This is a genomic window from Nocardia sp. NPDC006982, assembly GCF_042869435.1.
In the GTDB taxonomy this organism is placed as follows: domain Bacteria; phylum Actinomycetota; class Actinomycetes; order Mycobacteriales; family Mycobacteriaceae; genus Nocardia.
This window is the reverse complement of record NZ_JBIAFV010000006.1, coordinates 288,358-346,028: the sequence shown is the minus strand read 5'-3', so window position 1 is coordinate 346,028 and position 57,671 is coordinate 288,358. Positions and strand designations below refer to the sequence as shown.

Sequence of the window (57,671 nt, the reverse complement as noted above, 5' to 3'; positions counted from 1 at the left end):
AGCGCTTCGGCCGGTATCACCCCCGCCTGCGGCTCTGTCGCCGCGGCGACCACCTCGATGGCCTCGATTTCCGGTGCGGCCGCCCGCACCGCATCCTCCACCGCGAGTTCCAGTGTCACCGACGACGAAGGGCAGGTGCGGCAGCTGCCGGACAGCTCGAGCCGCACGACGCCGCCGGCGACATCGATGAGCGTCACATCGCCGCCGTGCGAGCCGAGGTACGGGCGGACGCTGTCCAGCGCCGTCGCCACCCTGGTTCGCACGTCGTGCGGGTGCAGGCCGTGCACCAACAGCAGGCTCGCGACCAGATCGTCGCGGGTCAATTCCTCGACGGTCCGTTCGTCGAGCCCGGCCGTGATCCGGTCGAGTGCCGCGCCGTAGAGGTCGACGACCTCACGCACGAGACGTTCGGCGCGCTCGCGCGCCACCGGACCGCCTGCCGAACAGGCATCCAGCAAGGTGTCGATCCGATCACCCGCGCCCCGCCACTGGTTGTCGTCGATCGGTCTGGCTCGCTGCTGCGGGCCACCATCCACGCTGTGCCTCCCGTCGTCGGCCTGACCTGTCATTCCGCGGTGAGCGCCTGAGTAGGTGAATGCACCTTGTCCAGCGTGACGCCGTTGCCCAGATACATGTGCACCCCGCAGGGCAGGCACGGATCGAAGCTGCGCACCGTGCGCATGATGTCGATGCCCTTGAAGTGCTCCCGGTCGTTCTCCTCGAAGATCGGCTGGCCCTGGACCGCGTCCTCGTACGGCCCCGGCGTACCGAAGGAGTCACGCGGACTGGCGTTCCACGGCGTCGGCGGATACGGGTGGTAGTTGGCGATCTTGCCGTCCCGGATGACCATGTGGTGCGACAGCACCCCGCGCACCGCCTCGGTGAAACCACAGCCGATGCCCTCGTCGGGCACCTCGAAGTGTTCCCAGGTCTTGGTATGGCCCGCCCGGATCTCAGCGAGCGCCTGCTCGGCGAAGTGCACCGCACATGCCGCCGCGTAGGCCTGGAAGTAGGTCCGCGCCCGGTCGCGTTCGATCGTGTTGCTGCCGTGCGCCGGAATCTTCCACTCCAAGGTGACCGGGCCCTTCAACGCGGTCTTGGGCAGGTTGATCTGCACGCTGGATCCGGTGGATTTGACGTAACCGATGTCCACCAGCCCGGCCAGCGCCGTCGTCCACAGGCGAGCCAGGGGCCCACCTCCGGTGTCGAGTGCGAGATGGTCCTTGCCATCGAACCAGCGGGGGGACATCACCCAGCTGTACTTGTCGTCCAGGTCGCGCTTCTGCGGTCTCGGGTTGGTGTGCTGATTCCACGGGTGGCGCCGGTCGACCGGATTGCCGAGCGGATCGGTCGTGACGAACATTTCCTGATCGGTCCAGTCCTCGTAATACGAACTGCCCAACAGGATCCGGAGGCCGAGATTGATATCGACCAGCGAGGTGGTGATCAGCTTCCCGTCCACGACGACGCCGGGGGTGACGAACATCCCACGGCCCCACTGCTCTATGTCCTTGTAGTCGAAGTTGCACACCGCTGGATCCTGGAACGATCCCCAGCAGCCGAGCAGTGTGCGGCGCAGCCCCACCTGCTCGTAGCCCGGCAGCGCCTCGTAGAAGAAGTCGAACAGGTCGTCGTGCATCGGCACGACCTTCTTCATGAACTCCACGTACCGCATCAGCCGCGACATGTAGTCGGTCATCAGCTGAATCGTCGCGACTGTGCCGACCCCACCGGGATACAGCGTCGACGGGTGCACGTGCCTGCCCTCCATCAGGGAGAACATTTCGCGCGTGTACCGACTGACCTGCAGTGCCTCCCGATAGAACTCGCCGGTGAACGGATTGAGCGCCCGCATGATGTCGGCGACGGTGCGATAGCCGTGGTCACCGGCGTGCGGCGCCTCGGTGCGCTCGGCTTGTTCGAGTACGCCCGGGTTGGTCTCGGCGACCATCTTCTCGCAGAAGTCCACCCCGACCAGGTTCTCCTGGAAAATGTTGTGGTCGAACATGTACTCGGCGGCCTCGCCGAGGTTGACGATCCACTCGGCGATGGGCGGTGGTTTGACCCCGTAGGCCATGTTCTGGCAGTAACACGAACAGGTCGCGTGGTTGTCACCGCAGATGCCGCAGATGCGGCTGGTGATGAAGTGCGCGTCGCGCGGGTCCTTGCCCTTCATGAAAATCGAATAGCCGCGGAAGATCGACGAGGTGCTGTGGCACTCGACCACCTCGCGACTGTTGAAGTCGATCTTGGTGTAGATGCCCAGGCTGCCGACGATGCGGGTGATCGGATCCCAGGCCATCTCGACCAGGGCGTCGGGTTCGATCTTGCGAAGCGACGGATCGGGAATGATCTCTGTCATCGAAATATCTCCCTACCAGGTGCGTGTCGCGCCGGATTCGAGCTTTCCGCCCTTGTGCCGCCAGCGCGGTTCCTTGTCGACGGTGCGGCCGGTGATGTGGCGAAGACTGCGGATCACCGACCCGTACAGCCCGGAAGCGGTCGAGGAGATCTTGCCGCCCGGCGGTTCGTCCATGAACGGCATGAACTTGTCCGGGAATCCCGGCATCGTGCAGCCGATGCAGATGCCACCCACATTCGGGCACCCGCCCACGCCGTTGACCCAGCCGCGCTTGGGCACGTTGCACTTGACGACCGGACCCCAACAGCCCAGCTTCACAATGCATTTCGGTGATCCGTACTCTTCGGCGAAATCACCCTGCTCGTAGTAGCCAGCTCGATCGCAACCTTCGTGCACGGTGGCGCCGAACAACCACTTCGGGCGCAGCGCATCATCGAGCGGGATCATCGGCGCTTGGCCCGTGGCCATATAGAGAAGGTAGGTAAGGGTTTCGGACAGATTGTCGGGCTGGATCGGGCAGCCGGGCACGCAGACGATCGGGATGCCCGCTTTGCTCTTCCAATCCCAGCCGAGATAGTCCGGGACACCCATCGCGCCGGTCGGGTTTCCCGCCATCGCGTGGATACCGCCGTATGTCGCGCACGTGCCCGCGGCGACCACTGCGGTCGCCTTGGGCGCCAGCCGATCGAGCCATTCGCTCGTCGTCATCGGCTGACCGGTCGCAGGATTGTTGCCGAAGCCGCACCAGTAGCCCTCTTCGTGCAACTGCTCATTGGGGATCGACCCCTCGACGACCAGAACGAACGGGTCGAGTTCGCCCCGATCTCCCTTGAAGAACCACTCCAGGAAATCGTCCGCGCCGCCGGTCGGACCGCATTCGAAATCGATGAGCGGCCAATGCACGGCAATCTTCGGCAATCCCGGGAGTGATCCGAGTGCGATCTCTTCGATGCTCGGCTGGGAGGCGGCGGTGAGGGCCACCGAATCGCCGTCACAGCTGAGTCCCGCATTGATCCAGAGGACGTGGATCAAGGTGTCTTCGGCTTTTACTGCTTCCTGAGTTGGCATCGGACTGCCACCTTCCGCAGCGGGGGCACGCGGATACTTCTCTGGTCAGCTACGCCGACTGATCCGCGTGTGACTCTGATCACATGAGTCTAGGGCTGAGAGCCAAGGGCTTTCAAGGTATCGGTATGCCGACGGTTAACCGGGCGGTGAGCCAGTCGTACCAGAGAGAGAGTCCATCGCCGGTGGCCGCCGATACCGGAAGGATTTTTACGCCGGGATTCACCGACTGCGCGTACTCCACGCATCGCGCTGAATCGAAGTCCACATATGGCAGCAGATCGGTTTTGTTGATCAGCACCAGTTCCGCCGCGGCAAACATGTGCGGATATTTCAACGGCTTGTCGGTGCCCTCGGTGACCGAGATGATCACGACCTTGCCCGCCTCGCCGAGATCGAACAATGCCGGACAGACCAGATTGCCCACATTCTCCACGAACAGCAGGCTGCCCGGCGCCGGATCCAGCGCGTCGAGAGCGCGTCGCATCATGTCCGCATCGAGATGGCAGCCGGCGCCGGTATTCACCTGCACGACCTTGCAGCCGGTTGCCTCGATGCGCTGCGCGTCCAGCACGGTTGCCTGATCGCCCTCGATGACGGCCACCGGAACCGAGTCGAGCTCGCGGATCGTCCGCTCGATCAGGGTCGTTTTGCCCGCGCCGGGCGAACTGGTCATATTGAGCGCCAAGATCTCGCGTTCACGCAATCGCGCACGGTTCGCCGCGGCGAGCTCATCGTTCTTGGCGAGCACCTTCTGTTCGAGGGTCAGCGTGGTCAGAGCATGTTCGTGGGGGTGTTCGTGTTCATGCCCGGGACCATGCTCGTGGTGGCCATGATCGTGCGGGTGATCGTGGTCCTGATGTCCGACGGTGATCACAGCGACCCCGTCGCCCTCGCATCCGCAGGTTGCGCACATCGCTCACTCACCTCCATCGATACGATTCGAAGTTCCCGCCCCGCGGTTATCTCGACATCGGCGCTGCCGCAACGGCACAGCACGATGAGGTCGGGCAGGAGGAATTGCGCCCCGCAGTTCCGGCAATGCGCCGTCCCTTCGACAATGCGCAGGTCCAGCCTTGCTCCCTCGGCGATTGTTCCCTCGGTGGCAAGCTCGAAACAGAACTGCATGGACTCGGGCACCACAGCGCACAGCGCGCCGACCTCGACCGTCACGTCGTGCACAAGGCGCCCTTGCGCATGCTCGCAGACGGCGTCGACAAGGTACTGGGTTATAGCCATTTCATGCATCCCGACCTCGCCTTTCGACAAGCCCTGGGGTGAATCCTACGCTGGGGAGTTCTGCGATCGGTCCGGTATTCCGTATGTGGTTTTCCAGGCAAAAGCGAGTGCGCAATCCGGCCCCCCGAATGCCGTCAGCGAGAATCAGGCTTTTGCAATACCACCCGCTCGAGTGCGCGCAGGTCTGCATCCAGCTTGCGGAATAACCAATAAGCGGCGACGAACGCGAGCCCGGAGGCCGCGCACAACCCAAGAACCGAATCGCGCACGAGCGGAAGCTCCTCGGGTTCGAGTGCGGTGAATCCGGCCAGCACCCCGACCAGCGGCACCGACGCCGTCACCGCGAGATAGGCCGTGAGTCGGCGACGCAGCGCACGCAGATAGGCGGCGTCATGCGCCGATGTGCGGCCGTGGCGCAGGTAGATGGGATAGACGCAGCGGACGACGTAGAACGTGGAAAGGAAGAATGTATAGGCAACGGAGATGGTGCCCGCCACCAGAACGGTCGCGGCCGCGTGGACCATCAGCCGCGCCGGTAGGTCGGTGAACCAGCGAAGCAACATCACCCCCGTCACGGTTGCGCACACCGCGAACAGCAGGGTGTTCATCGCACACAGGTCACCCCAGAACAGTGTTCGCGACCGCACTCGTGCGAGCTTTGCCTCGTCGTAGCATCTGCCGGCGCGCAAGCCGCGAGGCACCGCGAGTAAATCACGCGACATATACGCGTAGATGAGGATGGCCGGTGGCGAGGCGCAGAGGATGAAAATGATGACACCCTTGTTGAGCTGCGAGTTGGTGGCATCGGGCAGCCGCTCTCTTATTAGTTCCTGGACGTGCACAGCCATGTAGACCGTAGCCAGGGTGACGCCGACCAGCGAAGACAACCACAGGACGGGGGTGGGCCAGCGCGAAAGTCGGGTCCGCCAACTGTTCGGCGGCGGATAAACAAGGTCGCGGGCGCGTTCTTCGAGGCACAAGTCGAGCTGCTGGGCCAATTCCGAACCGCAGGAGTAGCGGTCTTCGCGGTCGGGCGACAGACACTTCAGCAGCACTCGGCGCAACGCCGCGGGGCAATCCGGCGGAAGCTCCGACAGGAACGTCGACTCGACGGGTTTGCGCCGCAGTTCGAGCATGCGGGCCAGCGATGTCTCCGACTCACCCGCGCAGGTTTCGTCCGCAAATGGTCGATGTCCCGTGAGCAACTCCCACAGCATGACCGCCAGCGCATAGATGTCGCTTCGAGTATCGAGATCGGCGGCAGTCGCGGGAAGGTCCGGATGGCAGGCTTCGAGCTGTTCGGGCGACATGTACGCCAGTGATCCGCCGAAGTACGCGAGGGGACTCGTCCCCTTGAGGTGTTTGCTGGAGCTGACATTGAAGTCAGCCAGCTTCGGGATTCCCTCGGCGCTCAGCAGCACGTTCGCGGGTTTGATGTCCCGATGCAATACCCCCCGGTCGGACGCGTGCTGCAGTGCGTCCGCGAGTCGGCGGCCCAGCCAGGCGACGGTCTCCGGCCACGTCAGTGCGGCGGTCCGGGTCCGAACAGCTGATTCCGTTGGCCGAACCTCGCCCTTATCGGCAAGTACCTTGTCGATGGCATCGAGCAGCAGTTGGCCGCTGCGGTATTCCGGAGGCGTCGAGTGCTGCAGGCGCAGCACGTCGAGCAGCGTTCCCCCGGGTAGGTACTGCATGTACAGCAGCTTCAGCTCGCCGTCGGCGACGAGGCGCTGGTCGAAGATGCGCACGATGTATTCGTGGTCCAACTGCGCGAGGGTCTGCGGCTCATTGCCGTGGTTATGGGAAATCTTGACCGCGACCAGTCGCTGCATTGATTGTTGTCGAGCGAGATACACCTGGGCGAAGGCGCCGGCCCCGATCCTCATCAGGAGATCGAAATCGTCGATATGGTGGCCGACATCGATGGTGTCGAGAACCATTTGGGCACTCGGACGAGCAATCATCGTGCTGCGGTAGTCGCTGGTGAGCTGCGCGAGATCGGGGCCGGCCGCCGTGGCGGTGGCCTCGGCGAGGGTGGCGGCATCGGCTGCGTGCGAACCGCGGCGCAGGGCGTGGAACTCCTCGTAGACCAGCTCGGCCGGAAGCGGACCATCTTGCAGCTCTACGAATTCCGCACGGTATTCGATCAGTCGTTTGGGAAAGTGATAGCGAAGCCAGCGGTATTCGAGATCGATCTTGATCAGTTCGATCAGTATCGTGCGCCGCTCAGCCGGTTCACGGGGCAGGTACGCCGACAGGTCTGGTGGGGAACCGGACGCCCAAGCCTTGGAAAACCGTGCCACCACAGCGGCAAGCGCTGTGCGGGTTCGCTCAGCTGGATCGACCAGATCGGTCGGCTCGTACATCGGTCGCTCGGAGATCAGCGCCAAGCGCTCAGCCGGCGGCTAAGCGCGATGCGGCCTATGTCGTAGTTGCCTCACATTATTTCCTTTCCGCCAAACCTCCCTGCCCAAGGGTATCGCCCCGATACGAGCGCATGGTCGGCAAAGTCGCCGAACCGAGCATGGTGTGCGCGAGCCATGATGGTGCGATATTGGAGGTGAAGCGACACAGTCTCCGCTGAATCTGGAGGGCAGTGCGAATGCCGTCGAAAACTTGGAACATCTCCATCGCCATCGAAGAACTCGACCGCCTGACCAAAGTAAAAGCCCAGCTGATCGGCCGCGGAGACGAGCCATTGATCTCGGCCGGTTCCGCGCACACCAATCCCGCCGACGAGAACGTCCCCGCCATCGGCGATGAACTCGCTTGCGCCCGCGCGCTGCAAGATCTGGCCCACCAACTGCTGCACGCGGCCATAACGGATATCGAAGCCCACACGCACAAGCCGGTTCAGGGCTTGCAAGCCTGATAACTGACCAGGCGAGAGTTACCTCCCGGTTATGCGCGGCGGGCTTTGTCCTCCGGTGACAACGCCCGCGGCGAATTTCGTTCATGCAGGACGGTGTCCAGCGGCAGCGTGATTTCTACCGTTGTCGTCATTCCCTGTACCCCTAATGAGGACACCAATGAATGTTTCGACTCTTCCGGACCGTCGTGCGGCCGCCGCACCCGACGCGGCCGCCGTCGCCGACGACAGCACTGACCTGAACAACACAGGATTCCTCGACGCTGTGCGGCGTGCCGCCGCTACCCTGCGCGCCGCGGGAGTGTCGAGCGGCGACGTGGTTGCGATCATGTTGCCCAACACTGCCGCCTTTGTCGTATCGCTGTTCGCTACCTGGCGTGTGGGTGCCACGGTCACCCCTATCGACTCGTCGCTGACCGCTGCGGAAGCCGACTGCCAGCTGACCGACACGGGCGCCAAGGTCCTGATCACCGCGCAGTTGCCCACTTCCGACGCTCCGGTGGACACCGTCATCCCCGCCGACGATCTCACCGCCGCGGACCCCGATGTCACTGAACCCGCACGCCCCCGCGCCGACACACTGGCGCTGCTCATCTGTACTAACGGCACCACAGGCAAACCCAACAGCGTCACGGTCGACCACGCCAACCTCAACGCCATGTGCGCGATGGTGATCGAGGCGCTCGAACTCGACGGGGCCGACCACAGCCTGCTGAATCTGCCGCTGTGCCACGTCAACAGCATCGTGGTCGGCACGTTGTCGCCGCTACTCGCCGGTGGCCGCGCCACGGTGGCCTTCAGCCCGAAGACGTTCTTCGACCGGATCGAGCGCAGCCACGCCACATACATCTCCGCGGTCCCGGCCACGTATGCGCTGCTGTCGGATCTGCCGGCCCAAATCCGGCCGAACACCGCATCGGTACGTTTCGCCATCTGTGGCGCGGCCCCGGCCGACGTCGAACTGCTGACCGAATTCGAACGCAGCTACGGAATACCGATCATCGACGGCTACGTCTCCGAAGTGCCCGTGCGAGAACGCTCGTACAGCTCACCGTCACCCGCAAGGTGGACACCGTCGGAATACACCGCCCGAGCCAGCTGATTCGGATTGATTTCCACGATCCGCAGTTCGCTGCCGGTGTTGTGCCCGGAGTACAACCTCGCAATTTTCCGCGCGGTAACTGCCGAGTGACTACCGTTGGGGCGTGACGACTTTTCGTCGCGGCGGTGATGTCGATGTGAGCCGCTATGTCGCGGAGATCGCCGCCCACATGAACGAGCGGGTGACGGATATCAGCGTTATCCTGCGTCGCGGTCTCGAGGACGATATTCCCGAGTTACGCGGCGACGCCCGCACCGTCGAACTGCTCGGTGCCAGCGTGGAGGGCAATGTCGATACCATCCTGCACGCATTGCAGCACGACATTCCGGTCGCTCGGATCAACGCTCCCACGGCGGCCATCGAGTACGCCAGACGCCTTGCCCAGCATGGGGTTGCGGTCAATGCCCTGGTGCGCGCCTATCGGGTCGGCCACCGGCGGATGATCGAGTTGGTCTTCGCCGAATTGCGGGCCAGCGATATCGCGCCCGCTGATGGCGTCATGGTCGCGGAAGCGATCACCACAACGATGTTCGACTACATCGACTGGATCACCCAGCAGGTCGTCGCGGTGTACGAGGCCGAGCGTGAGCAGTGGCTGGAGAGCCGCAACAGCGCCCGCGCGCTGCGCGTACTCGAGGTGCTGTCGGAGAAGAAGCCGGTCGATGTCGATGCCGCGACCGAAGCCATCCGCTACCCGCTGCGTTGGCATCACCTGGGGCTGATCCTGTGGTATCCCGACACCGGCGCGAGCAGTGACGAGCTGAACCGGCTGCAACGCTTCGTCCGTGAGCTGGCCGAGGCGGTCGGCGCGGACGCCGCGCCGCTGATCGGGGCCGCCGACCGGACGAGCGCATGGGCCTGGCTGCCATATCGGTCCGAGCCCTCCGATGCGGTGGCCGCGGTCCGTGATTTCGCGAGCAAGCGGCCGGAGGCACCGCGGCTGGCGATCGGCATCATGGGCCGAGGGGTATCCGGCTTCCGCCGATCGCATCGGTATGCGCTGCGCGCACGCTCGGTCGCGCTGATCCGCGGGGACGTAGAACCGAGGATCATCGCGGCCAGCGATCCGGGGCTGTCGGCCGCGGCGTTGCTCGGCGGCAGCAGCGCGGAGGTCGGCGAATGGGTGGGCGAGGTGCTCGGCGAATTGGCCGCCGACAACGACAACGATGCCCGGCTGCGCGAGACGCTGCGGGTGTTCCTGCGCACCGGTTCCAGCTACAAGGCGGCTGCCGCGGAGCTCGATCTACATTTCAACTCGGTGAAATACCGTGTCGGTCGGGCGGTTTCGCGGCGCGGGCGGCCGATCACCGACGACCGGTTGGACGTCGAGCTGGCGCTGCTGATCTGCCACTGGTACGGCGCGGCGGTATTGCGGCCGAATTCTGACTGACCGCGGCCGACCTGGTTCATCGGCCCGGCGGTGTCGAAGACGATTGTCACCTGACGGCAAGACCAGCGGACGTATGATTGCCACCGGCATCGCTTTGGGCCGGTGTCTTCTCCAATGGGGCGTGCGACGCCGCGCGGTATGTGGATGACGACTCGTCGGCCGGCCATTGCACAGTGGCACGTCCAGATAGTGCTACGACCGTGACCGGGCGCTTCCGGCACCGTCGTTGCAGGCGATAGCAGCGTAGATGGCATCAAGGGTTGGCCGATTACCGTTCGAGAATTTGCCGGCGCCGCTGCCTCGGTCCGCTCTGGTGAGGTCCCCGACGCCGCCACTCTCCAGGGAAAGCGAGGATACCGATGTCTACTCATCAGGCTGTTCACGTGCAATCCGCCGGCGCGGCGTTGAAACTTGTCGATGTCGAAACGCAAGCACCGCCGCGCGACCATGTGCGCCTCGCGGTTTCGGCGTGCGGGATCTGCGGCACCGACCGTGCGTTCGTCAGCGGAGCATTTCCGGACATGTCGTGGCCGCTGACACCGGGGCACGAGATCGCGGGCACCATTGCCGAACTCGGCGCCGGCGTCGATAACTATGCCGTCGGTGACCGTGTTGCCGTGGGCTGGTTCGGTGGGCATTGCAACAAATGCGTCCCATGCCGCAAAGGTGACTTCATCCACTGCCAGAACATGCAGGTCCCCAGCTGGCACTACCCGGGCGGATACGCCGAGTCGGTGACCGTACCGACCAATGCGCTGGCCCGCATCCCTGACGCGCTCTCCTTGGCCGAGGCCGCTCCGATGGGTTGCGCCGGCGTCACCACCTACCACGCGCTTCGCGAAACCCGGGCGGTACCCGGCGACCGTGTCGCCATTCTGGGTGTCGGCGGACTGGGTCACCTCGGCGTGCAATTCGCCCGCGCGATGGGCTTCGAGACCATCGCGATCGCCCGCGGCGCGGACAAAGCCGAAGATGCCCGCGCGCTCGGCGCCCACCACTACATCGACTCGACCGCAGGCGAGGTCAGCCGAGCGTTGCGGGGACTCGGCGGCGTGTCCGTTGTCCTGGGGACCGTGGGCAACGCAAAAGCCATGGGCGAAACCGTCGATGGGCTACTACCGCGCGGTGAGCTCATCACCATCGGGGTCTCCGCCGAGCCACTGCCGATCAGCCCGATGCAGCTGATCACCCGCGGGCTCAGCGTCACCGGCCACGCCTCCGGCACCGCCCGCGATATCGAGGAAACGATGCAATTCGCGGTCCAATCCGGCGTGCGCACACGTATCCAACAGCGGCCGCTGGATCAAGCCGCCGAGGCGTACACCGCAATGGAACAGGGGCGGGCCCGGTACCGCATGGTCCTCACCGTCTGACTGATCAGGGCTCGCCGCAATGCTGATAGTCGCAGGTCATCAGGTCTGTTCGAGGCGCTGGCGGGCGATTTGATGTGCACGAATCCGGGCCAGCGCCTTCCCTTGCGACGTACCATCGGTTAATGTGTCGTTATATAGCGGTACGTTAATTGAGGGGAAGATGGCTCATGGAGATCGCAACGAAGTTCTGGACGGTGCGTCGCGTGGTGGTCGCGACGCTTTTCAGCATCGCGCTGGTGCTGGTGACGATCGCCTCGCCGCACCTTTTCGCGGCCTCGGCCGGGCCGCGGGATTCGCACAGTCCCGGGGGTGGCCACGGCTACGGAGCGGGAACGCATCCCAACAGTAATGACCACAGTCAGCACAACAGTGGTTACGGCTACGGAGCGCGCTCCAACAGCGACGGCCATGATCAGTACCGAGGCCGCACCGAGAACCCCTGTCAATACACCCCGACGGGGACGTGCGGAGCGCGCTGACGTTGTCGACGTCGCAGACGACCGGGACGATGCGGCCGGAGAACCCGCGTTGCCGAGCCTTCTCGGCCGGCTCCTCCATCCTGTCCAGCCGGCGTGCCGCTGCGATCACGCCACCCACGGGTATGACACCTCGTCGGTAGGTGCTGCGGGCTGCATCCAGTTGTCGGTCGTCGAAGTCGGACACCGAAACCGTTTGATCGCTGGGCGGGCGACGGCTATCAGATCGATGGAACGTCGATCTGATCGGCGAGTGGCTTCAGGGTGACAAGAGGAATTGTTCGGGTTGTCATTTTCTGATAGTCGGCGTAGCCGGGGTGGGCGGCGATGACGTCGGGCCACAGTTTGTCTCGCTCGGCCGGTGACAGGACGCGAGCGGTCATCGGCCGGTTCGGGCCGTGCGCGAGTGAAACCTGGACTGCAGGGTTCGCGCGCAGGTTGTGCAGCCATGCCGGGTCGATCGGATCCCCTCCGCGGGAGGCCACGATGACGATCGTGTCGCCGTCGATGATCGGTGCGGTCAGGACGACGGTGTGCGGTCGGCCGGATTTGCGGCCGATGGTGGTCAGCGTGAGCGTCGGCATGCCTTTGAAGGTTGTGCCGAGGATGCCGCCGCTGATCTTTATCACCGTGCGGTGGATGGTGTTCATCGCCTTGAGCTGACGGTCGGTCGGCATGGCGGCGCTCCTTCTGCTGGTTGATGCGTGATCTGCTACCCAGCTTCCGTGCGCGACTAGTAGTCGACTTGTAAACCGATGCGGTTGTGCACGGCGGTGATCCACTCTCGGCATCCGCAGCGGCGGGCGATGCGTTCCGCGGCGGCGTAGTGCTCGGCCGCCCGGTCGGGTTTGCCGAGCAGCGCAGCGAGGTCGCCGAGCACGGTGTCGACCGGTCCCACGGCGTGCGCGCCGGTGTCCGCGCCGGCGATCTGGCCGGTGTAGGTGCGCAGCTGCTGGTACACCTGCGCTGCTTCGGCGCGTTGTTCGAGACCCGCGACGGCTATGCCGCGCACGGTGAGGAAAAGCGAGCGGAAGAAGTCGGTACGCAGCGGGCGGCGAGCCTGCGTTGCCGCTCGTGCGCCGCCCCGGTCACCGGTCGCCAGCAGCGCCAATGCGAGCGGGTCGACAACGAGGTCGTTGCCCGAAGGTCCGAGTTGGGTGAACATTTCGGTGAGCAGCGGTGCGAATTCGCCGACCCGGCCTTGCGTGAGACGGATGGTGTAGAGGGCGATCAGCAGGTTGCCGTCCGAATCGAAGACTTTGTGGCGCACGAACAATTCGTGGGCCTGCTGATAATGCTGTTCCGCCGCTTCGAGATTCCCCGTCAGGTGGGCGATCATCGCGCGGCCCATGGTGTTCGCGGCTTGGGCCTGGCGCCACTGGTAGCGGTCGGCCAGCAGCGTCGCGGCGGCGAGTTCGGTATTCGCGCGGTCTACATCGCCGCGGGCTGCGGCAACTTGGAATGCGGCGTTACGGCCGATCAGCGCGAAGGCGGGAAGATCGTTGTCCTCGCCGAGGCGGATCAACTCGGTGGCGAGCCGTTCACGATCGGCGAGCGGAATTGATGTGTCGTACACAGAGGTCCGCGCCTGCAAGGCCAGCCCGAGCAGTCCGGGATCGTTCAGTCCACGTGCCAGCGCTTCGGCTTCCTCGGCCGCCTCGCGTGCTCGTTCGTGCAGCTCTCCGCCGATCTCGCGGACGAGCGCGACGAGGAGCCTGCAGCGCGCCTGCGGCGTGAGCCCGGGTGTCCGCAGCGCCTCGTCGATGGAGGCAACCACCCGCTGGTCGACGGACCCGTATGCGCGGTTCAGCCAGGGAGTCGGCGTGTCCCATGCGGTGAGCGCACCGATGAGCAATTCAGGCGTATCGGCCGCCGAAACCGCGCGGTCGCGTGCATCGCGAGCCGGCAGGCCGGCGCCCGCGGCGAGGTGGCTCCTGCTCATACGCGAAAGCGCGGCGACCCGCTCGGCCGTCGTGTCCGCGCCGGTGATCCGTTCCAGCGCGATGACGGCGCGACCGTAACTTTCGGCCGCGACATCGTGGGCGAATCGGTGTTCGGCCTGTTCACCCGCCGCGCGAGCGTAGTCGGCGGCCCGCCTTGCCGTCGCCGCGGTGAGCGCCTCCCCGAAATGGTGCGCGAGCGCCGACAGGTCTTCCGGCCGGGCCCGCTCGATCGACTCGGCGATGCGCAGATGCCAGCGGCGTCGTCGTATGCGGGACAGGTCACCGAGCAAGGTGTCGCGGACGAGCGCGTGTGTGAAGCGCGCGTGGTCGGGACCCGGTTCCTCGAGCAGTCCGGCGAGCACGCCCGCCTCCACGGCATCGAGGACGTTATCCTCGTCGATTTCGGCCGCGCCGATCAGCACGTCGATGTCGAATTCGCGCCCGATCACCGCGGCGAGGCGCAGGATCGACACGCTGACCTCGGGTAGCCGTGCGAAGCGCCGGCGCAGCACGTCGCGGACGCCTTCCGGTACCTCCGATGTCGCCACGAGGGCGCCCTCACTGGCGAGCAGCCGCGCACTTTCAGTGAGGTAGAACGGATTTCCATCGGTGCGTTCGGTCAGTGCCTCGATCGTTGCCCGGTCGGGATCGTGTCCCGATACCGACCGGATGAGAACCGCCGCATCGTCGAAACCCAAGCCGCGCAGGCGTATCCGCGCCGCCGTCGCGGTGGCGAGCGAGGCGAGCGCGTCTTCCAGAGGCATCCCGATCTCGTCGGGACGGTAGGCGATCACGATCAGGATGGAGGCAGATTTCGCCACGCTGCCGAGCAGGGTTACCGTCTCGGAGTCGCCGCGGTGCAGGTCGTCGAGAAAGACCGCGAGTGGTTGCTGCCGTGCCGCTTCGTCCAGGTACGCACCCACGGCGCGATGCAGCAGGAACCGCCCGACCGAGGCATCGACGCCGAACTTGCGGCGCCGGTCGGCGAGCAACGGTTCCAGCGGCTCGGCGTATCGGCCTGGATCGACCGTGCCGGAGAGCTCGCGCAGCGCCTCTACCCAGGCCCACGCCGGTGGTGCGCCGTCCTCCTCGGGACACCGGCCCGTGACCACGCGCCAGCCGCCGGCCGCCAGCTCGGCCCGAAACCGCTGCAGCAAGCAGGATTTGCCGCTACCTGCTTCCCCGATCACGGCCGCGACACGAGGTGCGCCGCCCGCCCGTGCCGCCCGCCGCAGCTCATCCAGTTCGCTTGTCCGGCCGATGAATTCGGAATGCACCGCGGGGGAGATCGGTGTCGGCGACGGAAACGAAACCGGTGCGGGTAGGTCGACGGGGATGCGTTGCGTCAGCAAATCGGCCTCGAGTTGGACCAGGGCAGGGCCGGGGTCGATGCCGAGTTGGTCCGCGAGTACGTCGCGTGCGGCCCGTAGCGCGGCGAGCGCGTCCGCTTGTCGCCCGGCATGAAACCGCGCCAGCGCCGAAATACGCCACCCCTCCTCGCGCAGCGGATGCGTACTCGTCAAGGCATCCGCTTCCGCGGCAGCGGCGGTCGGGTCACCGAGCTCGACCAATGTCGCGGCCAGCCGCTCGCGCGCGGCCAAGCGTAGTTCCTCGAGTCGGTTCGCTTCGGGCTGTGCCCACGATTCGTCGCTGAACTCGGCGAATGCCGGGCCGTGCCATCGGCTGAGCGCCTGTTCGAGGCTGCGTCGTCGTTCGGCGGGATCTGTTGGCGCGCTGCGTAGTTCGGCCTCGAACTGCCAGGCGTCCACCGCCTCGGGGTCGAGCCGTAACGCGTATCCCGGCGCCTGGCTCACCAGCACGGTGGCCGGCGAGCGGGGCAGGCGATCCGGCTCGAGGAGCTTGCGCAAGTGCGAAATGTAGGCCTGCAACGCGCCGAGTGCGCGCGGCGGCGGCTCACCACGCCAGAGATCGTCGATCAGCCGGTCGATCGGCACGACCGCGCCGCGGGCCACGACCAGAAGGGCGAGCACACCGCGCTGGCGTGGGCCGCCGAGATCGACGCTGCCGCGCTCCGTCTGCGCGGCCAGCGAGCCGAGCACCTGAATCCGCACCATGACCGGCCAAGTCTATTGCAAGTGCGCTACAAGCGGATCGACACACAGTGAGAACCATGCACACCACGACCCAGACCACCGAACGCCCCGATACTGCTGACATGGTGCTTGTCCACAACGCCTTTCGCCGCCATTTCGACGCGCTGCCCGGCCTCGTCGGCGATGTCGCCGACGGCGATACCGCCCGCGCGGGCCGCATCGTCGAGTTCCTCACCGAACTCGATACCGGCCTGCATCACCATCACACCGCCGAGGACGAGCTGATGTGGCCACTGCTGCTCGGGCGGGCGAAGACCGATGGCGCACTGATTCTGCGGATGGAGGAACAGCATGAGCGGATCGCCGAACTGATCGCCCGCGCGAACCGGCAGGCCGAGGAATTCGCCGCATCGGCGCATCCTGAGGCGCGCGGGCATCTCGTGGCCACGCTGTCGTCGCTCGCCGCTGCTCTCGACGAGCATATGGCCGAGGAGGAGGCACTCGTCCTGCCGCTCGTCGGACGAGTCATGACCGCCCGCGAATGGGCGGCGCTCGGCGAACGGGGACGCGCCGCCGTGCCCAAGGACCGGCAGTTGGTCTTTCTCGGCTTCATCCTGCAAGGGGTACCGCACGCCGAACGCCGAAAGTTCCTCGCCGACATGCCGTTCGCCGCCAGACTCGCCTGGCGCCTGCTCGGCAGTCGCGCCTTCGCCAAGGAGTACCGCTCGATCTATGGGACAGATCCCGAATAGACGCCTTGCGACACAACGGATTGGCACTTGACCACATCACCGATATCGAACGCTGCCGCGGACAGATTCGGCAGTCGGTGTATCGGCGTCAGGGTCGGCCTGGAGTGAAACCTGGGTCGTTCGGGCTGCGACGCAAGATCATCGCCGTTCCCGCTCGGTTCGCCGTCGACGCCTGCTGCTATCCGTGCGACCACGGGTTCCGGTATCCGGACGGGATCATGCTGTCGAACATCGCGCGTGCGTCCGCGGGCAGCCGCAGCAACTCGACGTACGAGCCGAGCGGGCCTCCGTCGAGATAAACGAATTCCATGCCGAGCCCGGCAACGGTGCAATGCTGGGCGATCTCGGTGCCGCATGCTCGCGCCGCTGCCAGTGCGGCATCGAAATCATCTGGTACCCAGGCGATATGGTGCAGTCCGGGGCCGGACCGCGCAAGCGTTTCGGTATACAGATTCGTGCCCGAGACCGGCGCGATCAATTCCAGTTGCTGTCCGCCGGTATAGCCGAGCGAGGTGTCGATCGTGTAGTCGGCGGGCGCACCGCGATAACTGCACGACTCCGGGCCGAAATGCATGCGGGGCATACGGACCCACCTGTCGACGCCATAGCTGTCGGTGAATTCCCGTTCGGCCGCGTCGAGGTCGTGGACAACCCACGCCACCTGGAAAATTGGGCCGGAAGCGATACTCATTTCGGTACTCCTTACGAATCAGTCGGAGATGCGGGGCGCCAGTCGGGAACAGCGCAGGTGACGAGGGGTTCAGTAGCCGGCGAGCCGGATGGCATTGGCCGCACGCTCCAGCGGCTTGATGATCGGGCGCAGGGCCAGGCCCTTCCACGGCATGTGCCGCAGCATGCGCAACATGGTGGTCTGGGTCCGGATCGCACGCCGGTCCGCCGCCACCATCTGCGTGGCATTGTTCCAGCCCAGCGTCAGGTTCTCGGTGACGTAATCCTGCATGACACGCTGGTAGCGATCGAATGCGACGAGGTGGTCACCGGCCGCCGCTTTCAGTTCGCCCGCAAGGACATACGCGCCGACCAGCGCCATGCTCGTGCCCTGCCCGGACAGCGGCGACGGGCAGTAGGCGGCGTCTCCGACGACCGCGACGCGGCCATCGGACCACCGGTCGAGATGGATCTGGCTGACCGAATCGAAGTAGAAGTCCGGGGATTCCGGTATGGCGCGCACCAGATTCGGTGTCTCCCACCCGGCATCGGCGAACGCGTCGATCACCAGTTGTTGCTGGGCGGCGCGGTCGCGCCTGTCCGGCAGTTGTTCCGGCGCCTGGAAGATGAACTGGGCCTTGGCCGTGGTCCGCTGGGTGCTGTACACCTGCACCACCTGTCCTGGTGTGGGATGCACCAGTTCCCAGTGGTCGAGATTCAGGTAGTTGGGCACCGAGATCACACAGGCGGCCATGCCGGTGTGCCGGGCGAACTGCTCGGTCGGCCCGAATGTCAGCCTGCGCACCGCCGAGTGCATGCCGTCGGCCCCGATCACCAGATCGAATACGCGTGGCGCGGAGTTGCGGAACCGCACCGTCACACCATCGGCCTGCTGTACCAGGCCGGTGATCGAGTCGCCGAACAGGTACTCGACCGCACTCTTGGTGGCGTCGAACAGGATGTGGGCGAGATCGCCGCGCAAGACCTCGTCATCGCCGGGCGAGCGCAATCCGATGAGTTCGGGGCCGAGCGTTGCCAGTGCCTTACCCGCATCGTCGACCCAGGCCCCGCCCCGCATCGCCGTAGACGCTTCGCGGACTTGCGGCATCAGACCCATCCTGTCGACGACTTCCATTGCCACACCACGGATGTCGACCTTGTAGCCGCCCTCGCGCAGAGTGGGCGCTTGTTCGACGACGGTGACCGTGAACCCGTAGCGGGCGAGCCAGAAGGCGAGCGCCGGCCCGGCGACGCTGGCGCCGGAGATGAGGACGGTCTTGCTGGTGAACTGCTGTCTCGTTGTCATGCACACAGCGTCGGGCACGGCAATCACCGTGCCCTCACCATCGGCTCACCACCACTCACCGAGCAACTCGGTGACCTCCTCGGCCGTGTATCGGGCGCCCCGCTCGACGGCGGCGCGGAACTCCGGTTCACCGAGTTCGGCTCGGCATCTTGCGGCGGTGTCGCCCGCCGCACCGTCACACACCCAGGGCATGCCGCGCAGCGAGTCGGCAGCACCGAGCAAGAGCGCGCCCCGCGCCGTCGCACCGAGTGCCACTGCGATCCCCGCCATGCCCTCCACCGCTGCCGCGGCCACCGGCCGAGATCGGTCGCGCGCCAGTTCGAACGCCTCGCGGTGCGCCGCCAGTGCACGCTCGATATTCGCCTCGGCGAGCCAGAGCCAGCCCGATCCGATGAGGCTGCGGCTCCGTGCCTCGGCCGCGCCGAACGTGTCGTTGCCGGGCACCGCGATCGCGGTGTCGTAGTACTCCCGGGCGACGGACAGGTCGCCCGCTACTCGGGCCAGGTCGCCGAGCCCGCGTAGTGCGTTCGCGTACATGTCCGTTGCGCCTGTTGCACGGGCCAGTTCTGCGGCGCGGTGGTAGGCGGCACCCGCATCATCACGACCGGCAGACCCGCGGGCGAGAATGTCACCGCGCCGGTTGAGCAGGTCAGCGGCGTCATCGCCGGCGCCCAGCTCAGTCTGCAGGACGATAGCCTCGTCGATGAGGTCCAGGGCGGCCTGCCCTTCACCACGCCAGTCGGCGACCGCGGCGAGTTTGTCGAGCGTGGTCGCGATTGCCCACCGGTCGCCGGTAGCGCGGAAATCCTCGAGGGCACAGCGCAGTTCGGGCTCGGCCAGCAGCGGCTCACCGGACATGAGATGCCGCAGTCCGGTACCGAGCCTCAGAAATGACTGCGACCAGCGATCAGGCCCGAGGAGCACATGCTGCCGCTGCGGCGGCAGGTCGAGCAGCCCACCGACAGTTGCCAGCAGGAAAACCAGATGTGGCCGCCGCAAAGGTCTTTCGATGCCGGATAGGGTCGAGGCAGCCCGAGTGACCGGCACCGGCGGCCCGGTTCTGGCACGCGCGGCGACCGCAACACAGAATGCGTATCCCTCGACGTCCGCCGCCGGGTCGAGTGCGGGCAGTAGTCTGCCGGCCAGTTCGACGGCCTCGCCCGAGTAACCGCGCAGCCACCAGTGCCATGCGTGGGCGGCGATAAGCCGCTGTGCCAGTGGGGGATCCACGTTCACCGCCCAGCGCAGCGCCGCCTGCACGTTGTCGTGCTCGGCCGTCAGCCGCGCCAGCCAGTCGAGCTGCTCGGGACCGCGCAGCAGCGGATCAGCCCGCTCGGCCAGTTCGGTCGAGAAAACGGCGAGGGCACGTTGCAACCGTTCGCGCTCGCCGGCCTCGGTCAACCGTGCGAAGCCGTAGGCCCGGATGGTCTCCAGCATCCGGTAGCGGCCTTGGTGCACTTCCACCAGCGATTTATCGGCCAGACTGTCCAACAGTTCGTCGGCGTCGTCGAGCTCGCAAACGGATGCGACCATGGCGGCGGTCGCCCCGCCCGCGAAGACGGCGAAGCGTCGCGCCAGCAGGCGTTCGGACGGTTCCAGCAGTTCCCAGCTCCATTCCACTACCGCCTGCAGTGTCCGGTGTCGTGGTTCGGCGGTGCGATCCCCGCGTGCCAACAGCCGGAACCGATCGGCGAGTCGCGCGTCGATCTCGCCGACGTCGAGAGTGCGCAGCCGGGCGGCGGCGAGTTCCAGTGCCAACGGCAGCCCGTCCAGCCGCTCGCAAATGCGCCGCACGGCCGCGATCGTGCCCGCGTCGACGGCGAATCCCGGCCGCGCGGCAGCGGCACGATCGGCGAACAGGCGGACCGCGGTGCAGCCGAGTTGGTCGGCCAGGGCCGCCTCCGCGGCCGCGACCGGCAGCTGCCCGACCGCGAGCACGGTCTCGCCGGTGATACGCAAGGCTTCCCGGCTCGTCGCCAGCACCCGCAAGCCCGGACAGTCACGCAACAGCCGGTGCACCAGCCGGGCTGCATCGAGCACCAGATGCTCGCAGTTGTCGAGAATGATCAACTGCGACCGGTCGGCGAGCATGGCGCGCACCCGGACTTCGGCATCCTCGTGGTCGCCGGTCGCGCGGCCACCGAGCGTCACCGCAATCTCCGGCGCCACCTGTGCGCCGTCCACCAACGGTGACAAATCCACGAAACAAACTTCGCCCCGAACCCGAGCGCCGGCTTCCATCGCCAACCGGGTCTTACCGGTACCGCCCGGACCGGTGAGCGTCACCAGGCGGGCCCGGGCAAGCAACGACGCGACCTGCGCCAGCTCGTCGTCTCGGCCGACGAAACTGGTGAGCTGGGCGGGTAGGCGACGTACCGCGGCAGCGACGACGGTGTCCGCACGCAGGATCGTCAAGTGCGCCTGCGTCAGCTCCGCCGAGGGGTCGGCGCCCAGTTCGTCGGCGAGCAGTTGCCGCCCCTGCTCGAACAGCTCCAGCGCCTCCGCCTGCCGCCCGCAGGCGTAGAGCCCGCGCATCAGCAGCGCCCGGACTCGCTCCCGAAGCGGATGTGCGGCAACGAGTTCCGGCAGCGTTGCGACCACCGCCCGGTGATCACCCAGCGCCAGCGCGGCTTCGGCACGATCCTCTTGGGCTGCCAGCCACGCCTCGGTGAGGCGGGAGACCATAGCGGCGGCAAACGGCGCGTCGCGTACGTCAGCCAGCGCCGCGCCGCGCCACACCCCCGCGGCCTGGTCCAGCAGCGCGACAGCGGCAGCGGAATCTCGGTCACGCAACGCGGTTCGCCCCTGCTCGGTGAGGCGAAGGAACCGATGCATATCCACCAGCTCCGGATCGACCGCGAGCCGGTAGCCCGCCGCCGAGGACTCCACGAGACCATCGGCTCCCGCGGCGCGTAGCGCGCGCCGCAACCGCGACACTTGGGACTGCAGCGCATGCCCGGCATCACCAGGCGGCTCCTGCCCATATAGGTCGTCGATCAACCGATCCCGAGACACCACCCGCCCGGCTTCCGACACCAGAACCGCCAACAGCGACCGTACTTGCGGCCCGCCCACCGCGACTGGAGTTCCATCGGTTCCCCGCACCTCCACCTGCCCCAGGATCCCGAACTGCACGGCCGCCAGTATGCATCGACCGACCGGCCGCTGCATCCGGCGAATCGGCGCTTGCGCAAGCGATCACACCCTCGCCCTCGCACACAATGACCATGGGCAATGGTCCCCGCTCAGCCTTGACCGATGTCGCCGGCCGCAGCGACCAGATTGCCCGTCGGGGAAGTGCGCCTGCCCTACCCGAGGATGGGGTCGTCGGCCCAGCGGAAGACGTGGGCGATGGCGGGCTCGACGATAGCGTCGGGAATCTCTGGATCGAACCAGCGATCGATGCAGGTCCAGTGATAGGGGTGCAGCAGGTATTCGCCGTTGAGACCGTCGGTGTCGGTGAACTCCTGCTCCCACGCGTGCGTCCAGCCCGCAGCGGCGTCGGTTCTGCTCAGTGCCCACGAGTGAATGGTGCGGATGTGTCGGGGCATCGCTGTGAGGTCCGCTTCGAACCGCGTGACGATGTGCTCGGGTGTGCCGGGTCGGACCCGCAGTAGCAGAGTCCGTTTGACTCGCGGCCCCGATAGCGCAACCTTCTGCGACGCAACCGGTGTCAGCGCCACGATATCGGCTGATGTAGGCAGGCCGGGCAGTGCTTGCCATGGCTCGACATCTGCGGTCAGGTCCCACGTCATGCCCAATCCGCCGAAGCTGCCGGGCAGATCCGGCCCGGCCGAACAGGCACGCACCGCGGACGTCCCCGCTTCGGGTAACACGACACCGGTATCGACCGGCGTACGAATGAACCAGCGGGTCATCAGTTCACCTCCAGTGGTTGCAGCATGCGGCGGTCGCGGGTGACGGCGATGGCGTCGGACTCGACCCAGAATCGGTTCACCTCCGGATCGGCGCCGGCCGCGCTGCGCATACCGTAGAAGGCGTAGCCGCCGTCGAGCTCCCACAGAATGTGGATCGAGACGGTGTCGGGTGATGGGTAGAAGCGCCATACGCGCACGACGCGCATGCCACGCTGGTCGTGCGCGTCAGGTAGGTAGTCGGTATGCCAGCGTTGCAGCCATGAATCGGCGTGGTCTGCTGGGAGGGTTATTTCATCGAGTACATTGACGACGTCGATCAGGGGTTTCACAGTTTCTCCAGCGTGTCTTGATAGCGGGCGAGGTAGTCGCGCAGGCCGTCCAGGCCGCGGGGGCCGAGTAACGATTCCGGGCCGAACAAGGGTGGGTTGATCACCAGCCGGGAAGCGCCCGCTGTCACATATGGCCGGATGAAGTCCGGGTCGAACTCGCGTGTCATGTCACACGAGCCCGGCCAAGCGGTGAATTCGACCGCATCCGACGCCCTTCCGACAGCGTCGGCGGTCGCGCGGATCAGGTCGGCTCGCAGCGCGAAGTCCTCGGGACCGATGGTGTAGGGGAACCAACCGTCCGCGAGTCGAGCCGCGCGCTGCACGGCAGGTTCGCTATTGCCGCCCAACACGATTGGGATGGCGTCGCTGGCCGGTTGCGGAACACAATGCAGTCCGTCGAAGGACACGTGGGTACCGTGGAAACTCGCCGGAGCGTTGGCCCACAGGGTCCGCATCGCGCCGATGCAGTCGTCCAGGCGAGCGCCCCGCGCGCGATAGGGCACACCGACGGCGGCGTATTCCTCTTTCTGCCAACCGATTCCCAATCCGAGCAACAGCCGGCCGTCGGTGTGCAGGTCGATGGTCGCGGCCCGTTTCGCCAGCACCACCGGGCTGTGCAGGGGCGCGACGACCATTGCGGTGCCGAACCGCAGCGTGGTCGTGCAACCCGCGGCGAAGGCGATGGTCTCGAGCGGATCGGTCATCGGGACAACTCCGGTTTCAGGACCGGGCATTCGTCCGTCGTCCGAATACGGATACAGCGGTTCGTAACTTTCGGCTACCGCCACATGCTCGACGGTCCACAACGATTCGACGCCGCAGTCCTCCAGCGTGCCGGCGAAATCGCGGAGAAATCCACCTGAGGTGATGAGACCGTCGACATAAGGTGCCAATACGCCGATTCGAACCGTGGCCGCGGCTCCTTCCTTTACGAACTATCCGCAACCCGCGGCTGCGGGCTGTCGAATCGAGCCTGCAGTGTGACGGCCGTCGCATACCCGGCCGATCTCGCTGAGCAAGACCCGTCGGCTGGGGAGGCGCCGAAGGGAGTGGTCGCGGGAACGACTTGTCTGGGTAGCGTGCGAAGTAGTGGCGGCGCGGCGAGTTCAACGGCGTGGCGCTCCGTGCGATCGTGGATCTGATCACATAAATCCACTGGCTACGTACGGAGATAGTAGATTGTGGCCGCAGGATGTCGATCACGTATCTTGGAGATGTCGAGGTTCGATGTCCCAAAGTCGTTCGTGGTCAAGTTGTTTCGTTGGTGGGAGGCTGCGCAGATGAGTCGGACGGATTGCCGCCGTCGAGTCGCAGCGCCAGCTCTGCCGTCTCGTGGCGTACCGTCACGGGGCGTATTCGGACCGCTGTATCGCGGTTGCTCGCATGGGTCGTCGAGCCATATGCTCGCCCCCGCGTCGCTGTCGTGCGGCGGCGACGTCCGTTCGGAATCCGTCGCTACACTGGTGCCATTGTGAGTATCATCGGTCGGTTGCGGCATGGTAGCTCTGCGCTCGTACTGTTCGCGGCGGTGCTGCTCGTAGCGCCGATGTTCGACTGTGCGCTGGCGGGAGAGTATTCCCACACGCATGCCGGTCCGGCTGGTCACGCCGCGGTGGGATCGGTCATTCCGCTTTCGATCGACCTGCACGCGGACCATTCCGTCCCGGCCATCCATCCGCCCATGTGTGCCTGTTCGCCACACGCCGGGCATTGTGTGCTGAAGTCGGTTCTGCCCAGCGGGGGTGGGCAGGCTCCGGTCCTGCTGTTGCTCGCGTTGGCCCTGGTGGCGGCGCTCGTGGCTGTTGCCGCGGCGACCCCGGCCGGTCTGACCGTGCGGGGCCCGCCGGTCATCCGCGTGCCCGCCGCTCGCGGTCGCCTCATTCTGACGCATCTCTGTATCGCTCGACGCTGATCGGTCAGCGCCAGGCCGTCGCTTGCTGTCGTCGGCCGGTGTTCGTTTCCCGCTCACGTCTTCACCGCCCACGGGGCGGATTCGATACAGGAAGCGACAGTCATGGACAAGATCGTGCTAGAGCAGCACGTCGAGGCACCCCCGCTGGCTCTGGTCACCGCACCGATGGCGGCCCGAGAACCACAAGCGTTGGTGGGCAACACCCCGGTGTTGTGGGTCGGCGCGCCGCTGGCGCCCGCGGATCGCGGATTCTGGGCCAAGCTCGAAGGATTCAATCCCGGCGGGATGAAAGACCGGCCCGCACTGCACATGGTGCGCCGTGCCGAGCAACGTGGTGATCTGGCGCCGGGTGCGCGCATCATCGAATCCACCAGCGGCACACTCGGTCTCGGGTTGGCGCTGGCCGGAATGCTCTATCGGCATCCGGTCACCGTGGTGACCGACCCGGGCCTCGAGCCCATCGTCGCGCGAATGCTCACCGCATACGGTGCGCAGGTGGACGCGGTATCGGAGCCGCATCCGACCGGGGGCTGGCAGCTGGCCCGCCGCGACCGGGTCGCGGAGCTGCTCGATCGCGAGCCGGATGCGTGGTGCCCGGATCAGTACAGCAATCCCGACAATGTCATCGGCTATGAATCCCTTGCGCTGGAATTGGTCCAGCAGCTCGGCCGGATCGATGTGCTCGTCTGCGCGGTCGGGACCGGTGGGCATTCGGCCGGGGTTGCGCGGGTGCTGCGCGCGTTCAACCCGGACTTGAAGCTGATCGGCGTTGACACGGTGTCCTCCACCATTTTCGGTCAACCTGCGGGTCCGCGTCTGATGCGCGGGCTCGGGTCGAGCATCCATCCGTCGAACGTCGACTACGCAGCATTCGACGAAGTGCATTGGGTCGCGCCGTCGGAATCGGTGTGGGCCTGCCGCACGCTGGCCGCGACCCATCATGCCAGCGGTGGGTGGAGTGTCGGTGCGGTCGCGCTGGTGTCGGGATGGGCCGCGCGCACACATGACGCGGGCACCCGCATCGCAGCTGTCTTCCCGGACGGTCCACACCGATATTTCGACACCGTCTACAACGACGCGTACTGCGAGGAGCACGGGCTGTTGGATGCCGCGCCACCGGTCGAGCCCGATACCATCAGCCACCCGGCGCAGCGGGTGGTGCGTTCCTGGACCCGCTGTGCAACCGTTGTCGATCCACGAAATCCGGTGCGGGACGGGGGGCCGGTGACGTGACGGTAATCGCGAAGTTCCGCAGCTTCGATCTCGCCGCTCGGTTGCTGATGGTCAACCAGTTCGGCATCAATCTCGGGTTCTACATGCTGATGCCGTATCTGGCCGGATATCTGGCGGGCCCGTTGGGCCTGGCGGCGTGGGCGGTCGGGCTCGTGCTCGGCGTGCGCAATTTCTCGCAGCAGGGCATGTTCCTGGTCGGTGGTACATTGGCCGACCGCCTGGGCTACAAGCCGCTGGTCGTCGCTGGATGTCTTTTGCGCACAGCAGGTTTCGCACTGCTGGTGTTCGCGACCTCGTTACCGGGATTGCTGATCGCCTCGGCGGCAACGGGTTTCGCGGGTGCGCTGTTCAATCCGGCGGTCCGCGCGTACCTCGCCGCCGATACGGGCGAGCGTCGGGTAGAGGCGTTCGCCGTGTTCAACATCTTCTATCAAGCGGGTATTCTCGCCGGTCCGCTGGTCGGATTGGCATTGATGGCGCTCGATTTCCGGGTCACGGCCGGTGCGGCGGCGGTGGTCTTCGCCGGGTTGACGGTGGCGCAGTTGTTCGCGTTGCCGACCCGTCGAGGCGAGCAGACCGGGGAGCGAACCTCCGTGCTGGAGGATTGGCGCACAGTTTTCGGCAACCGGCGTTTCGTCGCGTTCGCGGTGGCGACGATCGGTTCCTATGTGCTGTCGTTCCAGGTCTATCTCGCGTTGCCGCTGCAGGCCGAATTCATCGCCGGTGCCCGCGCGGACACGCTGACCTCGGCGATGTTCGTGGTGTCCGGTGCCGTTGCGGTTGCCGGGCAGCTGCGCATTACCGCGTGGTTCCGTGCTCGGTGGGGGACCGGCCGCAGCCTGGTTGTCGGCATGGGTGTGCTGGCGGTGTCGTTCCTGCCGTTGGCGGTGGTGCCCGGTCCGGGTCGATTCGGTGTAGCCGCCGCGGCCGTGGTCCTGTTGCTGGCGGCGACGCTGCTCGCGGTCGGCACGGCCGCGGTGTTCCCGTTCGAGATGGACACGGTCGTATCGCTGTCCGGCGGAAAGTTGGTGGCGACCCACTACGGCTTCTACAACACCGTGGTCGGCGTCGGCATCCTGGTCGGCAATCTGGCCACCGGCGCTGTGATGGGTGCCGCCCGCGCGGCAGGCGTCGATTGGGCGGTGTGGGTCGGACTCACGCTCATCGGGATTGTCGCGGCATGCGCGCTACACCGGCTGGACCACAGCCCAGCTGGCAAATGCAGTGTGGCGCAACAGGATTCGAAACCACACGTGGTTCGCCATCGACAAGCCGCACAGGCAGCGAGCGTGGTGCGGGAATCGACAGGCCGCCCATCCGAATCCACCGGCCGACATCGGTTACCGCCGACGCCGGCCGCGCGGCGGTAACCACGGTGGGAGGCCGGTACCCCCGGCCTCCCACTGGGCGGCGAAGTCCCGAGCATCGGGTTACGCGGTGTGTTCGGTCACTGACGGCTCACACTCGGATCAATTCGGTGGCGGGTAGACGGCCAGCGGTGTGGTCGTTATGAGCACGGTCGCATCGCTATCGGCGAGGTGCCCCGCGGCGGCCGCGCCGTGCACAACGCTGTGGTAGACCGCGACCAACCAGGACACGGGCTGGTCGTCCCGGAAAACGCCTGCGCGCCCGCCGCGTTCGATAAGCCGTCGCCCTCGGCGCTGCCGCCATTCGACTCACATGCGTACCTACCCTCACGTTCTGTCGGATACGGTGTAGTTGCGGCGAACGTATTCGCCGATCTCGGTCTCGCCCAACTCACTCTGTGGTCGTCAACCTATGAGTTGACCTCGAATCGCCGGTCGTAGGTCTGTTCAGTAGGCCAGAGTCAATGACGACGTGTACTCGGATTCCGTCTGCTTCGCTCGACTCCGGTCCAAGTTCAGTGCACCCGCAACAAAGTCCGATCATCAAGTGCCCGTTCGCATTCCGGCCGGGGCGATGACCCAAATCCAGGATTTCACCGGAATCGCCAAGCGATTGGGATTGGCTCTGGTCGGATGCAAGGCTTGTCGAACCGGTTCTGGCGGCGGCATTCACGAGGTGGGCATCGACTCGGCACTATGGTCGGTCCGACGGGAGCGAGCCAGAGCCAACCCGCCGAGGACTGTGCCGGTCAGTCCCAGTGCCACGGCGAAGATGGCGCCGGCGAGTCCGTTGCCGGTGCCGAGGCCACCGGCGGCGTTGGCCCCGTGTATCCCGCCGACGATCGCGCTGATCGGTCCGAGCACCAGGGCCCCGATGATCTGGACTTGCCCGGTTCCGCGGCGACGGGATCGGGCCAGTGCCAGCCCGCCCGTGATGGCGCTGACCAGCCCGAGTACGGCTGCCACGCTGGGTACGGTGCGTCCGACGCCGAGTTCGTAACCGGCGGCGACAACCCAGATGTGGGCGGCCACCGGTGCGGCAGACAGATCGAGGAGCGACATTGCGGATCCTTTCGGTCGAACGACGTGGACCTGGCTGCGTTATTCGTGGAGGTCTCCGTCGTTGAATGGACGCAAACGATCGTCGCGTCTCGACGCCGGTGCGTCGTCGGTCAGACGGCGGCAATGGATACGTTGTTCGACGTAGGTAGCTCGCGCGGATACGCGCTTCTCGGCGTAGACGGCCGCGCAACCGGTCGGAGTTGTTCGGCGAGCCGGGAACTCTATGATCGCTCCATGCAGGATCGCGTCACACTGTTCCGCCTGCCTGCATGGACACAAGACGTGCTGCTGGCGGCTTTCATCACCGTGATGCAGGTCCAGGGCACCGTTGTCCGCAACAGCGGGCAGCCCGAAGCTGTGCTGCGCCCACTTTCCGATTTCGGATATCTCGGTTACATCCTGTTGATTGCTCCGGGCGCGGTCCTGGCCGTCCGCCGCCGCTGGCCAGTCGCGGTGTTCGCGATGACCGCGCTCGCCAGTGCGGCCTACTATGCCCTCGATTTCCCTGACGGGCCTGGATGGCTGGGCTTGTTCGTGGCCCTCTATACCCTCACCGCCCGTGGCGACGGGCGTGGCTCGCTGGTAGTGGCCGGTGTCGGGATTGCCGCCTTGACCGCGGTCTGGCTGATCGCCGCCACCGATATCGAGCCTCCAGCCGCCATCGGCTGGGTGTATTTCCGGATCGGTGCATCGGTCATGAGTGCCGCCCTCGGTGAGAGTGTCCGCTCGCGGAAATTCATTGCGGCACAAGCGCTCGAGCGTGCCGAGCTGGCTGAACGAAATCGTGAGGAAGAAGCTCGCGCCCGGGTCGACGCGGAACGGCTCAGGATCGCACGCGAGGTCCACGACACCGTCGCACACGCCATCGCCATCATCAACGTCCAATCCGGTGTCACCGCACACGTGCTCGACAAGCGACCGGAAAAAGCAGGCGAGACCTTGAAGGCCATCGAGCAGACCAGTTCTCGGGCACTGGCGGAGATGCGGGCCATCCTCGGAGTCCTCCGCGACGACAACGGCGGCCGCGTCCCGCCCCCCGGCCTCGCGCAGCTCGACGACCTCTGCGCCATGGCGCGCGAGGCCGGGCTCGACGTCGACTTCGAGACGACCGCACCGCCTGCGCCGGTACCGAATGTGGTCGGCAACGCCGTATACCGAATCGTGCAGGAATCGATCACCAATGTGATTCGCCACGTCGGGCCGACCCGGGTCACGGTCGCGCTGAACTACGGCGCCGACACCGTCGAAGTCCAGGTGACCGACGAGGGCAGGCAGCCGGGTTCGAAAACCGATGGGGCAGTTCACCCCACGGAGGAGGGTCGTGCGAACGGTGGGCTCGCCGATCCAGACACAGGTGGTCGCGGCATCCTCGGTATGCGTGAGCGTTGTCAGCTCTTGGGCGGAGACCTCGACGCGGGTCGGCTCCCCCGCGGAGGCTTCGCGGTCACCGCCCGGCTGCCCTTGGCCCCGACCGGACGGGCGAACGTATGAACGCCACGACAGGCGCATCGAACGGCGATACTCCGATCAAGATCCTGCTCGTCGACGATGAGCAGCTGGTGCGGTCCGGCTTCCGGCTCCTGCTGGATATCGAGGACGACATCACGGTTGTCGGGGAAGCCACCACCGGCGCCGAAGCCGTGGACAAAGCCTGCGCTCTGCGCCCGGATGTCGTACTCATGGACATTCGCATGCCGAAGATGGACGGCATCCAGGCCACCCGGGAGATCGCCACCACGAACGGCTTACGCGATGTTCGCATCCTCATCCTGACCACCTACGACACCGATGCCTACGTATTCGAAGGACTGCAAGCCGGCGCCAGCGGCTTCCTGCTCAAAGACTGCGGCCCCGCCGAACTCCTGCACGGCATCCGCGTGGTCGCCGCGGGAGACGCCCTGCTCGCACCGCGCATCACCCGCCGCCTCATCGCTCAGTTCACCGCACAACGGACGGCGGACAAGGCCGCCGAACATCGGCTCGCGGTCCTCACCGAACGGGAGCGTGAGGTCCTGGCGCTGGTGGGGCAGGGTATGAGCAATGACGAGATCGGCGCCGAACTGTTCCTCAGCCCGGCCACCGCCCGCACCCACGTCAGCCACGCCATGGTCAAACTCGGTGCCCGCGACCGCGCGCAACTGGTCGTCATCGCCTACCGAACAGGACTCGTCACCCGATAGACGGTCGCAAGCGGGGTGAGCCCGCCCCCGATCCTGCCCATTCCGAGCTGCTTTCGGGCGCGAGCTTTAGTGGATCTCGTTATCGCGTTGTGGCTCAGCTGAATACGAAGTAGCGCAGCCAAAGGTAGGGGGCTGGCGGGCCGGGTTGTCGCACGGGCGGATCCACCCGTGGTCCTCGGCGTAGCGGTACACACAGCGCACGGCGCTGATGAAGTGCTCGACCGCGCTGGTACCGCCGCAGGACGCTCGGTTGACGCGAGCACCGAGTTGGATCGCGCGTGCCATCTCGTCGAGGTCGGGTTTGCTCACCTCATCGAGGCGCCGGTCCAGCCACAGCTGTTCCAACCGATCGAGGTGGGTACCATAGGTGCGTTTGGTGCCCGCCTTGAGCGTTTCGCGGACACGGGGAACGATCTCACCGAATGTCGGCACCGCAGCGCCGGCGGTGACGAGGTCGGCGGAGGAGATACCCATCTGGGTCAGCAACAGCCGTGCCGCGGCGACGGTTTCCGCGCTGGCGGACGGTGTGTTCATCGCCGCACCGCCTCCAACAGGCGCAGACACGCCGCGCACAACTCATCGAGCGCCGCGGGCGAGTGGATCAGCAACTGCTTGCGGGTGCGGTGCCCGATCAGCAAGGCACGGTCGCCGACGAACAAGCTCACCTGCCGCCGCAGCCGATACGGGATACGGAGGTACCCATTCGCGGCGATAGCGGTGTGTCCGTCGAGGGCCGGTCGGGCCAGCAGCACTCCAGCGTCGAGCCGGGTCAGCTCCAGGCGGGTGCCCGCTCGCCAGTCGAGGGCGGCGAAGCCGGGCTTGTCGAGGACGCGACCGCCGTCGCCGACGGTGCAGATCCCGTAGACGACATCACCGTCGGCAGGCCGCACCGCCTGGACCGTCGCGAGGGGCCCGTGGATGAGCTCCTGCAGCGGGGACTGGGGCGGGATGACGGGCGCGATCATCGGCGATCACCCGCGCCAGCAAACTTCTCCGAGGGGGCAGATATGACGGATTCTGGCAGATCTGCCAGGAATCGGTGCAGGTCAGAACATGTTTCCACTGGTCGGCTCCCATGTGTGCAAGGGCACTCGCACACAGAGCACGAATTTCTGTCACGTTTGACGTGAATCTGTGCGCGAGAGGGGAATCGATCACCGATCCGCAACAATATTGGTGCAGATGTGTGCACGAGTGGTTCTATTGTGCGTCGCTGAAGCGTAGCACAGTACCTGCAATTCTGTTGTGAGGTCTCAATTCTGTTGAGCTGCAATAGTTTTCAGTACTTCAACGTTGGTAGCTGAGTTGGGGGCCGGCGTCGGGTTCTGTCGGTTGGTTCGGCTTCGGTTTGTTTGGCTGCTTCAAACGTGTTGTGGCGTGGGCGAAATTGTTGGTTGGAGGTGGTGCCGGTCCCGTGTTGTTGGCGACCGGCACCGTGATTGTCAGAGGGTGATGGGGTGGGGCTCGTTTGTGAGTAGTGGGTGGGGTTCTTGGGTGAGTGCTGTTAGTGCTGAGGCAATTTCGTGGAGGTCGGCTTTGACGTAGGTGGCGGTGGTGCCATGAGCTCGGGTGTGGTGTCCGGCGTTGGTGCGGGCGGTGGCGTAGCCGAAGGTGTGTTCGACCCAGGTTAGGGTGGTGTGGCGTAGCCAGTGGGTGGTGATGTGTTGGGTCGCGACCCAGGGGAGGTGTTGTCCGATGCGGGTCCAGAGGTGGTCGTAGCGGCGGGCGGTGATTGGTTTGGTGTTGCGGTAGCGCAGGAGTTGTCCATGGGGTGGGCTGTGGCGTTGTTCGGCGTGGTGGAGTAGGTGCCGCATGAGGGTGGGGGAGACGGGCGTGTGCCGAGCGGATCCAGCGCTTGAAAGCCCATTGAACCGTCGGGTTGGGGTCCGCTTCAACGTCGAGGGTATTCAGCTCGGCCGAGAAACCAACGATCGACTGGTAATCGGTCAGGTCGAGTGAGCGCTGCTCGGCGGCCGGAATACGTGTGGCGGCACCGATTGAGCCGGGATCACGGCTGGTGCCGATCACCCGGTCGCCCGCGCGGCGGGCTGTCGTCTGCCGCATACCCGACTATGCGTCGGTGACCGCGGCGGTCCGAATCCGTTTCGGCTTCATTACTGGTCGGTGCCGATTGAGCGGAGTTCTTGGGCCACAAGGGAGTCGACGAGGTCGTTCAGCTGTTCGACGAGTCCGGCCGCACCGCCGTTATGTGCGAGGTTGTGCAATTCGAGCGGGTCCTCTTGGCGGTCGTAGAGTTCGTAGTCGAAGTCGGTGCGTGCTCCGTTGATGTCCTGTGGCGTGGAGTAACGGGCGAAGCTGTAGCGGGGTGTGATCGTGCCGCGCAGGCAGTATTTGACGGAGGGCACTTGCCCGCCACTGGATTTGGCGTCGGAGGTAACCAGGATTGCGTCGCGGACCGTGCTGGAAGGGTTTGTGAGCAGCGGGGTGAGGTCATGGCCCACGATGGGGCTCAGTGCGTCGGCGCCGCCGATCGAAGCGAGCGTCGGCACTAGGTCCACATGTGAGGTCAGGCCAGTCACTGTTTGCCCGTGGGCGGCGGTGTTTCTCGGGTCCGAGATCACCAGCGGCACCCGGTTGTTCTCCCGGTAGATCATCGCGCCCTTCTGCCGAAGTCCGTGCGCGCCACCGAGTTCGCCGTGATCGGCGACCTTGACCACGACGGTGTTGCCTGCAGCGCCGCTGCCGTCCAGGGCGGTAAGCATCGACCCCATCAGCTCGTCGGTACGGCGCAGCAATTCAAGATACCAGTTGCCCCACTGCTGCCACTGCCGCCGCCCGAGCGGGGAGGTCACCTCGTTGGGCATGAGGCCGCCGACGGCTTCGTTCATGGTGCGCCACACCGTCTGCACCTGCGGTTTGGTCAACAGGTCCGATTCGAAATTCGGCGGTATGTCGGCTCCGTAGTCGGGCACGTCTTCGAGGCGGTAGAAGCGGGGGCAGTACATCATGTCGTGCGGGTTGACCATGCTGACCACACACAGCCATGGTTCAGGGGTGTTGCCGTGGCGGCGCAGCCAGTCGACCGCGTTGTCGACGACGCTGGGATCTTCCTCGGTGCCCTCATTGGGGCTGCCGCCGCTAAGAATGTCGAACGCCTCGTCGAACCCGTAGGCCGACAATGCCGTTGGGTCCGTGCCGACCGGATCCGAGAGATGCCATTTCCCGATGTAGGCGGTGTGGTAGCCCGACTTCTTCAAAACCGTTCCGAGCGTGGGAATGCTGCTGTCGAGGTTGGGGCTCCAGGTATGCATCGGTCCCAGGGCCTTTCCCATCAGGTCGTTGCCGCGGACGTTGTCGAGCATCCCGTTAATCGGGGCCTGCAGTCCGGTGAAGAACGTCGAGCGCGCCGGTGAGCACGGCGCGGTCGGCGTGTGATGCATACTGAAGCGCACGCCATTGGCCGCTAGCCGCGCGCGTACCGGTAGCGAAAACCCCGGCGGCAGTATGACATCCGCGCGTTCCTGGTCGGTCATGATCACCAGGATGTTGGGCCGAGCGGTCGGGGCCGCGACAGCGTTCGGGGCGAGTGCCTCCAGGACCGGCAGGACTGCAGGCGCCGCGCCCATCATCTTGAGGACTTGGCGTCGGGTGGGAGTGGGCGGTTGATTGGAGGTGGGAGTGGGCACGGCGGCGCGACCTTCCTGGTGAGCAGCACTGACACAAGCACCTTAACTGATGATTTGATTAAAATCATCAATTAGATGGTTCAGATGGCTAGAGGGCGCCGCGCTACTGTGCAGAGGTGTCACGATCCGAGACCTCGCCGACGACCGCCCGGGGTGAACAGACCCGAAAATTGATCCTCGATGTCGCTACCCGCCGGTTCGCCGATCAAGGCTTCCGCAACACCTCCGTCGCGGCGGTGGCTCGCGATATCGGTCTGGCACCCTCGGCGGTGTATTTCCACTTCGCTGATAAAGAGGCACTGTTCGTCGCGGCGTTCGACCGTGACGCCGGACGGTTGTGCGAGGACGCGCTCGCCCTGCCCGGCCCCATGGGCACAGAGTACTGGCAACAGGTCGTCGGCCGGTTCGTCACCAGAATGGACGCCTACCCGCTTGTCTATCGAGTCCTCGGCGGCCGCGAGCCCGAACTACTCGCCAGGCTCGTCGACGGTCAAGTGCCCCAACGCATCCGAGACGCCCTGGAAACCTCGCTACGCGCCGCACAGGAGTCCGGCGACATCGCGGACGACCTCGACCCGCGCGATACCGCGATGGCGCTGGAGGCCATCTTCACCGCAGTCGTCATCACGGTGGTCCAGGTCGGCGGCAGCGGCTCCTCGGAACGGCTGGACGCGATCGGGCGCTTCATACGGACTGCCATGATGGCTAATCGCGCGGGGTCATCGCAGTAATGTGAGGACGGGCGGTGTGATTCCCGCCGGGTTGGATGTAAACGTGCCGGCGCCTATTGTTCTGCATGGTGTGCCCGTCTTGATAGGTGACGGTCATCTGTACCAGGTCGGGAGTTCGGCGGACGACGGTGAACCGAACATGCCGGTGCACCGTTCAGCTTCGCGGAGGTCAGGCCCTATGAGGTCGTCGACTCGCTGACCGAGCTACACGGGCCCGAACACGGTGTGCTCCGGCTGCCCGTTGAGCTGGCATGGGGCGGCCGAACCGAGTTCGATTTGGATGACGCCTACGACCGGACCGCGGTGTACAAGATCGTCCTGGAAGAAGGGGCCGCTCGTCATCTGCGAGAACTGGTCAGCGCGCGCCTGCTCGCCGCCATCTGACCCGCAGATGCGACCGACACGGCCGGTCCGTGCCCTCTGGGAGAGGAAGTTCCCGCAGCTTCGAGCCGCTGCCTGATGGATTCACGCCAACACGAACTGGCCCCCATCGCACTACACTCGGTCGGCAACACTGTAAGCCCGGCGTGTTCGAATGCGGCGGTCACGTCATGGGCCACTTCGCCGGGTGTTCCGCGTGTGTCGGAGAACAGATCGACGTCTTCTGAGGGGCGTGATCTCATTCCGTGCAGCGCGATTGCGTGGCCGCCGCCGAGTGCGAATCCGCGCACATGTCCATAGTCTGCCGGACATCCGGCAGCAGGTAAACCAACCCCGGACCGCGGATCCGGCATCGACCTCGGTGCGGTCGGAGCGGTGGTCACCGCAGCGGACGATGTGACTGCGGCCGGTCGAGATGACCCGACGGGTTAGTTATCCGGCATGCGCAAGCTGGGCAAGCCGCGTCGCCCGAATTTCGCTCCAGCCGGAACTCGATCAAATCGGTAGTGGCGATGGGTCGAACTCATGTTGCGCGGCGAAACTTCCTGCGCCTCACTCTGTATTCCATTGAGCTGCAATGGTTTCAGTACTTCAGTGGAAGTAGCTGGATGGGAGACCGTCGTCGTATTCTGACGATTGGTTCGGCTTTGTTCCTGTACCCGGTCGCAAACATGTTGCGGTATGGGCGAAATCGTGGACCGGACGCTGTCCGGGTGGTGCCGTGAATCTCTCGATAAGTCCGAAGACTTACGAAATCCAGGACGAATCAAGCTATCCGATGTGTTTCGACTGAACGCTGTGCGTCTGTTTTCGACTGAGGGTTTTGCTTTCCCCTGCGGGATGCAAAGGGTTAGGCGCGCAGTCGGTATCGCGCCATCATGCATTCGTCCTCGTGGTCGATGAGGTGGCAATGCCAGACGTAGCCCTGCATCATCATGTGGTCGCCGGTGTGGAACACCGCGTCGGGATCGAAGCCCAGCTCGTCGGCGGTGGGGAAGGTGATCGATACTCGCGTGACCATGCGGGCCGGGCAGGTGACGGTATCTTTGGCGCCGGTTTCCCACGGATGCGGCGGTTCGGGGGCGCCGTTGAGGAATCGGTCCGGCTCGGGCGCCCAGAACGTGCCTATCGGAGGCGCCGGATTCGCCGCGAGATATCCGAGGGCATCGAGTGGTTGGCGATCGAGGATGCGCATGTGAACCAGGTGCAGGTGCATGGGATGGGAGTCGGGGGAGACGTTGACGAATTCCCAGATCTCGGTGCTGCCCTGCCGTGGTTCGGGTATCGGATCGTCGTGGTAGCACAGGTTGTTCATGACGTTGGTGAACGGTGGCCACGTCGTCACCGGCCACTGGCTGAGGGTAACGATGCGGCGCCGGTCGGCGGTGCGCACGGGTGGCAGAGCGGGGGACTGTTTCCGCCCGCCTCGCAGTGTGACCGGCGGTGCGGCGGTGAAGCCTGTGGTTCCGGTACCGATGAACCGCATAAGACTGCTGATGGTCTGGGCGCCAATGATTTCGGCTGCGCCCCGTGGATACTCGTAAGTGTTCATCAACTCGACGGTGTCGCCCGTGCCGAGACCGGTGAAGTCGGCGACGATGTCGAGCCGTTCGCCGGGCGCGATCGCTGCTTCGTCGATGTACGCGGGTTCATCGAGCAGACCGCTGTCATTGCCGATGACCCAGAACCGGGTCCGGTCGGAGAACGAGAGCCGGTACTCGCGATAGTTGGAGGCGTTCAGTACCCGGAACCGGTACATGCCGCGCGCCACCGACAAATGGGGATGGACCACACCGTTGACTGTGATCAGGTCGCCGACCATGCCGCCTTCCCAGCGGCCCTCTTGAATCCAGCGCACGGTCTTGAAGCGCAGTGAGCCGTCCTCGTTGAAACGGCGGTCGGCGATCGCCAATGGTATTTCGAACTCGCCGCTGGGCAGTCCGAGTGTGTTGGCGGCAGTGCCGGTGTCGTACTCGTTGCGCAGCAGATAGAAGGCGGCCATGCCTGCTACCACGTTCAGGCGGGTGATGCCCATCGCGTGGTCGTGGTACCAGAGAGTGGCGGCGTCTTGGCGATTGTGGTGGCGGTAGATTTTCGTTTCGCCGGGGCGGAAGGTGTCTTCGGGGTGACCGTCCATGTCCGGCGGGGTGACCGCGCCGTGCAGGTGCACCGCGACGTGGGGTGCGACCCGGTCCTGGTCGGTGGTTCCGTCCAGCGCGGTGTCGACCTCGCTCGCGAACAGATGTGCGCCGAGGGTGTTGGTGAAGGTCAGCTCGATCGCCTCGCCGACCTGCGCTTCGATAGTTGGTCCGAGGTAGGGTGCATCGCCGTACGACCAGGTCTGGGCGACACCGAGATCGCAGTGAAAGCGGTGGGTGCTGGCGCCGACAGTCAGGGTCTGGTTGCCGCGCACGACAGCTGGGACGGGCAACTCGTCGACGAACGGCTCTACCCTGGGTGAGGGCGGCGCGTCGACATCGACTGTTGGTTCCGGTTGCGGGACAAGAGGATCCGCCCCTGAGCCCGCTGCGCGGGTCGCCATCCATCCGCCGGCCACCGCTGCGGCGGTCGCGGCCAGAAAACGTCGACGTCCCAGGTGGTAGCGCTGGCTGGTCACGAAGTCTCCTCGGTGCGGTGGTGAGCGGCACGGGTGGGTGCCTTGGGGTCGGCGACGAGAAGCGCGGGCCGGACGAACCGCGACCCGGCGGCGCGGGGAATGAGCAGGCAGGACGAGCTGGCTTCTCGAACTCGAGCCATGCCGGGTCCCGGAGACTGTGCGCTGAGCATAATAAAGGTCACAGTGTGACCGTTATTATGGCAGGTGTCAAACCGGGTGCACCCTGGACGTTCGGGAAGAAGGGGCCGCTGGTCCGAGTTGTGACGGCGCCGGCATGGCGCATGTGAGGTGTGGGCGTACGCCGCGGCGAACCTCGAGCACAGAATTGGGGACCGAATCCGTGGCCTTATCGGATTCGGTCCTCATCTCCGTTGTCTACGGCCTCATGGCCGCCGGATATTTCACGTGATGGGTTCGGATCGGGGAGTTGTCAGGGGTACCGGATTTGCGGCCGATGAAGGTGTGGATGAGATAGCGGTTGCTGAACTCAGTACGGTTTCTTTCGCTGATTCATCGACTTCTTTTGCGGTGTCAGACGGCGGGGTTACCTTGGTTTTCTTGCGTGCCCACCGTCGCATGATCGGCTTATCCACCAGGTGGTAGAGCGCGGCGGCCAGTGGTAGCTGGATTACGAAGGTCAAGGCGGTGATGAACAGATATCCGCGGAAGCCCCAGCTGTGTCCAGCAATGATGTTGCGCTGCAAGAACAGCTGGACGGGATATCCCACCATGTAGAATGCGAAAGATAAGTCGCCCAGCCATACTCCGAGCCTGCTGCTGTATATGCCCTTGATGCCGCGGAGATCCCGCGCCGCATAGGTCGCGATGAGTGCTGCGAGGGGCAGCATCATCACTATGGATGTCTTGAACGCCATCGGTACGTAATAGGTCAGGGCGTAGGCCCCGGCGCAGGCGACCAGCGGCCAGGCGAGGTTGGTGTTGCGCCACATTCCCGATTTCACCAGGCGGCAGAACATGACGCCGACAAAGAATTCCAGCAGGCGGGTGGGCGGGAATTGGTAGGACAGCCATGCGCTGGTCGGCATCGTAAATGTTCCTGAACTACCGCCCGACCCGGGGGACATGGGCATACCAGGGGACGCGGACATAGCGGCCGAATAATCGTAGCCCGACCAGGTTATGTCCGGCGATTTCTGCAGGGGTGGATACATCGACGTCATGCTCGAAATGTCGAAGGCAGGATAGGCGAAGTGGATTATCAGGTGTATCGCCAGCAGGATTCCGGAGAGAATTCCGATGGTCCACCAGATCGCTCGCCCGCGGATCCGGTTGACGAGTGGCACCAGGAATGGGAAGAGGAAGTAGAACAGCATTTCGGAGCAGAGGCTCCACGACGGGCTGTTCAATTCCGCACTGGTGCCCCAATCCTGCGACCAGGTATGGATCAGCAGGAAGTTGGGGATCTGACCGGCCAGTTCGGCGAGTGGGAAACCGAGCAGGACCACTACGATGAGGGCGGTGATCAGATGCGACGGAAAGATTTTGAATACCCGTCGCCGAAGAAATGCGCGGATGGTGTCCTTGGCGCTGTCGTATGACCAGTCGATGATGAATCCCGACAACAGGAAGAAGAATGCGACGCCGGTTGCGCCGAGTTGCAGCGGGACGACGTCCGACAGCTTTTTCGAGGCGTCCGAGGTCGAGAACGGAAATAGTTGGACCAGGAATCCCGAGTGCAAGAGAAATACCGCGAAGGCGGCAATAAATCTCAACCCCGTAAGGGAAGGTAGCGCGGGTAAACGGCCTTTCGTGGAAGCTATTTCCACAGCGGGTGCAGACATGGAAAGGTAACCACCTCTCGGGCGGGAATGTAGTCGGTGAAATGTGGTGACACGTCGATTCGCCGTTGAGTGAAGTCCGGCTCGGTGTCCGTTCCCAGGCTAAGTCAAACTTGCATACCTCGGCAAGTTTGCACAGCCTGGCAAAATGCTAAGAGTCTGCTCCGGGTTGGTTCAGAGCAGGTCGCAGGCGCTCGAACGCCTCGCGCAGCAGCTCCTCGAAGTCGCGCCCGGATCCCTTGTCCGCCAACGCTACTGCGGCTTCGACCGCCGCCTCCGAAGCCGCGACCACGAGCATCGGATACAGATCGGTGGCCGCGTCGGTGCCGGTTCGCCGCGCGACGACCTGCGCCAGCCGCTGCTTATCGTCCATGCGGGCGAGGGTGTACCTGGCCATCATGACGGGCGTCGATTCGACGGTCCGAATCATGGCGGTGACTCCATCGATGCCACCGGGTACCGCTTCGAACATTTCGAGAGTGACGGCCAGCAGCGCGTCCCACACACCCTCCTCGGCGGGCCGGGTGGCCAGTGCCGAGACCATGTCGTCGAAGCTGCTGCGGACAGCGTGCTCGACGGCTGCTTCCTTGCTCGTGAAGTAGTTGTGAAAGGTGCGGACCGAGACGTCGGCGGCTTCGGCGATAGCGTCGATCGTGACCTTGTCCAGGCCGATCTCGTTAGTCAGTGCCGCGGCGGCCTGGGCGATCGCGGTGCGGGTGGCCGCCTTCTTCCGTTCCCGCAACCCCGGTCGTGTACTCATTTCTCCCAGCTTAAGGCCGTTGCCAGGCGCTCGGATGCGCGGCGCGCGATCCCGCGTGGCGAGTTCTGTCCAACACAGTTGTACTGCATATGCAGTATTGCCAATCGCCTGCATGTGCACGATGACGACTACGGATCCGCCCGGCGACGATCGACGTCGTGGCTGAATTCCTGTGCCGACTGGGTCGGTTCTGCTTCGAAAAGCGGCGTATGGTCGTGCTGCTCTGGGTGGGTTTGCTGGCCGCGCTGGTGTTCGGCGCGGCAAGAGCCCCCGAGGCGGCCGAGAGCGAGATGTCGATGCCCGGCACGGAATCGCAGCAGGCGTTCGACCTGCTCGATCAACGGTTCCCGGGGGGCAAATCCGATGGCGCCGACGCGCGCATCGTTTTCGTGGCGCCGCAGGGCCAGCAGATCACTGCCGCCGGGAACCAGGCCGCGGTCGAGAAGGTGGTGGCCGATGTCGCGCATGGTCCTCAGGTGGCTAACGCGCTCAACCCCTTCCGAGTAGGTGCGATCAGTAAGGACGGTACGACCGCCTACGCCACGGTCACCTACGACGCCGGTAGCGCGAACATCACCGACGCGACGAAAGCGGCTTTGGAGGACGCGGTCGAGCAGGGTCGGGCGACCGGGCTCACCGTCGAGTTCGGCGGCACGGTCATGCAGGCGACTCCCGAGGCGGGTGCGACCGAGGTGATCGGCGTCGCCATTGCCGCGGTCGTGCTGCTCATCACCTTCGGATCCCTTGCGGCGGCGGGGCTTCCGCTGGTCACAGCGTTGATCGGAATCGGTGTCGGGGTGGCCGCCATCGTGGCGATCGGGTTGTCGTCCACGACCTCGATTCTCGCCATGATGCTCGGGCTGGCGGTCGGTATCGACTACGCCCTGTTCGTCGTCTCGCGGTATCTGGCCGAACGAAAGGCCGGACGAACTGCCGAGGAGGCCACCGGGCGTGCTGTGGGCACGGCGGGTTCGGCGGTCATTTTCGCTGGCCTGACCGTCGTCATCGCACTGGCGGGGCTGTCGGTGGTCGGCCTGCCCGCGCTGACCACCATGGGTTTGGCGGCGGCGGGCACTGTGCTGGTTGCGGTCGTCATCGCGTTGACGTTGCTGCCCGCGCTGCTCGGATTCTTCCAGAACGCCGTTCTGCCGCGCCGACTCCGCCAGGGCGATCCCGCGCCGGACGAGGCCCGAAACATCAAGGACGGCATGGGAACTCGCTGGGCACGTTTCGTAGTGCGCCGCCCCGTCCCGGTCCTGCTGCTGGCGGTGATCGGTCTCGGGGTTGTGGCCATCCCGGTCAAGGACCTGGCGCTCGGCATGCCGAGTGATGCGTCGCAGCCGACCTCGACCACGCAGCGCCGTGCCTATGACGCGCTCGCCGAGGGTTTCGGTGCCGGTGTCAACGGACCACTCACCATCGTGGTGGACGCGCAGGGCGCGACCGACCCGAAAGCCGCTGTGGCACAGGCTGAGCGGGCGATCTCTGCGACCGAAGGCGTCGTGTCGGTAACCGCTGCGATGTTCAATCAGGCCGGTGACACCGCCGTGCTCACCGCGGTGCCGCAGGCCGGACCGACCGCCGCCGAGACCAAGGACCTCGTACAAACCCTGCGCGACGAGGCGGGTGAACTGCGCACGGCAACCGGGGCGAAAATGCTGGTCACCGGAACGACCGCGCTGAATATCGACATGTCGCAGACGCTGTCCGATGCGTTGGTGCCCTACCTGGCGGTGGTGGTCGGGTTGGCGATTCTGTTGCTGATGGTCGTCTTCCGGTCGGTGCTGGTTCCGCTCAAGGCGGCGTTGGGCTTCCTGCTGTCGATATGCGCATCACTGGGCGTGATCGTCGCGGTGTTCCAATGGGGTTGGCTCGCCGACCTGCTCGGGGTCCAGCAGACCGGACCCGTCATGAGCATGATGCCGATCTTCCTCATCGGCGTGGTGTTCGGTCTGGCCATGGACTACGAGGTCTTCCTCGTGACCAGAATGCGCGAGGCATATGTGCACGGCGAGTCGGCGACCGAGTCGATCGTTACCGGATTCCGGCACAGCGCAAGGGTTGTCGTCGCCGCGGCGACCATCATGATCGCCGTCTTCTCGGGCTTCGTCGGAATGAGTGAGTCGATGATCAAGATGATGGGTGTCGGCCTCGCCGCGGCGGTCTTCTTCGACGCGTTCATCGTGCGGATGACCATCGTCCCGGCCGTGCTGGCACTGCTCGGCGACAAGGCGTGGTGGCTGCCGCGTCGGCTGCAGCAGATCTTGCCGAACGTGGATGTCGAGGGCGAGCGCTTACGTCATCTCGATGTGCCCGAATTGGCCCCCACCCGCGTTTGAGCTGACCGGCGAGCGGTAGGCCACTGCCGGGTGGCCTACCGCATTCGCCTGGTTCAGCGGACTACCTTCGACACGACAAGAGAGCCGATCTCGCGAGACCGAGGGAAGTTGATGCAGCGCAATTTCCGCATCGTCGACGTGGCGCTCGCCAGTGCGTTGTTCGGGTTTACCCTCTTCGCGAGCACGCTGGACGCCGATAGCGGCCCTCCGGAGATCGTCCGGCCTGTGTCTGCGGCCGCCGCCGCGTTCGCCGCCGTCGCGGTTATCGCCTTGCTGTGGCACCGCGGCTACCCGCGCAGTGTGCTGGCGGTGACGACAGTCTGCGGTGTCGTTATGGGCGCAATGGGATCCGGAGTCTCGGGAATGCTGGTGGGACCTGCCCTGGTCGCAGCGCATTCCGTCGGTTCGCGACAGGATCGCCGCTGGATCCAGCCATATCCGCTGGCATCCGGCGTCGTGCTGATGGCTGCGGCAATCGTGCTGAGTCCCGGATCGCTTTTCACCCCCGGCAAGATCAGCCTCTTCGCCGGATTCATGTTGGCCGGCGCGTTCGCCGACGCGACACGGAGCCGACACAACTATCTCGCTGCCATGCAGGCGAGAGCGGAACTGGCCGAACGCACCCGCGAGGAGGAGGCACGCCACCGTGTCGCCGAAGAACGGGTCCGCATCGCCCGGGAGTTACACGATATCGTCGCCCACCATATGGCACTAGCCCACGCCCAGGCATCCACCGCCGCCTACCTGCTGCGCACCAAACCCGAACAGGCACAACAGATGCTGGATCAGCTGGCCGACATCACCTCCTCGGCACTGCGAGAACTCAAAGCGACAGTCGGGTTGCTGCGCCGGGCGAACGATCCGGAAACCCTTCTGGAACCGACCCCGGGATTGTCCCGTCTCCCGGAACTGCTGGCCTCCTTCGAGCCCCTGGGACTTCAGATTTCGACATCGGTGACGGGGGAGCCGCAGCCGCTGTCACCCGGAGTCGACTTGACGGCCTACCGCATCGTGCAGGAGGCGCTCACCAACGTCACAAAACATGCCGGAACAGCCTCGGCGTCGGTCCGTCTGGACTACTCCCGGTCGCTGCTGACGATCAGCATTTCCGACAACGGTCACGGCTGCGAGCAGGCGGGCGAGCCCGGCTACGGTCTGATCGGCATGAACGAACGGGCCATCTCCGTCGGCGGTGAACTGTCCGCCGGATTCCGACCAGGAGGCGGCTTCGAAGTATCCACGAAACTACCCCTGGAACCGCGTACCGACGGCCACGACGAGAAGGACACCGAGCAGCGATGACCATCCGCGTCGTGATCGCCGACGATCAAGCCCTGCTGGTCGGAACCTTCCGGATGCTGATCGACTCCACCGACGACATGGAGGTGGTCGGCGTCGCGGGAACCGGCAGACAGGCTCTGGAAGTCGTACGAGCCACGAAACCCGATGTCGCACTGATGGATATCCGCATGCCCGAACTCGACGGACTCGCCGCCACCCAGGAGATCTGCCGCGACGAGTCCCTGGCCACGCGTATCCTCATCCTCACCACCTTCGAACTCGACGAGTACGTCGCGCGAGCCCTGCGCGCCGGTGCCGGCGGCTTCCTCGGCAAAGATGTCGGACCGCAGGAACTGCTCAGCGCCATCCGCGCGATCGCCGCCGGAGACACCCTGCTCTCCCCAACTGCTACGAGGGCTCTCATCGCCCGTTTCCTCGCGTACCCGGCACCGCAAACCGCACCCGCCGAATCTCTCGAGGTGCTCACCGCGCGCGAACGCGAGGTCGTCGTGCATGTGGCGCAGGGATTGTCCAACGACGAGATCGCCGAGCGAATGTATGTGAGCCCGTTGACTATTCGCACCCACGTTCAGCGTGCCATGACGAAACTCGGCGCCCGGCATCGCGCACAACTCGTGGTCATCGCATTCCAGACAGGTCTGGTACGCGTCGAGCCACGAGGCTGAGGTCTGGTCGCCTGGTACCTGCGGTGAGAGCGCCGCATAGTATTGACGAAATCGTCATCAACGGTCGCCGGCTCGATGGCTGCAGACCAGGAAGGAGCGTGCGTGCCGATGACCTCGGCGTCCAGTGGTCTACTGCAGTGGGTGCGAGAGCTCGCCCCGGCGGATCCGGCGGCGCTGCGTCGCTCGATGCTGCCGCCGGAGAAGGTCGCGGAGTTCGCCGCCCAGGTAGGGACCGGTGCTGCCGGGTACGCCGTTGAGCTCGGTCAGGCGATGGCAGCACATATCCTGGTCGAGATCCCCGAGCTGGATGTGGACGGCATCGTGCAGATGGTGCGCGGCGGCTGCGAAGCGGTGGCGTTGGAAGCCGTCGGGGTGATCGCGGGTGTCAAGGACTTCACGGTCGAGGCTGCCCCTGGCGTCTTGCTGGGACCCGCCGAGGTGGTGAGCCGCGGCGTCGGCATCGAACATATGCTGCGCAGCATTCAGGTGGGCCATTCGCTGGTCGTCGAGTACATCCTCGACGTCGCCGAACAACTCGTGCCCGCACCGCAACGGTTCGCGGAAATGCGGCGTATCACCGCACTGTCGTTCGGCATCGCCGATCGGCTCACGAGCGAGATGGCACAGGCATACGGCGATGCGCACGAGGCGTGGGTGGCGAGTTCGGCCGCGGCGCGGATGGAGCTGATCCAGGAGATCCTGCGCGGTGACCCGGTGCCGTTCGATCGGGCGCTGCGCCTGCTGGGCTATGACCTGACCAGGCAGCATCTCGCTGTGATCGGTTGGTGCGACGAGCATGTCCCCATTGGTGCAACGCGGCTCGAAGACATGGTCGCAGGCTTGCTGGAATCGGCTGGATGCTCGTCGACGCTGGTGATACCGGTTGGCGGTCGCCGGGTGTGGGCGTGGGGTGCGAGCGTTCGCCGACCTCCGGCCATACCCGACCCGGCACAGCAGCAGCCGGCGGGCGGTGTCCGCGTGGCGGTGGGCTTGCCGGCTGCGGGCGTTCGAGGGTTCGTCACCAGCCATCAACAGGCATTGGAGGTCGCCCACGTGGGCATGCTGGGTTCCGGCGAGCGCTGGCTGTTCGACTACGGCGAGCTCGATCTGGTCGCGATGCTCGGTAGCCGTTCGGACCGGGCCCGCGAATTCGTGCTCCGTGAGCTGGGTGCGCTGGCGGATCAAAGGGAGGCCACGGCTGTTCTTCGCGCGACGCTCAAGTGCTATCTCGATGTCGAACGCAGCCTCAGCGCGGCTGCGGAAAGGCTGCACGTAGCACGGAACACCGTCGCCTACCGCGTGCAGCGTGCGGAACAAATGCGAGGTCGCAAGATCGGTGATCGGCGCATGCAGTTGCAAGCCGCGCTCGCGCTGGCCGAGGAGTTGGGTGCGGTGGTTCTCGACGATGAGTGACCGGTCGCCATGCTGACTGCGGCTCTGCCTGTTGTATGGGTTCGGGTCCAAAGTGCCGACGAGTCTTTGCATGGCAGTCCAAGCGCCTCAGGGGCGCCCCGGGGTTGGCTGATGGGTATTACATATCCGTGTCCGGCACCGCTTCGGCGGAACATCGGTGCCCCTTTCGGGAGACCTCGTCGTCCGTGAATCCGGCGGCCGAGGCCCTCGAACGCATCGAGCAACGCGGTCGACCGAGAGGACAAGACACCATGACTCATGAGGCCACCCCGAACACCAACCCGGCCGCACCCGACCTACTGGCCCACTGGGTTGTCAAGACCGCCCGAAGCAAAGAGATGATCGCTTGGTACGGAGCGGTTTTCGGAGCCCGCGTCGTGCATGAGGACAAGCAGATCGCATTCCTGGTCTGGGACCACGAAAGCCACCGCCTCGCGCTGATCAAAGTGCCGCGGGTGCTGCGCTACCTGTTTCCGCTGGCGCGTTTCCGCCGCAAGATCTACGGAGTCGACCATCTGGCACTCACTTTCGGCTCCCTGGAACGTCTCCTGGTGAATTACGAACGCTTGAAGGAGATCGGGATCCGCCCTGTCTGGTCGATCAACCACGGACCGACCACTTCGCTGTATTACGAAGACCCCGACGGCATTCGACTGGAGTTCCAGACCGAGAACTTCGCCACGGCCGCCGCCACAGCCGACTACTTGGCCGGTAGTGCCTTCGCCGCCAACCCGGTCGGCGTCGAATTCGACCCCGATTACCTTCTGGAGCGACTGCGTTCCGGCGACGACCCCTCGACGCTGCTCGAACAGGGGGCAGGCACCCGTCCCGGTACGACATCGCGCAGCAACAAGAGCACCCTTACATGGAAGACGTTGTAGTCACGACGCTCTGGTGATCGGGCGCAACCGCGTTCAACGCTCGGGTGCCGCGACCAGCGGAGTGGCCGCGTTGTCCAGGGGGTTCGATGGGCGCCCGTCGCCGGTCAGCAGATGGCGGCGCTCCGAAAACACCGCAAAATAGAACCGACTGCTACGCATCGAGGCCGAGCGCGGCCGAGCCGAGTACGCCGGAACATCCGGGCTCGCACCTCAGTTCGCGACCGGTGTATAGCGGCGAGGGCGCTTACGGTGCGACGCCTTCCTCGGCGGCGGAGATCGCTGAGCCGCTGACCGTCCGCTCCAGCTCTGCCGCTGCGAAGGTGGCGTCCGCAGTGGTGCGCCAGACCACGTGCCCGTCGGGCCGGACCAGCACGGCGCCGTGTTCGCCGACCTCGAACAGGTCGAGCACCTGCTGTCGGTCCGAGGCGATCGCGGCGTCCAGACCCACCACCGTGACGGGCATCGTGGGTGGGACGGCGGTGCGCCAGGCCTGCGGGTCGGGTGTGAACAGCGTGTAGTCACGCAGGTCGAGCAGGTCGTGCGTGGACACGGCGTCGTCGTCACCGGCCAGCCACGCGTGCGGTACGCGGGCACCGGGCCATGTCGTCGGCACGTAGTCCACTACGCCGTCGTCGTTGATCGGCTGCGGCGTCGGTTCGGTCCGGATGAGTGCCCCCGTATAGGCGTAGCCGAATTCGAGTCCGGTGGAGGCGAAATGCTGTAACTGGGCCGGTATTCGGGATCCGACCGTGGCGCGTCGGTCGCGCGCCGCGGCGCTGTCGCCCAGCAGTTTCGCGGTCGGCCGCATCGCCAGGTTCATCATGGCGTCAGCGATGCGCTCCACGATCCCCGCCGAGCGGCGATCGACGGCAGGATGGGCTAAAGCGCGGGTTACCCGGGCGAGAGCGCGGTTGCCCGGGGCCAGCCCAGCCATGACCTCGTCGAGCAGGAAGTGGTTCTCGACGCTTTGTTCGGCGAACCGTTCCACGACAGGTCGCCGTTCCGGCTCGTAGCTGTCCAGTAGTGCGGTCGGCGCGCGATCTTCGAGAATGGCGGCGAGTTTCCAGGCAAGATTGTGCGCGTCCTGCACGCCGCTGTTGAGACCGAAACCGCCGGTGTGCGGAAACCGGTGGGCGGCGTCACCTGCGAGGATCACGTTGGCACGGGTGAAGGTCTCGGCGGTTTGGCTGGTCATCGTCCAGGTGCCGGTGGAATGCATTTGGAAGGGGACGTCGTGTCCGATCACTCGCGGTAGCGTCCGGGCCCAGAACGCGCGGCCGTCACGAGCGATCTCCTGGTGGTCGCTCAGGAACGGGGTCATGAGCACGTAGTCGTCGTCGGCGTGTGCTATCAGCACCCCGCACAGCGCGGGGGAGTAGATCCAGCTCAGCAGTGGGCGGATGCCGTCGGTGAACAGCTCGGCGTTGAAGAAGACGCTGCCCATGTTGGCCAGCACCGGCCCGCGCATCGCGATACCCGAAGCCGCACGCACCGCACTGTTGGCGCCGTCGGTGCCGACCATGAATCGCGAGGAAATCTCGGTCGTGCCGCCGCGCGGACCGGCCACATGCGCCGTGGTATGCGATGGCGTCATCGTCACGTCGCGAACTTCGACGCCGCGACGGAAGTCGACATGTGGATCGGCTTCGATGGCATCCCAGAGCACCGGCATGAGCTGGTGTTGGCCGATGTGCGAGATGAGGTACCGGCTGTGGTTCTGCACGCGTTCCACCTGCTCGCGGAAGGCCAGCAGGTCGATGTCACCGAGTGGGGCGGCGTTCAGTTCACTGAACCAGCGGATCACACTGACCTTCTCGGCCGGTGGCGCCAGCGCGCTGATCTGCTTGGCCAGCTCCGGGGAGGCGTGGTGCCAGATTTCCTGGGACCGGGCATTGATGACATGCGCGGCCGGATGGTTCAACGGGTCGGTCCGGCGTTCCAGGACGGTGCTGGCGATGCCGTAGCGCGACAGCAGCAGCGCCAGAGTGCATCCGGTCGCGCCGGCGCCGACGATGGTTACCTCGGACACGGCGGCGCCTCAAGGTTGGCCGGTGGTGTGGTTTCGGACATCACTCGTTCTCCGGGGTTTCTCGGTCAACGCACGGTGTTGCGCTGCGTGCCGAGGTCGAGTACGCCATCGTCGGTGCGGATGGACGCCGTGACGATGTCTCCGGGCGCGAGGTAGGCGGGGTTGCGGGACTGCATCCGTATGAACAGGTCCCACTTCTTTGCCTCGGGCAGCAGTCCGGCGAGGCGCTGCACGATCGGCTTGGGCGGGTGGATGGCCACCCCGCCGGGGGTGCCGGTGAGCAACAAGTCACCCACCGCGAAGTCCTCCAGCAGAGAGAACTCCGTGAGAGTTTCCGTGGGTGTGAAGACCATGTCGCCGGCCAGCGCCATCTGCCGAGTCTCGCCGTTGACCGCGAGGCTGAGCCGCAGGTCCTTCCACCTGTGCACCTCGCCGGGGTCCGGTACGCAGAGGTAGGGACCGATCGGGCAGAAGGTGCGGTAGCTCTTGCCCTTGTAGTACTGCCCCTGGGACAGCTGAACATCCCGTGCGCTGACGTCGTTTCCGACGACGAAAGCCCCGACGTAGTCCTCGAGGTTCGCCGCGGACACGGTCACGGGGCCGGCGATCGCCTTGCCGATGACGATCCCCAGTTCGATCTCGTAGTCCAGCAGCCGTACGTGTGGCGGAGTGACGATGTCGTCGTGCGCACCGGTAAGCGATCCCGTGGACTTGGTGAAAAACAGGTTGAACGGTTGGTCGGGGTCCATTCCGGTCTCGGCCATGTGCGCTCGGTAGTTCGTGCCCTGGCAGTTGACCTTCGCTCCGGGCAGTGGGTTGAGCGCAGTGACGCTTGCCATCTCGATGCCGGGATCACCGGATTCCGTCAGCAGGCGTCGAGCTACCGCGGCGCCTTCCTGAAGCACCTCGGTGGGGGTCGGGTACTCGCCGGGCAGCGGCAGTACTCGCTCACCACGAACGACGCCCCAACCAGTCGCGCCCGATTCGGTGGAGTAGCGGAGGAGGTTGATGCTCACCCCACCGAGTCAACCCGCGCCGGCCGGCCCCACGCTTGGACCGCGCGCCAAATCGAAGCCGTCGATTTGGACTCTGATGCAATATCGATCGGCGGCACTTGGGTCGTGCTGGACATGCGGTCGTCCAATGTGCTGGCCGACCGGGTGTGCTCACCGCGGCCGACGTCCGCAGCCTGCACTTCCTGGTCGCGCACGGCCAACACTTCGTCGTTCGGCCGCACGCTGTTCGCCGAGAAATTGAATCCGCTGGACCCACTCGATCCGGCCTCGGTCCGCGCCCACGCGGAATTCATCGCCGATATTGTCGTCGCGGGGTTGCGCGCCCGGGGCGCCTGCCCGACGCCTGACCCGGAAGACACCATCACCGAGACCGGAGTCCAAGCGTCGCAGAGTGTTTCGGGCAGAACCACGGTGTTCAGCTCGAACTCTCGGGTCCTACCCGCACCAAGACGACCCCGTGTGGCGGGATGTCGTGGGCGGTGATCGGGCCCGTTGTCGTTGTGGTCGTGTGTGCCCATGGATCGCGGACCCGGTATCGCTCTGACGGTGCGAGTCCCGTTGCCGCGGTGGTGGTTTCGATGGTGGCGGGACTATCGGTGTCGTTGAACAGTGCCACCCCGACGGAGCCGTCGCCGAGTGGTTTGACGATGATGCGATGGTCATCCGGCAAGGCGGCACCCTGCGCGTCCGTCGGGTCCTGGTCGATGGCTATGACCTCGCGATTGGTGAGGATGTCGCGGGTTTCGGCGGACATGGTCCGCACGTCGTTGCCAGCGATCAGTGGTGCGCCGAGCATGGCCCACAGCGTGAAGTGGGCGCATTGTTCGGCGATGGTCAGACTGTCCTGTCGGCGGAGCAGGTCGAGCAACTGCGGGGAGATGCGGAAACCGGTACCGAGACGTGCGGCGTCCTCGGCGGACAACGCCCCCTGTTTCGCCGCCATGGCGGGCATGCCGTCGGTGTGCGCGCCCAAGAACTCGGCCATGGTGATCCCGACGACCAGCATGTCCGGATCGCGACCCGTCTGACTTCCGTGCGCGATTGTCGTCGCGAATTCATCCATGACGCCGACGAATCCGCGGGTGTCGAAGTCGCCGATCTTCGTCGCCGGTAGATCATTGCGCCACAACGGGATCAGGTCGCCGGTGCTACGCGTCAGATCGGCGATCTGTGACCAGTCGTAGGTGGTGCCTGCGTCGGTGTCCTCGGAACTGTTGGGGTTGATGCTGTAGACCACCGCGCGGCCGGTGGCGCGCAACGCGTCTCGCATCGCGGTGAATACCCTGACCTGTTCGTTGTGGTCGGCGTCGGCGCGGCACCAGTCGTACTTGAGGTAATCCACACCCCATGTGGCGAATTGGCGCGCGTCCTGGTCCTCGTGGCCGAGGCCGGCTGTGGCGAGTGTCTGCCCGCAGGTCTGGTTGTAGGGACTGGAGTACAAACCCAGGGACATACCGCGGTCGTGGATGTAGTCGGCGAGTGCGGCAATGCCGTGCGGGAACTTGTCCGGATCGGCCTGTAGGTCGCCGTGCGAATCTCGCTGGGGTGCCGCCCAGCCGGCATCGAGATTGATATACCGGTAGCCGGCATCGCGCATACCGGAGGCGATCATGGCATCGACTGTTTCCCGGATCGTGTTCTCGTTCAATGGAATTCCGGAATTCCAGCTGTTCCAGCCCATCGTCGGCGTGGGGACGGCGTCGGGCTCGGCCGGGGACGCGAGCGCCGGTGCCGCCGCCCCGGCCAGGACCGTAGCTGCAACAAATGCTGCGAAAGTCATTCGCCGCCGCATCACCGCTCCGATACTTCCAGGGAAACCCGCTGGTAGATGCCCCGCGGTACTGCTGACCATGACTGTCTCCTCTCGGGTCGTGGGTCACATGTGGACCGTCGGCGTCTCCGAATCGCTTTGTTCGAGAACACCGCGGCGGTACAGCAGAGCGGTGACGACCATGCCGGCGACGAGGATGGCGGCCGACCACCAGTAGGCGGTGGCGTAGCTGGTGAGCTGAGCGTTGGTGAGCACACCGGGATCGACGGGGCCGTGGGTTGCCAGGTAGTCGGTGGCTGCGCTGGTCGACATGGTGGTGAGGAACGCGGTTCCGATCGAGCCGCCCACCTGCTGTGCGGCATTCACGGTCGCGGACGCGGCACCGGAGTCGGCGGCCGCGACTCCGAGGGTGGCGGCGCTCATGGCCGGCGCCACGATCAAGCCCATACCGAAACCGGCGACGAACAGTGCGGGCAGCACGTGGGTGAGGAACGCGCTGCTCACGTCGAAGGTGGTCATCCACACGAGTGCGATCGCGACGATCGCCATACCGGGTGGCACGACGAGTTTGGGGGTGATCCGGGGGATCAGAACATTGTTGGCCACCATGGCGGCGATCATCAGACCCACGACCATCGGCATGAACGCCAGGCCGGTACGGATCGGTGTGTAGCCGAGATTGAGTTGCAGGTAGTAGGTGAAGTACAGGAAGATGCCGAACATCCCCGCGCCGCTGATGAAGATCGCGGCCAGCGAGGCGGCGCGGGTGCGGTCGGTCACGATTCGCAACGGCAGGACGGGGTGGTCGGTCTTGGTCTGCCACCACACGAAGCCCGCCAAAAGGACGGCGCTGGCCACCAGCAATCCCCAGGCCGACACGTCCGCCCAGCCGTCGGTCTGCGCGTTGGTACAGCCGTAGACGAGACTGAACAAACCTGTCGACACCAATGCGATGCCGGGCAAGTCGAGCCGTGCGGTGCGGTCGCGGCGGGTACGCGGGAGCATCACGACCGCGCCGACGGCGGCCACGACCGCGAAGGCCAGGTTGACGAACAGCGTCCACCGCCAGGTCAATGTCTCGGTGAGCACACCGCCGAGCAGCAGCCCGATCGCGCTACCCGCACCCGACACCGCGCCGTACACGCTGAAAGCGGTCGCCCGTTCCTTCCCCTCACTGAAGATGGTCGTCAGCAGCGACAACGCGGCCGGGGCCAGCAGTGCGGCGAAGAGGCCCTGTCCGGCCCTGGCCGCGACCAGCATTTCGAAACTGGGTGCGGCACCACCGACCGCGGATGCGACGGCGAAGCCGATCAGGCCGACGAGAAATGTGGCTTTGCGGCCGAACAGGTCGGCGATGCGGCCGCCGAGCAGCAGCAAGCTGCCGAACGCGAGGGCATATGCGGTGACCACCCACTGGCGCTGACCGTCGGTGAAACCGAGGTCGCGCTGCGCCGATGGCAGCGCGATGTTCACGATGGTCGCGTCGAGGACCACCATCAGCTGGGCGAGAGCGATGACGATGAGTAGCAACCACCGCGTGCCGCCAGGGCTTCGGGATGAACCTTCGGGAAAGCTCGGGCCGTTTTTGGACAGCGTGATAGTCGTGTGCTCCGGCATTGGTCGCGCCTCTCATATAGTACGAAGTCGTTCTATAAGTAGATTGGCAGCAGTATGGGAGAAACGCAACCGTACTATTTGAAGTATGAGGTGCGTCTCACCGCTGCGGCTCCGAGGCGGTCCCTACCGAGGTGAACCGGATGTGGTCAATGAGAGCCGTAGTGCAATGCGGGTAGCGCGATGTCGTCGATGAAGCGGATGAGGTAATCGGTGTCGGCGAAGGAACCGTCGAAGACCGGTCGCGTGACGAAGACGCCGAAGAAGAAGGGGGACAGTAACTCTGCGGCGGGGGGCCGGGTGGGCAATTCTCCGCGTTCTACCGCTCGGTCGATGAAGCGGGCGAGATCGGCGGTGTCGGGTTCGAGCAGGACGGTTCGGAGCGTGGCTGCCAAATCGGGATGAGTCAATACCGCGTGATTGAGGGCCGCGATCAGCGCGGTGTCCGGCTGTGCCCGCGGTACGAACCGTTCGGTCATGGCCACCAAGTCGCCCCGCAGGCTTCCGGTATCGATATCTTTTGCGTCGGTCGGTCCGGTGGCGCGCAGGGCCGCGGCGATCAGCTGTGGTTTGTTCGGCCACATCCGATACAGCGTCGCCTTGCTGCAATGTGCCCGCGCCGCAAGGGTATCCATCGACAGCGCCTCGTAGCCGACCTCGCGAAGCAGATCCAGCGCCGCGGTCAGCAACTCGTACTCGCGAGCAGGCGTCATGCGAGGCCGCCGAATGTGCGCGTTCTCGGTCAAGGCGGATCCTTCCTGGAAAGTACGGTTCAGTACTTACCATAGTGGTCCGCTTCGCTCGTGGGACGTGCGCCTCGTCCGAGCGGCATTCGGCGGAGCGTCACCGCTGCCGAGGGCGTGGCCTGCACGCCCTCGGCGGGATTACTTATACGACCTTTGGATCGACCTGCTGCTCAGATAAGCGGTGTGATGTGCTCGGGAATGCCGAGCAGGGCCTTGCCGTAGGTTTCCATCGAGACGTGCGGCAGGGTCACCGCGTGCCGAGCGGCAACGTTGGAATCGCGCCAAATCCGCTGCATGGCATTGACTTCGGCGAACGATGCGGCGCCGTGTGCATCGAGCAGGATGTTCAGCGCCTCGTTGATACTGCGCAAGGTGATCGCGACATCACCGCGAATCCGGGCGCGGGCGATGAGCTCCGGGAACACTCCGGCGTCCGCGTGCGCCTGGACGTCATCGGCTGCCCGGTAGGCGTGCAGGTGGGCGGTTTCGATCTTCATCGCGGCCTCGGCGACCAGCATCTGGAAGGCGACGGAGTCGGCTTGCCGAGTGACCGTGGTGTACGCCAGTGCCTTTTCCGCCGCCTTGGTGCGGACCAGGTCCAGCGCGGCCCGGCCGAGACCCAACTGCGGTCCCGTGACCGCCGTGTTCAGAAACGACGTCAAGGCCCCCCGGTAGAGGGGCGCATCGGGATGGGCGGAGATGTGCTCACCAGCCAGGTACGGGCCGAGCGAAGCAACGCGATGTTCGGGGACGAACACGTCCTCGACGACGATGGTGTTGCTGCCGGACGCGCGCATTCCCGCGACATACCAGGTGTCCTCGACCCGGAAGTCTGCCCGGGGGATCGCCACCGCGACCTGGTCGAGCACCTGATCGTTGTCGTCGACCAGTAGTGCCCCGTTGGTAGTCCAATCGGCGTGCAGACTGGCCGAGGCGTATGGCCAGCGTCCGTCCACCCGGTAGCCGCCGGGCACCTTGCGGGCTTTGCCCGAGGGTGCCAGCACGCCGGAGACAATCGTGTCGGGACCGTCGGCGAACGCCTCGTCGAGGCCGCGCCCGGGATGGAGGGAAGAGGTCCAGACATTGGTGTTCGACAGCGTGACTACCCATGCCGCGCCGCCGTCGGCCTCGGCGACCGCCGACGACACATCCAGCAGTGAACGCAAGCTGGCCTCCAGTCCACCGAAACGCCGTGGCGCCACGACGCGGAACGCTCCGGCTTCCTTCAGCGCCGCGATCGTCTCCTCGGATACTCGCCGGTCCGATTCGCTGGCAGCGGCATTCTTCCGGATCAGCGGCGCCAACTCGGCGATGCGCGCGAGCACATCCTCGATGGTCTCGGTCCGGTCGTTCTCTACGGTGGTCATGCGTACTCCAAAATTACTGTGGTGGTTGAAAATTCGGCAGGTTCATGCCGGATCGGCGGCAACGATGGGGTTTCGCAGTTCGCCGACACCGTCGATCCGGCTGATCAGGGTCTGGCCGGGCTCCAGGAAGCGCGGCGGATTCATCGCGCTGCCGATGCCGGCGGGTGTGCCGGTGAACAGCAGGTCACCGGGCAGCAGTGGGAGCAAGGCCGACAACCGTGAGATCAGCTGCGGCACTGGGAAGATCATGTCCTTGGTACTTGTCTTCTGCACTTCCTCTCCGTTGAGCGTGCAGGTCATGTGCAGGTCGTCGGGATCGGGCAGCTCGTCGGGGGTGACCAACCAGGGGCCGATCGGGCCGTAGCCGGGAAGAGATTTGCCGAGGCTGAATTGCGGTGCGGGACCTCGAAATTGGATGGAGCGCTCGGAGATGTCCTGGGCCACCGCGACGCCGGCGACATGCTCCCAGGCGCGGTCGGCCGAGACGTTGCGGGCACCGACACCGATCACGACCGCCAGCTCGATCTCCCAGTCGGCGGTTCCGTCGGTCGGTACGGGAATGCTGCTGTGGGCACCGGTCAGGCAGCTCGCGAACTTGGTGAACACGAGCGGGTCGCTCGGCAGGTCGAGACCGGACTCGGCGGCGTGCTGTCGGTAGTTCAGTCCGATGGCGAAGATCTGTGGTGGGCGTGGCGCCGGGGGGCGCAGGAGTGTGGGGTCCAACGGCTCGGCGGCGGACAGGTCGGCGCTGTGTGCCCACTCCCGGAACGCGGTCCAGCGCTCGTACACTGCTTGCGGCTCGGCGGTGAAACGCCCGCCGCTGGCGCGTTCGACGTCGACGGCTCCGGCTGCCGTCACGATGACAAGGCGATCACCGAGGTTACCGATCTTCATTGTCGCTCCTTGGATGAAAGATGTTGTGGTACTGCTGAATTCGATCTCCGTCAAGTGGTGAGACGGCGATACCGTGAGCCGTGGAAAACGAGGGGGCGTGCGGTGGGATGTGCGTGCAGGCCGCGGATGGCGAGCACGACGATCGTGTGATCGCCTGCGCGGAACTCGTCGTGCAGGGCGCAGTCCAGCCAGGCTGTCGCGCCGGATAGCAACACGGCGCCCTCGGCGGTGCACTCGTATTCCACGTCCGCGAACCGATCCGGGGAGCGCGACGCCAATTGCCGGCACGTCGGCTCCTGCTCGTCACCGAGGATGCTGAGCCCCAGCCTGGGCGCATCGCGCAGCGACGCCCAGGTCTGGGAACTGTTCATAATGCAGATCGACACCAGCGCTGGGTCCAGCGACACCGAGGTGAACGAGCTGACCACCATGCCTGCGGGCCGTTGGTTGCGCATTGCGCAGACCGCGATAACGCCACTGGGGAAGCAACCGAACGTCAGCCGCAGTTGGTCCGGACCGCTGGGCGTGGTCAACGCTGACGGCGTGGCTTCGGTCCCGAAGCTGTTGCTCATCCAATAACTCCGCGGGAACCCTGGGAGCTGAGTTCCTTCGGATGACGGTCCCGTGGTGTTGGGGAGGCGAGTGGTTTGCCTGCCGATTCGGGCCAGTTTCTTCTCGGCATCCATGGTCGCCTCCTTGTTGCGATCCGCCCTGAACAACGCACGGCAACGGTGCGATGTACCGGGTTCTGCTGCCGCGGCGGATGGGTGAGTCGGGTCACATCATGTGACCTGGCAGTAGCGTAGCCATTTCATTGATTTAATGTCAACGACTTGAAATCAACTTGTTTTTTCCCAGGTCACCGGGCACTATCGGGCACAGAGGTGTTCGGTGATGGAGGGCGCAATGACTAGCACGACCGATAAGAGTCGACCGACCTCGCGCGCCGCGCAGGCCGCCGAAACCCGGCAGCGCCTCGTCGATGCCGCGGTCGAGTTGTTCGCCGAGCGCAGTTATGACGAGGTGGCCGTGGCTGACATCTGCCGGGCCGCCGATGCCGCCCATGGGCTGGTGTTCCACTACTTCGGCACCAAGCGTGGCCTCTATTTGGAGGTGATACGGGACACGTCGAATCGCA

The 57,671-nt window shown here is 65.4% G+C and carries 50 protein-coding genes (2 of these 50 only partly in view); 19 read left to right on the top strand and 31 right to left on the bottom strand.

Annotation, left to right across the window (positions count from 1 at the left end; all coding sequences use genetic code 11):
• From ACFYOW_RS25675 to ACFYOW_RS25650, 6 genes are all read right to left on the bottom strand, one after another.
• On the bottom strand, positions 1-569 hold the 5' portion of the coding sequence (locus ACFYOW_RS25675) for a NifU family protein (protein WP_387291943.1). It extends 379 nt beyond the left edge of the window; 569 of the gene's 948 nt are visible here — the first part of the coding sequence; its start codon is at positions 567-569; its stop codon lies beyond the left edge, outside the window.
• Positions 566-2,362, bottom strand: a complete 1,797-nt coding sequence (locus ACFYOW_RS25670; RefSeq protein WP_387291941.1) for a nickel-dependent hydrogenase large subunit — start codon at positions 2,360-2,362, stop codon at positions 566-568. The genes ACFYOW_RS25675 and ACFYOW_RS25670 overlap by 4 nt, the downstream gene beginning before the upstream one ends.
• A 12-nt stretch (positions 2,363-2,374) precedes the next feature.
• Positions 2,375-3,430: a hydrogenase expression protein HypE gene (locus ACFYOW_RS25665; RefSeq protein WP_387291939.1), complete on the bottom strand. Its 1,056-nt coding sequence runs from the start codon at positions 3,428-3,430 to the stop codon at positions 2,375-2,377.
• A gap of 112 nt (positions 3,431-3,542) precedes the next feature.
• Positions 3,543-4,343, bottom strand: a complete 801-nt coding sequence (gene hypB / locus ACFYOW_RS25660) for a hydrogenase nickel incorporation protein HypB (protein WP_387291937.1) — start codon at positions 4,341-4,343, stop codon at positions 3,543-3,545.
• Positions 4,301-4,675 carry a hydrogenase maturation nickel metallochaperone HypA gene (locus ACFYOW_RS25655; protein WP_387291935.1) on the bottom strand — a complete coding sequence of 125 codons (375 nt, stop codon included), beginning with the start codon at positions 4,673-4,675 and terminating at the stop codon, positions 4,301-4,303. Before ACFYOW_RS25655 ends, hypB begins: the two co-directional genes overlap by 43 nt.
• 125 nt (positions 4,676-4,800) lie before the next feature.
• Positions 4,801-7,032, bottom strand: coding sequence for a serine/threonine-protein kinase (locus ACFYOW_RS25650; RefSeq protein WP_387291933.1), 2,232 nt, complete (start codon positions 7,030-7,032; stop codon positions 4,801-4,803).
• A gap of 236 nt (positions 7,033-7,268) precedes the next feature.
• Here ACFYOW_RS25650 and ACFYOW_RS25645 point away from each other — a divergent pair, with 236 nt between their 5' ends.
• The 5 genes from ACFYOW_RS25645 (at position 7,269) to ACFYOW_RS25625 (ending at position 11,879) form a co-directional block, all read left to right on the top strand.
• Positions 7,269-7,538: a DUF1876 domain-containing protein gene (locus tag ACFYOW_RS25645; RefSeq protein WP_387291931.1), complete on the top strand. Its 270-nt coding sequence runs from the start codon at positions 7,269-7,271 to the stop codon at positions 7,536-7,538.
• Positions 7,539-7,695: 157 nt separating this feature from the next.
• Positions 7,696-8,637, top strand: coding sequence for a class I adenylate-forming enzyme family protein (locus tag ACFYOW_RS25640; RefSeq protein WP_387291929.1), 942 nt, complete (start codon positions 7,696-7,698; stop codon positions 8,635-8,637).
• Positions 8,638-8,806: 169 nt separating this feature from the next.
• Positions 8,807-10,027 carry a PucR family transcriptional regulator gene (locus ACFYOW_RS25635; RefSeq protein ID WP_387292405.1) on the top strand — a complete coding sequence of 407 codons (1,221 nt, stop codon included), beginning with the start codon at positions 8,807-8,809 and terminating at the stop codon, positions 10,025-10,027.
• A gap of 359 nt (positions 10,028-10,386) precedes the next feature.
• A complete protein-coding gene (locus ACFYOW_RS25630; RefSeq protein WP_387291927.1) occupies positions 10,387-11,400 on the top strand; it encodes an alcohol dehydrogenase catalytic domain-containing protein in 1,014 nt (337 codons plus the stop codon).
• A gap of 167 nt (positions 11,401-11,567) precedes the next feature.
• The gene (locus tag ACFYOW_RS25625; protein ID WP_387291925.1) at positions 11,568-11,879 is read left to right on the top strand and encodes a hypothetical protein; all 312 of its coding nucleotides are present in this window, start codon (positions 11,568-11,570) and stop codon (positions 11,877-11,879) included.
• Positions 11,880-12,097: 218 nt separating this feature from the next.
• Here the strand turns inward: ACFYOW_RS25625 and ACFYOW_RS25620 are convergent, their stop codons facing one another.
• Complete coding sequence (locus ACFYOW_RS25620; RefSeq protein ID WP_387291923.1) at positions 12,098-12,553, bottom strand: nitroreductase/quinone reductase family protein; 456 nt, start codon at positions 12,551-12,553, stop codon at positions 12,098-12,100.
• A gap of 56 nt (positions 12,554-12,609) precedes the next feature.
• A complete protein-coding gene (locus tag ACFYOW_RS25615) occupies positions 12,610-15,894 on the bottom strand; it encodes a BTAD domain-containing putative transcriptional regulator (RefSeq protein ID WP_387291921.1) in 3,285 nt (1,094 codons plus the stop codon).
• A gap of 56 nt (positions 15,895-15,950) precedes the next feature.
• Between ACFYOW_RS25615 and ACFYOW_RS25610 the strand changes: the two genes are divergently transcribed.
• Positions 15,951-16,625 carry a hemerythrin domain-containing protein gene (locus ACFYOW_RS25610; protein WP_387291919.1) on the top strand — a complete coding sequence of 225 codons (675 nt, stop codon included), beginning with the start codon at positions 15,951-15,953 and terminating at the stop codon, positions 16,623-16,625.
• A 178-nt stretch (positions 16,626-16,803) separates the two neighbouring features.
• Here the strand turns inward: ACFYOW_RS25610 and ACFYOW_RS25605 are convergent, their stop codons facing one another.
• From ACFYOW_RS25605 to ACFYOW_RS25580, 6 genes are all read right to left on the bottom strand, one after another.
• Positions 16,804-17,316, bottom strand: a complete 513-nt coding sequence (locus ACFYOW_RS25605) for a VOC family protein (protein WP_387291917.1) — start codon at positions 17,314-17,316, stop codon at positions 16,804-16,806.
• A 69-nt stretch (positions 17,317-17,385) separates the two neighbouring features.
• On the bottom strand, positions 17,386-18,600 hold the full coding sequence (locus tag ACFYOW_RS25600; RefSeq protein ID WP_387291915.1) for an FAD-dependent monooxygenase: 1,215 nt from the start codon (positions 18,598-18,600) through the stop codon (positions 17,386-17,388).
• A gap of 45 nt (positions 18,601-18,645) precedes the next feature.
• On the bottom strand, positions 18,646-21,735 hold the full coding sequence (locus tag ACFYOW_RS25595) for a BTAD domain-containing putative transcriptional regulator (protein WP_387291913.1): 3,090 nt from the start codon (positions 21,733-21,735) through the stop codon (positions 18,646-18,648).
• A gap of 173 nt (positions 21,736-21,908) precedes the next feature.
• Positions 21,909-22,478, bottom strand: a complete 570-nt coding sequence (locus ACFYOW_RS25590; protein WP_387291911.1) for a Dabb family protein — start codon at positions 22,476-22,478, stop codon at positions 21,909-21,911.
• Positions 22,478-22,807 carry a hypothetical protein gene (locus ACFYOW_RS25585; RefSeq protein WP_387291909.1) on the bottom strand — a complete coding sequence of 110 codons (330 nt, stop codon included), beginning with the start codon at positions 22,805-22,807 and terminating at the stop codon, positions 22,478-22,480. The genes ACFYOW_RS25590 and ACFYOW_RS25585 overlap by 1 nt, the downstream gene beginning before the upstream one ends.
• Entirely contained in the window at positions 22,804-23,700 is an 897-nt protein-coding gene (locus tag ACFYOW_RS25580; protein WP_387291907.1) for a TIGR03619 family F420-dependent LLM class oxidoreductase, read from the bottom strand. The genes ACFYOW_RS25585 and ACFYOW_RS25580 overlap by 4 nt, the downstream gene beginning before the upstream one ends.
• A gap of 578 nt (positions 23,701-24,278) precedes the next feature.
• On the opposite strand from ACFYOW_RS25580, the gene ACFYOW_RS25575 reads away from it, so the two are divergent.
• From ACFYOW_RS25575 to ACFYOW_RS25565, 3 genes are all read left to right on the top strand, one after another.
• Positions 24,279-24,719 (top strand): hypothetical protein, encoded by a 441-nt coding sequence (locus ACFYOW_RS25575; RefSeq protein WP_387291905.1) that lies wholly within the window; start codon positions 24,279-24,281, stop codon positions 24,717-24,719.
• Positions 24,720-24,821: 102 nt separating this feature from the next.
• A complete protein-coding gene (locus tag ACFYOW_RS25570; RefSeq protein ID WP_387291903.1) occupies positions 24,822-25,952 on the top strand; it encodes a PLP-dependent cysteine synthase family protein in 1,131 nt (376 codons plus the stop codon).
• Positions 25,949-27,322: an MFS transporter gene (locus ACFYOW_RS25565; protein WP_387291901.1), complete on the top strand. Its 1,374-nt coding sequence runs from the start codon at positions 25,949-25,951 to the stop codon at positions 27,320-27,322. The genes ACFYOW_RS25570 and ACFYOW_RS25565 overlap by 4 nt, the downstream gene beginning before the upstream one ends.
• 99 nt (positions 27,323-27,421) lie before the next feature.
• Here ACFYOW_RS25565 and ACFYOW_RS25560 read toward each other — a convergent pair whose 3' ends face one another.
• Both ACFYOW_RS25560 and ACFYOW_RS25555 read right to left on the bottom strand, forming a co-directional pair.
• Positions 27,422-27,550 (bottom strand): hypothetical protein, encoded by a 129-nt coding sequence (locus tag ACFYOW_RS25560; RefSeq protein WP_387291899.1) that lies wholly within the window; start codon positions 27,548-27,550, stop codon positions 27,422-27,424.
• 438 nt (positions 27,551-27,988) lie between these two features.
• Positions 27,989-28,381 (bottom strand): DUF6223 family protein, encoded by a 393-nt coding sequence (locus tag ACFYOW_RS25555; RefSeq protein ID WP_387291898.1) that lies wholly within the window; start codon positions 28,379-28,381, stop codon positions 27,989-27,991.
• 234 nt (positions 28,382-28,615) lie between these two features.
• Here ACFYOW_RS25555 and ACFYOW_RS25550 point away from each other — a divergent pair, with 234 nt between their 5' ends.
• Both ACFYOW_RS25550 and ACFYOW_RS25545 read left to right on the top strand, forming a co-directional pair.
• The gene (locus ACFYOW_RS25550; RefSeq protein WP_387291896.1) at positions 28,616-29,872 is read left to right on the top strand and encodes a sensor histidine kinase; all 1,257 of its coding nucleotides are present in this window, start codon (positions 28,616-28,618) and stop codon (positions 29,870-29,872) included.
• Positions 29,869-30,561 carry a response regulator gene (locus ACFYOW_RS25545; RefSeq protein ID WP_387291894.1) on the top strand — a complete coding sequence of 231 codons (693 nt, stop codon included), beginning with the start codon at positions 29,869-29,871 and terminating at the stop codon, positions 30,559-30,561. Before ACFYOW_RS25550 ends, ACFYOW_RS25545 begins: the two co-directional genes overlap by 4 nt.
• 66 nt (positions 30,562-30,627) lie before the next feature.
• Here ACFYOW_RS25545 and ACFYOW_RS25540 read toward each other — a convergent pair whose 3' ends face one another.
• From ACFYOW_RS25540 to ACFYOW_RS25525, 4 genes are all read right to left on the bottom strand, one after another.
• The gene (locus tag ACFYOW_RS25540) at positions 30,628-31,095 is read right to left on the bottom strand and encodes a hypothetical protein (protein ID WP_387291892.1); all 468 of its coding nucleotides are present in this window, start codon (positions 31,093-31,095) and stop codon (positions 30,628-30,630) included.
• Positions 31,092-31,526, bottom strand: a complete 435-nt coding sequence (locus tag ACFYOW_RS25535) for a hypothetical protein (protein WP_387291890.1) — start codon at positions 31,524-31,526, stop codon at positions 31,092-31,094. The genes ACFYOW_RS25540 and ACFYOW_RS25535 overlap by 4 nt, the downstream gene beginning before the upstream one ends.
• A gap of 477 nt (positions 31,527-32,003) precedes the next feature.
• Positions 32,004-32,375, bottom strand: coding sequence for a hypothetical protein (locus ACFYOW_RS25530; RefSeq protein WP_387291888.1), 372 nt, complete (start codon positions 32,373-32,375; stop codon positions 32,004-32,006).
• A gap of 300 nt (positions 32,376-32,675) precedes the next feature.
• Positions 32,676-34,208 carry a sulfatase-like hydrolase/transferase gene (locus tag ACFYOW_RS25525; protein WP_387291886.1) on the bottom strand — a complete coding sequence of 511 codons (1,533 nt, stop codon included), beginning with the start codon at positions 34,206-34,208 and terminating at the stop codon, positions 32,676-32,678.
• A gap of 116 nt (positions 34,209-34,324) precedes the next feature.
• On the opposite strand from ACFYOW_RS25525, the gene ACFYOW_RS25520 reads away from it, so the two are divergent.
• Positions 34,325-34,939, top strand: a complete 615-nt coding sequence (locus ACFYOW_RS25520; RefSeq protein WP_357474549.1) for a TetR/AcrR family transcriptional regulator — start codon at positions 34,325-34,327, stop codon at positions 34,937-34,939.
• A 225-nt stretch (positions 34,940-35,164) separates the two neighbouring features.
• The gene (locus ACFYOW_RS25515) at positions 35,165-35,323 is read left to right on the top strand and encodes a hypothetical protein (protein WP_387291884.1); all 159 of its coding nucleotides are present in this window, start codon (positions 35,165-35,167) and stop codon (positions 35,321-35,323) included.
• Positions 35,324-36,170: 847 nt separating this feature from the next.
• Here ACFYOW_RS25515 and ACFYOW_RS25510 read toward each other — a convergent pair.
• From ACFYOW_RS25510 to ACFYOW_RS25500, 3 genes are all read right to left on the bottom strand, one after another.
• Positions 36,171-37,937 carry a multicopper oxidase family protein gene (locus tag ACFYOW_RS25510; protein WP_387291882.1) on the bottom strand — a complete coding sequence of 589 codons (1,767 nt, stop codon included), beginning with the start codon at positions 37,935-37,937 and terminating at the stop codon, positions 36,171-36,173.
• Between the two features lie 401 nt (positions 37,938-38,338).
• The gene (locus tag ACFYOW_RS25505) at positions 38,339-39,739 is read right to left on the bottom strand and encodes an acyltransferase family protein (protein WP_387291880.1); all 1,401 of its coding nucleotides are present in this window, start codon (positions 39,737-39,739) and stop codon (positions 38,339-38,341) included.
• Between the two features lie 148 nt (positions 39,740-39,887).
• The gene (locus ACFYOW_RS25500; RefSeq protein ID WP_387291878.1) at positions 39,888-40,496 is read right to left on the bottom strand and encodes a TetR/AcrR family transcriptional regulator; all 609 of its coding nucleotides are present in this window, start codon (positions 40,494-40,496) and stop codon (positions 39,888-39,890) included.
• Between the two features lie 158 nt (positions 40,497-40,654).
• Here ACFYOW_RS25500 and ACFYOW_RS25495 point away from each other — a divergent pair, with 158 nt between their 5' ends.
• The 5 genes from ACFYOW_RS25495 to ACFYOW_RS25475 all read left to right on the top strand — a co-directional run bounded on the left by ACFYOW_RS25495 (position 40,655) and on the right by ACFYOW_RS25475 (position 47,096).
• Entirely contained in the window at positions 40,655-42,835 is a 2,181-nt protein-coding gene (locus ACFYOW_RS25495) for an MMPL family transporter (protein WP_387291876.1), read from the top strand.
• A 111-nt stretch (positions 42,836-42,946) separates the two neighbouring features.
• On the top strand, positions 42,947-44,137 hold the full coding sequence (locus tag ACFYOW_RS25490; RefSeq protein ID WP_387291874.1) for a sensor histidine kinase: 1,191 nt from the start codon (positions 42,947-42,949) through the stop codon (positions 44,135-44,137).
• Positions 44,134-44,802 carry a response regulator gene (locus tag ACFYOW_RS25485; protein WP_387291872.1) on the top strand — a complete coding sequence of 223 codons (669 nt, stop codon included), beginning with the start codon at positions 44,134-44,136 and terminating at the stop codon, positions 44,800-44,802. Before ACFYOW_RS25490 ends, ACFYOW_RS25485 begins: the two co-directional genes overlap by 4 nt.
• A 108-nt stretch (positions 44,803-44,910) precedes the next feature.
• The gene (locus ACFYOW_RS25480; protein ID WP_387291870.1) at positions 44,911-46,215 is read left to right on the top strand and encodes a PucR family transcriptional regulator; all 1,305 of its coding nucleotides are present in this window, start codon (positions 44,911-44,913) and stop codon (positions 46,213-46,215) included.
• Positions 46,216-46,466: 251 nt separating this feature from the next.
• Positions 46,467-47,096, top strand: a complete 630-nt coding sequence (locus tag ACFYOW_RS25475; RefSeq protein WP_387291868.1) for a VOC family protein — start codon at positions 46,467-46,469, stop codon at positions 47,094-47,096.
• A gap of 244 nt (positions 47,097-47,340) precedes the next feature.
• Here the strand turns inward: ACFYOW_RS25475 and ACFYOW_RS25470 are convergent, their stop codons facing one another.
• The 8 genes from ACFYOW_RS25470 to ACFYOW_RS25435 form a co-directional block, all read right to left on the bottom strand.
• Entirely contained in the window at positions 47,341-49,125 is a 1,785-nt protein-coding gene (locus tag ACFYOW_RS25470) for an FAD-dependent monooxygenase (protein ID WP_387291866.1), read from the bottom strand.
• Positions 49,126-49,190: 65 nt separating this feature from the next.
• Positions 49,191-50,141: a fumarylacetoacetate hydrolase family protein gene (locus ACFYOW_RS25465; RefSeq protein ID WP_387291865.1), complete on the bottom strand. Its 951-nt coding sequence runs from the start codon at positions 50,139-50,141 to the stop codon at positions 49,191-49,193.
• 415 nt (positions 50,142-50,556) lie between these two features.
• Entirely contained in the window at positions 50,557-51,993 is a 1,437-nt protein-coding gene (locus tag ACFYOW_RS25460) for a glycoside hydrolase family 27 protein (RefSeq protein ID WP_387291863.1), read from the bottom strand.
• Between the two features lie 24 nt (positions 51,994-52,017).
• Positions 52,018-53,529, bottom strand: coding sequence for an MFS transporter (locus tag ACFYOW_RS25455; RefSeq protein ID WP_387291861.1), 1,512 nt, complete (start codon positions 53,527-53,529; stop codon positions 52,018-52,020).
• Between the two features lie 146 nt (positions 53,530-53,675).
• Positions 53,676-54,272 (bottom strand): TetR/AcrR family transcriptional regulator, encoded by a 597-nt coding sequence (locus ACFYOW_RS25450; protein ID WP_387291860.1) that lies wholly within the window; start codon positions 54,270-54,272, stop codon positions 53,676-53,678.
• A gap of 170 nt (positions 54,273-54,442) precedes the next feature.
• On the bottom strand, positions 54,443-55,639 hold the full coding sequence (locus tag ACFYOW_RS25445; RefSeq protein WP_387291858.1) for an oxidoreductase: 1,197 nt from the start codon (positions 55,637-55,639) through the stop codon (positions 54,443-54,445).
• 42 nt (positions 55,640-55,681) lie between these two features.
• Entirely contained in the window at positions 55,682-56,533 is an 852-nt protein-coding gene (locus ACFYOW_RS25440; RefSeq protein ID WP_387291856.1) for a fumarylacetoacetate hydrolase family protein, read from the bottom strand.
• 50 nt (positions 56,534-56,583) lie between these two features.
• Positions 56,584-57,105: a flavin reductase family protein gene (locus ACFYOW_RS25435; protein WP_387291854.1), complete on the bottom strand. Its 522-nt coding sequence runs from the start codon at positions 57,103-57,105 to the stop codon at positions 56,584-56,586.
• Between the two features lie 334 nt (positions 57,106-57,439).
• Here ACFYOW_RS25435 and ACFYOW_RS25430 point away from each other — a divergent pair, with 334 nt between their 5' ends.
• Positions 57,440-57,671, top strand: partial view of a TetR/AcrR family transcriptional regulator gene (locus ACFYOW_RS25430; RefSeq protein WP_387291853.1) — the start only. It continues 437 nt past the right edge of the window; the window shows 232 of its 669 coding nt (coding positions 1-232); it begins with the start codon at positions 57,440-57,442; its stop codon lies beyond the right edge, outside the window.

Excerpts from the sequence above, each read along its gene's own strand:
- ACFYOW_RS25670 (WP_387291941.1), bottom strand. The coding sequence starts at position 2,362 with ATGACAGAGATCATTCCCGATCCGTCGCTTCGCAAGATCGAACCCGAC.
- ACFYOW_RS25665 (WP_387291939.1), bottom strand. The coding sequence starts at position 3,430 with ATGCCAACTCAGGAAGCAGTAAAAGCCGAAGACACCTTGATCCACGTC.
- hypB (WP_387291937.1), bottom strand. The coding sequence starts at position 4,343 with ATGTGCGCAACCTGCGGATGCGAGGGCGACGGGGTCGCTGTGATCACC.
- ACFYOW_RS25655 (WP_387291935.1), bottom strand. The coding sequence starts at position 4,675 with ATGCATGAAATGGCTATAACCCAGTACCTTGTCGACGCCGTCTGCGAG.
- ACFYOW_RS25650 (WP_387291933.1), bottom strand. The coding sequence starts at position 7,032 with ATGTACGAGCCGACCGATCTGGTCGATCCAGCTGAGCGAACCCGCACA.
- ACFYOW_RS25645 (WP_387291931.1), top strand. The coding sequence starts at position 7,269 with ATGCCGTCGAAAACTTGGAACATCTCCATCGCCATCGAAGAACTCGAC.
- ACFYOW_RS25640 (WP_387291929.1), top strand. The coding sequence starts at position 7,696 with ATGAATGTTTCGACTCTTCCGGACCGTCGTGCGGCCGCCGCACCCGAC.
- ACFYOW_RS25635 (WP_387292405.1), top strand. The coding sequence starts at position 8,807 with ATGAACGAGCGGGTGACGGATATCAGCGTTATCCTGCGTCGCGGTCTC.
- ACFYOW_RS25630 (WP_387291927.1), top strand. The coding sequence starts at position 10,387 with ATGTCTACTCATCAGGCTGTTCACGTGCAATCCGCCGGCGCGGCGTTG.
- ACFYOW_RS25625 (WP_387291925.1), top strand. The coding sequence starts at position 11,568 with ATGGAGATCGCAACGAAGTTCTGGACGGTGCGTCGCGTGGTGGTCGCG.
- ACFYOW_RS25620 (WP_387291923.1), bottom strand. The coding sequence starts at position 12,553 with ATGCCGACCGACCGTCAGCTCAAGGCGATGAACACCATCCACCGCACG.
- ACFYOW_RS25615 (WP_387291921.1), bottom strand. The coding sequence starts at position 15,894 with ATGGTGCGGATTCAGGTGCTCGGCTCGCTGGCCGCGCAGACGGAGCGC.
- ACFYOW_RS25610 (WP_387291919.1), top strand. The coding sequence starts at position 15,951 with ATGCACACCACGACCCAGACCACCGAACGCCCCGATACTGCTGACATG.
- ACFYOW_RS25605 (WP_387291917.1), bottom strand. The coding sequence starts at position 17,316 with ATGAGTATCGCTTCCGGCCCAATTTTCCAGGTGGCGTGGGTTGTCCAC.
- ACFYOW_RS25600 (WP_387291915.1), bottom strand. The coding sequence starts at position 18,600 with ATGACAACGAGACAGCAGTTCACCAGCAAGACCGTCCTCATCTCCGGC.
- ACFYOW_RS25590 (WP_387291911.1), bottom strand. The coding sequence starts at position 22,478 with ATGACCCGCTGGTTCATTCGTACGCCGGTCGATACCGGTGTCGTGTTA.
- ACFYOW_RS25570 (WP_387291903.1), top strand. The coding sequence starts at position 24,822 with ATGGACAAGATCGTGCTAGAGCAGCACGTCGAGGCACCCCCGCTGGCT.
- ACFYOW_RS25555 (WP_387291898.1), bottom strand. The coding sequence starts at position 28,381 with ATGTCGCTCCTCGATCTGTCTGCCGCACCGGTGGCCGCCCACATCTGG.
- ACFYOW_RS25550 (WP_387291896.1), top strand. The coding sequence starts at position 28,616 with ATGCAGGATCGCGTCACACTGTTCCGCCTGCCTGCATGGACACAAGAC.
- ACFYOW_RS25545 (WP_387291894.1), top strand. The coding sequence starts at position 29,869 with ATGAACGCCACGACAGGCGCATCGAACGGCGATACTCCGATCAAGATC.
- ACFYOW_RS25540 (WP_387291892.1), bottom strand. The coding sequence starts at position 31,095 with ATGAACACACCGTCCGCCAGCGCGGAAACCGTCGCCGCGGCACGGCTG.
- ACFYOW_RS25535 (WP_387291890.1), bottom strand. The coding sequence starts at position 31,526 with ATGATCGCGCCCGTCATCCCGCCCCAGTCCCCGCTGCAGGAGCTCATC.
- ACFYOW_RS25530 (WP_387291888.1), bottom strand. The coding sequence starts at position 32,375 with ATGCGGCACCTACTCCACCACGCCGAACAACGCCACAGCCCACCCCAT.
- ACFYOW_RS25505 (WP_387291880.1), bottom strand. The coding sequence starts at position 39,739 with ATGTCTGCACCCGCTGTGGAAATAGCTTCCACGAAAGGCCGTTTACCC.
- ACFYOW_RS25500 (WP_387291878.1), bottom strand. The coding sequence starts at position 40,496 with ATGAGTACACGACCGGGGTTGCGGGAACGGAAGAAGGCGGCCACCCGC.
- ACFYOW_RS25490 (WP_387291874.1), top strand. The coding sequence starts at position 42,947 with ATGCAGCGCAATTTCCGCATCGTCGACGTGGCGCTCGCCAGTGCGTTG.
- ACFYOW_RS25485 (WP_387291872.1), top strand. The coding sequence starts at position 44,134 with ATGACCATCCGCGTCGTGATCGCCGACGATCAAGCCCTGCTGGTCGGA.
- ACFYOW_RS25480 (WP_387291870.1), top strand. The coding sequence starts at position 44,911 with ATGACCTCGGCGTCCAGTGGTCTACTGCAGTGGGTGCGAGAGCTCGCC.
- ACFYOW_RS25475 (WP_387291868.1), top strand. The coding sequence starts at position 46,467 with ATGACTCATGAGGCCACCCCGAACACCAACCCGGCCGCACCCGACCTA.
- ACFYOW_RS25460 (WP_387291863.1), bottom strand. The coding sequence starts at position 51,993 with ATGGTCAGCAGTACCGCGGGGCATCTACCAGCGGGTTTCCCTGGAAGT.
- ACFYOW_RS25455 (WP_387291861.1), bottom strand. The coding sequence starts at position 53,529 with ATGCCGGAGCACACGACTATCACGCTGTCCAAAAACGGCCCGAGCTTT.
- ACFYOW_RS25445 (WP_387291858.1), bottom strand. The coding sequence starts at position 55,639 with ATGACCACCGTAGAGAACGACCGGACCGAGACCATCGAGGATGTGCTC.
- ACFYOW_RS25440 (WP_387291856.1), bottom strand. The coding sequence starts at position 56,533 with ATGAAGATCGGTAACCTCGGTGATCGCCTTGTCATCGTGACGGCAGCC.
- ACFYOW_RS25435 (WP_387291854.1), bottom strand. The coding sequence starts at position 57,105 with ATGAGCAACAGCTTCGGGACCGAAGCCACGCCGTCAGCGTTGACCACG.